This is a genomic window from Polynucleobacter sp. AM-25C3 (assembly GCF_018882335.1).
Lineage (GTDB): Bacteria > Pseudomonadota > Gammaproteobacteria > Burkholderiales > Burkholderiaceae > Polynucleobacter.
The window spans coordinates 1-57,671 of sequence record NZ_JACVOS010000006.1; the positions used below are offsets into that span (position 1 = coordinate 1).

The 57,671-nt window shown below is 45.7% G+C and carries 57 protein-coding genes (1 of these 57 running past the window's edge); 15 read left to right on the forward strand and 42 right to left on the reverse strand.

What is annotated here, in order from left to right; genetic code table 11:
- The first annotated feature begins 517 nt into the window (after positions 1–517).
- Both ICN12_RS05315 and ICN12_RS05320 read left to right on the forward strand, forming a co-directional pair.
- Positions 518–961 (forward strand): DUF6641 family protein, encoded by a 444-nt coding sequence (locus ICN12_RS05315; RefSeq protein WP_216271295.1) that lies wholly within the window; start codon positions 518–520, stop codon positions 959–961.
- 125 nt (positions 962–1,086) lie between these two features.
- On the forward strand, positions 1,087–1,338 hold the full coding sequence (locus ICN12_RS05320) for a hypothetical protein (RefSeq protein WP_216271559.1): 252 nt from the start codon (positions 1,087–1,089) through the stop codon (positions 1,336–1,338).
- On the opposite strand, the gene ICN12_RS05325 is transcribed toward ICN12_RS05320, so the two are convergent.
- From ICN12_RS05325 to ICN12_RS05345, 5 genes are all read right to left on the reverse strand, one after another.
- Positions 1,325–2,608: a tyrosine-type recombinase/integrase gene (locus ICN12_RS05325; RefSeq protein WP_216271297.1), complete on the reverse strand. Its 1,284-nt coding sequence runs from the start codon at positions 2,606–2,608 to the stop codon at positions 1,325–1,327. The two genes, ICN12_RS05320 and ICN12_RS05325, sit on opposite strands and share 14 nt — an antisense overlap.
- Positions 2,609–2,768: 160 nt before the next feature.
- Complete coding sequence (guaA, locus tag ICN12_RS05330) at positions 2,769–4,376, reverse strand: glutamine-hydrolyzing GMP synthase (protein ID WP_216271300.1); 1,608 nt, start codon at positions 4,374–4,376, stop codon at positions 2,769–2,771.
- A gap of 49 nt (positions 4,377–4,425) precedes the next feature.
- Positions 4,426–5,889, reverse strand: a complete 1,464-nt coding sequence (guaB, locus tag ICN12_RS05335; protein WP_216271302.1) for an IMP dehydrogenase — start codon at positions 5,887–5,889, stop codon at positions 4,426–4,428.
- 26 nt (positions 5,890–5,915) lie between these two features.
- Complete coding sequence (locus ICN12_RS05340; RefSeq protein WP_216271304.1) at positions 5,916–6,260, reverse strand: RnfH family protein; 345 nt, start codon at positions 6,258–6,260, stop codon at positions 5,916–5,918.
- A gap of 4 nt (positions 6,261–6,264) precedes the next feature.
- The gene (locus tag ICN12_RS05345) at positions 6,265–6,699 is read right to left on the reverse strand and encodes a type II toxin-antitoxin system RatA family toxin (RefSeq protein WP_216271306.1); all 435 of its coding nucleotides are present in this window, start codon (positions 6,697–6,699) and stop codon (positions 6,265–6,267) included.
- A gap of 26 nt (positions 6,700–6,725) precedes the next feature.
- Between ICN12_RS05345 and smpB the strand changes: the two genes are divergently transcribed.
- The 5 genes from smpB (at position 6,726) to ICN12_RS05370 (ending at position 11,484) form a co-directional block, all read left to right on the forward strand.
- Positions 6,726–7,178 (forward strand): SsrA-binding protein SmpB, encoded by a 453-nt coding sequence (gene smpB, locus ICN12_RS05350; protein ID WP_216271309.1) that lies wholly within the window; start codon positions 6,726–6,728, stop codon positions 7,176–7,178.
- 151 nt (positions 7,179–7,329) lie between these two features.
- Complete coding sequence (locus ICN12_RS05355; RefSeq protein ID WP_216271311.1) at positions 7,330–8,742, forward strand: circularly permuted type 2 ATP-grasp protein; 1,413 nt, start codon at positions 7,330–7,332, stop codon at positions 8,740–8,742.
- 14 nt (positions 8,743–8,756) lie between these two features.
- Complete coding sequence (locus tag ICN12_RS05360) at positions 8,757–9,737, forward strand: alpha-E domain-containing protein (protein WP_216271313.1); 981 nt, start codon at positions 8,757–8,759, stop codon at positions 9,735–9,737.
- Positions 9,738–9,745: 8 nt separating this feature from the next.
- A complete protein-coding gene (locus ICN12_RS05365; protein ID WP_216271315.1) occupies positions 9,746–10,543 on the forward strand; it encodes a transglutaminase family protein in 798 nt (265 codons plus the stop codon).
- Positions 10,544–10,602: 59 nt separating this feature from the next.
- Positions 10,603–11,484: a proteasome-type protease gene (locus ICN12_RS05370; RefSeq protein ID WP_216271317.1), complete on the forward strand. Its 882-nt coding sequence runs from the start codon at positions 10,603–10,605 to the stop codon at positions 11,482–11,484.
- A 90-nt stretch (positions 11,485–11,574) separates the two neighbouring features.
- Here the strand turns inward: ICN12_RS05370 and ppsA are convergent, their stop codons facing one another.
- Positions 11,575–13,977 carry a phosphoenolpyruvate synthase gene (gene ppsA / locus ICN12_RS05375; RefSeq protein WP_216271319.1) on the reverse strand — a complete coding sequence of 801 codons (2,403 nt, stop codon included), beginning with the start codon at positions 13,975–13,977 and terminating at the stop codon, positions 11,575–11,577.
- Between the two features lie 106 nt (positions 13,978–14,083).
- Between ppsA and ppsR the strand changes: the two genes are divergently transcribed.
- Entirely contained in the window at positions 14,084–14,911 is an 828-nt protein-coding gene (gene ppsR, locus ICN12_RS05380) for a posphoenolpyruvate synthetase regulatory kinase/phosphorylase PpsR (RefSeq protein WP_216271320.1), read from the forward strand.
- Positions 14,912–14,920: 9 nt separating this feature from the next.
- On the opposite strand, the gene ICN12_RS05385 is transcribed toward ppsR, so the two are convergent.
- The 17 genes from ICN12_RS05385 to rpsB all read right to left on the reverse strand — a co-directional run bounded on the left by ICN12_RS05385 (position 14,921) and on the right by rpsB (position 30,479).
- Complete coding sequence (locus tag ICN12_RS05385; protein ID WP_216271323.1) at positions 14,921–15,454, reverse strand: styrene oxide isomerase; 534 nt, start codon at positions 15,452–15,454, stop codon at positions 14,921–14,923.
- 47 nt (positions 15,455–15,501) lie between these two features.
- On the reverse strand, positions 15,502–16,326 hold the full coding sequence (locus tag ICN12_RS05390; protein ID WP_216271325.1) for a TrmH family RNA methyltransferase: 825 nt from the start codon (positions 16,324–16,326) through the stop codon (positions 15,502–15,504).
- Positions 16,327–16,334: 8 nt separating this feature from the next.
- Complete coding sequence (gene rnhB, locus ICN12_RS05395) at positions 16,335–16,928, reverse strand: ribonuclease HII (RefSeq protein WP_216271327.1); 594 nt, start codon at positions 16,926–16,928, stop codon at positions 16,335–16,337.
- Positions 16,925–18,178, reverse strand: coding sequence for a lipid-A-disaccharide synthase (lpxB, locus tag ICN12_RS05400; RefSeq protein WP_216271329.1), 1,254 nt, complete (start codon positions 18,176–18,178; stop codon positions 16,925–16,927). The genes rnhB and lpxB overlap by 4 nt, the downstream gene beginning before the upstream one ends.
- Positions 18,138–18,935, reverse strand: coding sequence for an acyl-ACP--UDP-N-acetylglucosamine O-acyltransferase (gene lpxA / locus ICN12_RS05405; RefSeq protein ID WP_216271331.1), 798 nt, complete (start codon positions 18,933–18,935; stop codon positions 18,138–18,140). The genes lpxB and lpxA overlap by 41 nt, the downstream gene beginning before the upstream one ends.
- The gene (fabZ, locus tag ICN12_RS05410; RefSeq protein WP_216271333.1) at positions 18,935–19,384 is read right to left on the reverse strand and encodes a 3-hydroxyacyl-ACP dehydratase FabZ; all 450 of its coding nucleotides are present in this window, start codon (positions 19,382–19,384) and stop codon (positions 18,935–18,937) included. Before fabZ ends, lpxA begins: the two co-directional genes overlap by 1 nt.
- 52 nt (positions 19,385–19,436) lie before the next feature.
- The gene (lpxD, locus tag ICN12_RS05415) at positions 19,437–20,498 is read right to left on the reverse strand and encodes a UDP-3-O-(3-hydroxymyristoyl)glucosamine N-acyltransferase (protein ID WP_216271336.1); all 1,062 of its coding nucleotides are present in this window, start codon (positions 20,496–20,498) and stop codon (positions 19,437–19,439) included.
- Positions 20,499–20,503: 5 nt separating this feature from the next.
- Complete coding sequence (locus ICN12_RS05420; protein ID WP_216271338.1) at positions 20,504–21,031, reverse strand: OmpH/Skp family outer membrane protein; 528 nt, start codon at positions 21,029–21,031, stop codon at positions 20,504–20,506.
- A gap of 18 nt (positions 21,032–21,049) precedes the next feature.
- A complete protein-coding gene (gene bamA / locus ICN12_RS05425; protein WP_216271340.1) occupies positions 21,050–23,398 on the reverse strand; it encodes an outer membrane protein assembly factor BamA in 2,349 nt (782 codons plus the stop codon).
- Complete coding sequence (locus ICN12_RS05430; RefSeq protein ID WP_216271342.1) at positions 23,395–24,528, reverse strand: M50 family metallopeptidase; 1,134 nt, start codon at positions 24,526–24,528, stop codon at positions 23,395–23,397. The genes bamA and ICN12_RS05430 overlap by 4 nt, the downstream gene beginning before the upstream one ends.
- Before the next feature lie 15 nt (positions 24,529–24,543).
- On the reverse strand, positions 24,544–25,731 hold the full coding sequence (gene ispC, locus ICN12_RS05435) for a 1-deoxy-D-xylulose-5-phosphate reductoisomerase (RefSeq protein ID WP_216271344.1): 1,188 nt from the start codon (positions 25,729–25,731) through the stop codon (positions 24,544–24,546).
- A complete protein-coding gene (locus tag ICN12_RS05440; RefSeq protein WP_216271346.1) occupies positions 25,731–26,558 on the reverse strand; it encodes a phosphatidate cytidylyltransferase in 828 nt (275 codons plus the stop codon). Before ICN12_RS05440 ends, ispC begins: the two co-directional genes overlap by 1 nt.
- A gap of 15 nt (positions 26,559–26,573) precedes the next feature.
- Positions 26,574–27,347 (reverse strand): polyprenyl diphosphate synthase, encoded by a 774-nt coding sequence (gene uppS / locus ICN12_RS05445; RefSeq protein ID WP_216271348.1) that lies wholly within the window; start codon positions 27,345–27,347, stop codon positions 26,574–26,576.
- 32 nt (positions 27,348–27,379) lie between these two features.
- Complete coding sequence (gene frr / locus ICN12_RS05450) at positions 27,380–27,940, reverse strand: ribosome recycling factor (protein WP_216271351.1); 561 nt, start codon at positions 27,938–27,940, stop codon at positions 27,380–27,382.
- 11 nt (positions 27,941–27,951) lie between these two features.
- On the reverse strand, positions 27,952–28,662 hold the full coding sequence (pyrH, locus tag ICN12_RS05455) for a UMP kinase (protein WP_216271353.1): 711 nt from the start codon (positions 28,660–28,662) through the stop codon (positions 27,952–27,954).
- A 189-nt stretch (positions 28,663–28,851) separates the two neighbouring features.
- Positions 28,852–29,730 carry a translation elongation factor Ts gene (tsf, locus tag ICN12_RS05460; protein ID WP_216271355.1) on the reverse strand — a complete coding sequence of 293 codons (879 nt, stop codon included), beginning with the start codon at positions 29,728–29,730 and terminating at the stop codon, positions 28,852–28,854.
- Complete coding sequence (gene rpsB / locus ICN12_RS05465; protein WP_216271357.1) at positions 29,730–30,479, reverse strand: 30S ribosomal protein S2; 750 nt, start codon at positions 30,477–30,479, stop codon at positions 29,730–29,732. The genes tsf and rpsB overlap by 1 nt, the downstream gene beginning before the upstream one ends.
- Before the next feature lie 268 nt (positions 30,480–30,747).
- Between rpsB and map the strand changes: the two genes are divergently transcribed.
- On the forward strand, positions 30,748–31,584 hold the full coding sequence (gene map, locus ICN12_RS05470) for a type I methionyl aminopeptidase (protein WP_216271358.1): 837 nt from the start codon (positions 30,748–30,750) through the stop codon (positions 31,582–31,584).
- 30 nt (positions 31,585–31,614) lie between these two features.
- Entirely contained in the window at positions 31,615–34,218 is a 2,604-nt protein-coding gene (locus ICN12_RS05475) for a [protein-PII] uridylyltransferase (protein ID WP_216271360.1), read from the forward strand.
- Between the two features lie 33 nt (positions 34,219–34,251).
- Here the strand turns inward: ICN12_RS05475 and ICN12_RS05480 are convergent, their stop codons facing one another.
- The 15 genes from ICN12_RS05480 to ICN12_RS05545 form a co-directional block, all read right to left on the reverse strand.
- On the reverse strand, positions 34,252–35,745 hold the full coding sequence (locus ICN12_RS05480; protein ID WP_216271362.1) for a CYTH and CHAD domain-containing protein: 1,494 nt from the start codon (positions 35,743–35,745) through the stop codon (positions 34,252–34,254).
- A 74-nt stretch (positions 35,746–35,819) separates the two neighbouring features.
- Entirely contained in the window at positions 35,820–36,302 is a 483-nt protein-coding gene (locus tag ICN12_RS05485; RefSeq protein WP_216271364.1) for a SixA phosphatase family protein, read from the reverse strand.
- Positions 36,303–36,377: 75 nt separating this feature from the next.
- Positions 36,378–36,554 carry a hypothetical protein gene (locus tag ICN12_RS05490; RefSeq protein ID WP_216271367.1) on the reverse strand — a complete coding sequence of 59 codons (177 nt, stop codon included), beginning with the start codon at positions 36,552–36,554 and terminating at the stop codon, positions 36,378–36,380.
- Positions 36,551–37,783, reverse strand: coding sequence for an acetate/propionate family kinase (locus ICN12_RS05495; protein ID WP_255537707.1), 1,233 nt, complete (start codon positions 37,781–37,783; stop codon positions 36,551–36,553). Before ICN12_RS05495 ends, ICN12_RS05490 begins: the two co-directional genes overlap by 4 nt.
- Positions 37,784–37,794: 11 nt before the next feature.
- The gene (locus ICN12_RS05500; RefSeq protein WP_216271368.1) at positions 37,795–39,222 is read right to left on the reverse strand and encodes a bifunctional enoyl-CoA hydratase/phosphate acetyltransferase; all 1,428 of its coding nucleotides are present in this window, start codon (positions 39,220–39,222) and stop codon (positions 37,795–37,797) included.
- Positions 39,223–39,224: 2 nt separating this feature from the next.
- Entirely contained in the window at positions 39,225–41,576 is a 2,352-nt protein-coding gene (locus tag ICN12_RS05505) for a DUF3141 domain-containing protein (protein ID WP_216271370.1), read from the reverse strand.
- Positions 41,577–41,708: 132 nt separating this feature from the next.
- A complete protein-coding gene (locus tag ICN12_RS05510; protein ID WP_216271372.1) occupies positions 41,709–42,263 on the reverse strand; it encodes a GNAT family N-acetyltransferase in 555 nt (184 codons plus the stop codon).
- 5 nt (positions 42,264–42,268) lie between these two features.
- The gene (locus ICN12_RS05515) at positions 42,269–42,937 is read right to left on the reverse strand and encodes a 3-oxoacid CoA-transferase subunit B (RefSeq protein WP_216271374.1); all 669 of its coding nucleotides are present in this window, start codon (positions 42,935–42,937) and stop codon (positions 42,269–42,271) included.
- Positions 42,938–42,951: 14 nt separating this feature from the next.
- On the reverse strand, positions 42,952–43,266 hold the full coding sequence (locus ICN12_RS10885) for a CoA transferase subunit A (RefSeq protein ID WP_255537708.1): 315 nt from the start codon (positions 43,264–43,266) through the stop codon (positions 42,952–42,954).
- The gene (locus tag ICN12_RS10890) at positions 43,235–43,615 is read right to left on the reverse strand and encodes a CoA transferase subunit A (RefSeq protein ID WP_255537709.1); all 381 of its coding nucleotides are present in this window, start codon (positions 43,613–43,615) and stop codon (positions 43,235–43,237) included. Before ICN12_RS10890 ends, ICN12_RS10885 begins: the two co-directional genes overlap by 32 nt.
- A gap of 6 nt (positions 43,616–43,621) precedes the next feature.
- Positions 43,622–43,939, reverse strand: a complete 318-nt coding sequence (locus tag ICN12_RS05525; RefSeq protein ID WP_216271376.1) for a hypothetical protein — start codon at positions 43,937–43,939, stop codon at positions 43,622–43,624.
- Positions 43,940–43,941: 2 nt separating this feature from the next.
- A complete protein-coding gene (locus ICN12_RS05530) occupies positions 43,942–44,697 on the reverse strand; it encodes an enoyl-ACP reductase FabI (protein ID WP_216271528.1) in 756 nt (251 codons plus the stop codon).
- Positions 44,698–44,860: 163 nt separating this feature from the next.
- Entirely contained in the window at positions 44,861–45,409 is a 549-nt protein-coding gene (locus tag ICN12_RS05535) for a hypothetical protein (protein WP_216271378.1), read from the reverse strand.
- 144 nt (positions 45,410–45,553) lie between these two features.
- Positions 45,554–46,147 carry an SRPBCC family protein gene (locus ICN12_RS05540; protein ID WP_216271381.1) on the reverse strand — a complete coding sequence of 198 codons (594 nt, stop codon included), beginning with the start codon at positions 46,145–46,147 and terminating at the stop codon, positions 45,554–45,556.
- A 150-nt stretch (positions 46,148–46,297) separates the two neighbouring features.
- On the reverse strand, positions 46,298–46,582 hold the full coding sequence (locus ICN12_RS05545) for an HU family DNA-binding protein (RefSeq protein WP_216271383.1): 285 nt from the start codon (positions 46,580–46,582) through the stop codon (positions 46,298–46,300).
- Positions 46,583–46,724: 142 nt separating this feature from the next.
- Here ICN12_RS05545 and ICN12_RS05550 point away from each other — a divergent pair, with 142 nt between their 5' ends.
- Together ICN12_RS05550 and ICN12_RS05555 are read left to right on the forward strand one after the other, a co-directional pair.
- On the forward strand, positions 46,725–47,144 hold the full coding sequence (locus ICN12_RS05550) for a hypothetical protein (RefSeq protein WP_216271386.1): 420 nt from the start codon (positions 46,725–46,727) through the stop codon (positions 47,142–47,144).
- Positions 47,145–47,332: 188 nt separating this feature from the next.
- A complete protein-coding gene (locus tag ICN12_RS05555) occupies positions 47,333–47,509 on the forward strand; it encodes a hypothetical protein (protein WP_216271387.1) in 177 nt (58 codons plus the stop codon).
- 21 nt (positions 47,510–47,530) lie between these two features.
- Here the strand turns inward: ICN12_RS05555 and ICN12_RS05560 are convergent, their stop codons facing one another.
- The 4 genes from ICN12_RS05560 to smc all read right to left on the reverse strand — a co-directional run bounded on the left by ICN12_RS05560 (position 47,531) and on the right by smc (position 55,363).
- Positions 47,531–48,532 carry an alpha/beta fold hydrolase gene (locus ICN12_RS05560; protein WP_216271389.1) on the reverse strand — a complete coding sequence of 334 codons (1,002 nt, stop codon included), beginning with the start codon at positions 48,530–48,532 and terminating at the stop codon, positions 47,531–47,533.
- Positions 48,533–48,742: 210 nt separating this feature from the next.
- Positions 48,743–50,764 carry an NAD-dependent DNA ligase LigA gene (ligA, locus tag ICN12_RS05565; protein ID WP_216271390.1) on the reverse strand — a complete coding sequence of 674 codons (2,022 nt, stop codon included), beginning with the start codon at positions 50,762–50,764 and terminating at the stop codon, positions 48,743–48,745.
- Between the two features lie 9 nt (positions 50,765–50,773).
- Positions 50,774–51,841: a cell division protein ZipA C-terminal FtsZ-binding domain-containing protein gene (locus ICN12_RS05570; RefSeq protein ID WP_370624946.1), complete on the reverse strand. Its 1,068-nt coding sequence runs from the start codon at positions 51,839–51,841 to the stop codon at positions 50,774–50,776.
- The gene (gene smc / locus ICN12_RS05575; RefSeq protein ID WP_216271393.1) at positions 51,842–55,363 is read right to left on the reverse strand and encodes a chromosome segregation protein SMC; all 3,522 of its coding nucleotides are present in this window, start codon (positions 55,361–55,363) and stop codon (positions 51,842–51,844) included.
- Positions 55,364–55,537: 174 nt separating this feature from the next.
- Here smc and dapD point away from each other — a divergent pair, with 174 nt between their 5' ends.
- The 3 genes in view from dapD to prmB are tightly spaced (at most 18 nt apart) and all read left to right on the forward strand, a layout consistent with a single transcriptional unit that may run on beyond the window.
- Positions 55,538–56,365 (forward strand): 2,3,4,5-tetrahydropyridine-2,6-dicarboxylate N-succinyltransferase, encoded by an 828-nt coding sequence (dapD, locus tag ICN12_RS05580; RefSeq protein WP_216271396.1) that lies wholly within the window; start codon positions 55,538–55,540, stop codon positions 56,363–56,365.
- A 9-nt stretch (positions 56,366–56,374) separates the two neighbouring features.
- Complete coding sequence (dapE, locus tag ICN12_RS05585) at positions 56,375–57,526, forward strand: succinyl-diaminopimelate desuccinylase (protein ID WP_216271398.1); 1,152 nt, start codon at positions 56,375–56,377, stop codon at positions 57,524–57,526.
- Between the two features lie 18 nt (positions 57,527–57,544).
- Positions 57,545–57,671, forward strand: partial view of a 50S ribosomal protein L3 N(5)-glutamine methyltransferase gene (prmB, locus tag ICN12_RS05590; RefSeq protein ID WP_216271400.1) — the 5' portion only. Its footprint extends 770 nt past the window's final position; the window shows 127 of its 897 coding nt (coding positions 1–127); the start codon lies at positions 57,545–57,547; the stop codon falls past the right edge of the window.

The following is a 57,671-nucleotide window of genomic DNA, read 5'->3' on the forward strand; positions in this document are numbered from 1 at the left end:
CGGCTTGTTTGAGGATGGCCATGATTTGGCTATCGGTAAAGCGGGAGGTTTTCATAGAATTTCCTTTAAATCAAACAACTTAGAAATTCTACTTTTAACTCAGGTTAAGGGGCGGGGGTATTACCCCTTCAAGCGTAGGAATGAATAATGGTTGATATAACTGTGGTTTGCGTCTTGCTCCATTCCCATATAGCTCCTTGCTAAAACAGTTGCTTGCGTGTCGCAAATCCTTACCCAAATTCAGCTTCATCTGCTCTATGTCTTTTGGGAGCTTGTGATATGGGCGATAGTAGCTTTGGGCAACTACATAATGGGTTATGTGCTTTGCTTGCTCATCTAAATAGCTACGTATGGTATTTGCTGTAATCTGCATACGTTTATTTATGCGAACCAAATAAAACCAATATATTTTTAACTAATTATTAGGTTTTTGGTGAGAATTGGTGGCAGATTTAGGTAGGAATTAGAAAAAATCAGCCATAAAGTAAGTATGCCCATTAACTTATAGGAGAAAACAATGAGCATAGTTACAAACTTGAAGTTAATTACTACAGCTAAATGCACAGCTATTTCACCAATTATGCAACGTCGTAATAAGCTACTTGCTAAAGTGCAAGAACAGCTTGAATTATGCGAAGCACAGCGTAATCAGCAAACTTATGCACCAAAACGCATAAAAACAGTTACCAATAAAGAAACAGGTGAACGTATGACTGTTGAAACAGTTAAACGTGTTAAGGAATGGTTTTGGATTGCAGAGAATGGCAAGATTAACTTAGCTGTTAAGTATGGCTCTAAAACATTACCACTTAACAAAAAAGGTGCTAATGCTATCGAATTAACTAATGGCACAGAACTAATTGGCACGTTACATAAGTTGAAAGATGCTGTTGTTGCAGGCGAATTTGACGATGCTATTAGTGAAGTTAGTGATGCTACACGCAAAGCATTTAACAAATAGTGTTGTTTACGTGCCCCAGTGTTTTAAGGATTTGGGGCACGTAAATGTAATAAAACTAAATATTGTTATGAAACGATATAAGGCTATAGTTAATGCAAGTGGGATGTGGGTTGAGACTATCTTGTATGCACAGAATCAAGCACAAGCATATAAATTATTCCAAACAATATTTGGAAGTAGCAATGTGCCACATCAGCCAACGCAACTGTGATGATATGAAAATAGAAGAAGTAATTAAACCACCTACTCCACAACAACAACGCATTAAATCTTTACAGCTACAGAAGGATAATGTAGCTAAACAGCTTAAAGCAGAGCGTGATAGGCAGAAGATCGCTAAGGCACAGCAAACTATTAATAGTGTTAAGTTGGGATAAGCAAACCATCTTTAATTGTGTAACCTGCAAATGCATTAGCAATTAGCTTAGCGTCTGTAGTGTGATAGTAAGTATTTTCTATTTGTGTAGTGCTTGTTCCAGCTATTTCACCAACTGAAGTTGGGACTAATCCACTATTCACTTTTTGCGTTATGTAATAGTGCCTAAAACTGTATGGAACAATATTACGCTTTTCTAAGTTATCAATTTCTGCTAATTTCATTACCTTATCGAAGTGATAAGCAATTGCACGATTACTAATAGCTTTGTCGCCGTTAGGACTAAAAATTATTGTATTGCCAAATTTTTTCTGTAGTTCTTTAGGTTTTGATTTTTGATAAGCTGTGATACGTGGATATTGCAAATTAAATAGTTCTGCAAAGTAGCCAATATCTTTTTCTACAATTCTGCGTGTCTTATTAACTTTGCTTATTTCAGCTCTAACAGTTAGCTTAACTAAACCATAATCTTCATTAGCAACCTTATGCTCAAACTCTTCGTAATCTCTCCATTCCAACTGCGTTTGCTCTCCTCTACGCAATCCAAACATTAAGCTAATTACCAAGTAGTAACCAGTTATAGCCTTAACTAAATTTCCAGTTTCATTAATTTTCTGTAATGCTTCTGCAATGTATGTGTCCAATACATTACGTATATCCTTAACTTCGTCATCCGTAAAACTATTACGTCTTAAACTTTCATCACCTCCATCAGCACGTTTAAGTTTTGTAAATTCAAACCCATTAATGTTTGTTTGTTGATGCTTATAAAGCCACTTCATCATTGCATTAATAGTGCTTTGTTCATTTTCTACAGTTGTGTGACTTATTGATTGTTTCTTTCCTATTCCTGCTTGTCTTGCACTAAAGTAATCTTCACAAGCATTAATACCTAACTCTTTTAACTTAGTATCTCGCTTAATATAATTAAGCCAATGCTCTAAGTGCGTCTTAATTGTGCTAAATCTTCCTTTAGTAATGTTTATACCAATATGCTTTTGTCGTTGTTCTAAATACATAGCAACGCCATCTTTAGCTGTCTTACTAAAGTGTGGAACTCCTGCATATTCTTTAGCTTTATGCTCGTAGTAGTGCTTTTTAACTTCTTCTTTAGCTGTGTTCAAGTTAGTTGTGTTTAAGCTCAAACGCACATACTTACGTTCTTTAGCTAACCATAACCTATAGTGCCAATACTCTCCACGCTTGTAAATAACAGCGTCTTCAAATACAGCAATCTCTGTTCCGTTAGTCTTAACTTTTTTAGTTGGCATTTAATTTATGTTTAGCTGTCTATTTTCATAGCTACAAAGTTGTGTAACTATTTCAACAACTGTAAATTAAATTGCTAAGGAATACAACGACTTATTGTTTTGTGTGAAACTTTTGTGTAACTCGTAAATCCATATAAATCAAGGACTTACAAGCGTGTTTTCACTCCCACTCAATAGTTGCCGGAGGTTTTCCGCTGATGTCATAGACCACGCGATTGATACCGCGCACTTCATTAATGATGCGATTCGATACCTTGCCGAGTAATTCATGTGGCAAATGGGCCCAGTGCGCAGTCATAAAATCCTGCGTTTGAACCGCTCTCAAGGCGACAACATATTCATAGGTCCTACCATCGCCCATCACACCAACAGACTTGACTGGCAAGAATACGGCAAAGGCCTGGCTAGTGAGGTCATACCAAGATTTTTGACTGGCTTCATCAATCGTGTTGCGTAGCTCTTCAATGAAGATGGCATCAGCACGTTGTAAAAGACTAGCGAATTCGGCTTTAACCTCACCCAAGATGCGAACACCAAGACCGGGTCCTGGGAACGGATGGCGATATACCATCTCACGTGGTAACCCCAAGGCAACGCCAAGTTCACGCACTTCATCTTTAAACAGCTCACGCAAGGGCTCAAGTAGCTTGAGATGCATATCTTCAGGCAAACCACCCACGTTATGGTGACTCTTAATCGTATGCGCGCCCTTTTTACCTTTACCAGCAGACTCGATTACGTCTGGATAAATAGTGCCCTGAGCAAGCCACTTGGCATTCTCAATCTTGCCTGACTCAGTCTGGAAAATCTCAACGAATTCTTTACCAATAATTTTGCGTTTGGCTTCTGGATCAGCAACTCCTGCTAGCTCAGACATAAACTTTTGAGCAGCATCCACACGAATGACTTTGACACCCAGGTTGCGTGCAAACATTTCCATCACCATGTCGCCTTCGTTCAAACGAAGTAAACCATGATCCACAAAAACGCAGGTAAGTTGATCGCCAATCGCACGATGAATTAATGCTGCGGCAACACTAGAGTCAACGCCACCCGATAAACCAAGGATGACCTCTTCATCGCCGACTAGCTTGCGAATATTTTCGACAGCCTCACTAATGTAATCACCCATGACCCAGTCTGGTTTGCAAGCGCAGATCTCGTGCACAAAGCGGCCTATGATGGCCTCGCCTTGTATGGTGTGGGTTACTTCAGGATGGAACTGAAATGCATAGAACTGACGCTCTTCATCAGCCATACCCGCAATCGGGCAAGACTCCGTTGAAGCCATCATCTTGAAGGATGGTGGCAGTGTTGTTACTGAATCGCCATGACTCATCCATACTTTCAGAATGCCATGGCCTTCGCTAGTGGAGAAGTCCTGAATGCCTTTAAGCAAATTAGTATGGCCATGGGCACGCACTTCTGAATAACCAAACTCACGGGCTTTACCCAAGGATTCAGCAGAAGCAACGGCGCCACCCAATTGGGTTGCCATGGTTTGCATGCCATAGCAAATACCAAGAACAGGAACACCTAATTCAAAAACGATTTGAGGTGCACGAGGACTACCTTCTTCCGTTACAGAGCTTGGCCCACCAGAAAGAATGATTCCTTTGCCACCCTGCTCTTGAATAAATTTACGAATAAATTCTGGATCGCAATCGTAAGAATGGATTTCAGAATAGACGCGAGCATCACGCACGCGCCTAGCAATCAATTGGGTGACTTGGGAACCAAAGTCGAGAATCAGTATTTTGTCGTGCACGAAAGAATCAGTCTTTAATTCAGCCTTAATTTCAGCTTTTATTTACTTGTTAATCAATATGGTAATTCGGGGCTTCCTTCGTGATCTTCACATCATGAACATGCGACTCACGCACACCCGCTGAAGTGATTTCCACAAAATTCGCTTTCTCATGAAGTTCATCAATCGTCTTGCAACCTAAGTAGCCCATTGAAGAACGAATACCACCAGTCAGTTGATGCAAGATGGCAAGTACGCTACCTTTGTATGGCACTTGACCTTCGATACCCTCAGGCACGAGCTTTTCTGCATTGGCAACAATATCGCTCTGGAAATAACGATCCGCAGAACCATCTGCCATCGCGCCCAAAGAACCCATGCCACGATAGCTCTTGTATGAACGCCCTTGATATAAGAATACTTCGCCGGGCGCTTCTTCAGTACCAGCAAACATACCACCCATCATCACAGAACTTGCGCCAGCAGCCAAGGCTTTTGCCACGTCACCTGAGTAACGAACGCCACCATCAGCAATTAACGGAATACCTGTGCCTTTGAGTGCAGCAGCCACATTCACAATCGCGCTAATCTGGGGAACACCTACACCCGCAACAATTCGGGTTGTACAAATAGAGCCTGGGCCAATACCCACCTTAACGCCATCAGCGCCATGGTCAGCCAATGCTCTAGCCGCATCACCAGTGGCAATATTGCCACCAATCACTTGAACATGGGGATAGTTTTTCTTGACCCATTTAACGCGGTCTAATACGCCTTGACTATGGCCGTGAGCAGTATCGACCACGATGACATCAACGCCAGCACGAACTAAAAGCTCAATACGCTCATCGTTATCAGGGCCAACGCCTACTGCCGCGCCAACGCGCAACTTACCTTCACTATCTTTGCAGGCATTTGGATGCTCAGTGGCTTTCAAAATATCTTTAACAGTAATGAGGCCACGCAATTCAAACTTATCATTAACTACCAGTACACGCTCCAAGCGGTGATGACTCATCAAGCGCTTTGCTTCTTCTAAGGAGCAGCCTTCTTTAACGGTAATTAAACGCTCGCGTGGAGTCATTTTGGTTTTTACTGGCGCATCCAAATCTTCTTCGAAGCGCAAGTCGCGGTTGGTAATAATGCCCACCACTTCTTTACCGGTGAGAACAGGAAAACCAGAGAAACCATGTTCACGAGATAGTTGAATGACTTGACGTAGTGTGACATCGGGACTCACCGTAATGGGGTCACGCAAAATACCGGATTCGTAACGTTTGACCTTGGCTACTTCCCTAGCCTGTTCGGCGGGCTTGAGATTTTTATGAACAATACCAATACCACCTTCGCTGGCCATGGCAATTGCCAATCGACCTTCGGTCACAGTATCCATAGCAGCGGACACCAATGGTGTATTGAGTGAAATATCTCGAGTTAACTTACTTGCCAAGCTGGCATCTCGAGGGAGTACCGAAGAATAAGCCGGTACAAGGAGCACATCGTCAAAAGTGAGTGCTTTTTGAATGAGTCGCATGCAAAACCCCTAGTCGCAAAAACCGATTATAGCCTCCTAGCCTTTCTTTTAGCTGCGGCAGCCTGGAATTTGGCATCCTGGTTCTGATTCGCCTTCTTTCGTCGCACGGCCTTGGGGTCTACCAGGAGCGGTGAATACAGCTCCAGGCGATCGCCCTCGTAAATAGGGCTGTCCCAGTCCTTGCGCTTGCCAAAGACGCCAAAACAACCTTTCCTAGACAGGACTGGGTCATCAGAAGCTATTGCGATTCCAGTCTTTTGAAGGGCTAAACCAACCGTAGGACTCTCATGTGGCGCTAACTCCAATGTGAAATGGCTTAACTTTGGCTCACCTTGCCTAGCATCACATATCAGGAGATTCAAGGTGGTCATGGACTTACTGCCCATCAAGGTCTTCTGCTCGCTTTACAAAGCAGTCAACAAAGGTGCCGGCAATATGACCGAACACTGGGCCGATGAGCTTATCTAGAATGGCACTTTTAAACTCCCAGTGGAGCTTAAATTCCACCTTGCAGGCATCTTCCTTCAGGGGAATGAAGTTCCACTGCCCAGAAAAATGCTTAAAAGGGCCGTCTACAAAGACCATATCGATGGTTTCAGGGCGGTGATTGATGTTGCGGGTATGAAAATACTGATTAATACCCTTGAAGTGGATATTGATTTTGGCATCCAAAACAGTCTCGGTTTGCTCAAAAATTTCCACTCCGCCACACCAGGGAAGGAACTCTGGGTAGCGCGCAACGTCAGTTACTAAGCCATACATACGTTCGGCTGATTGGCCAATTAAAACGGTCTTGTAGACGTCTGCCATAATCGATCTTGAGAAGCTAAATAAATATGAGTATCGTCGATAACAAAAAAGCCTTCTTCGATTATTTTATCGAGGAACGGTTCGAGGCAGGGCTGGTTCTGGAAGGCTGGGAAGTAAAAGCCATCCGCGCCGGTCGAGTGCACGTCAAAGAAGCGTATGTTGTCATCCGTCGGGCGGAGCTATTCCTGATCGGTTGTCACATCACCCCCCTTCTCTCAGCGTCCACCCATATCGTGCCAGACAGCACACGTACCCGCAAACTCCTACTCAATGCGATTGAGATTAAAAAACTCATTGGCAAAGTTGAGCAAAAGGGCTACACCCTAGTTCCCCTCAATTTGCATTTTTCCAAGGGAAATGTGAAGTGTGAGATCGGTCTAGCTCGAGGCAAGAAACAGCACGATAAACGCGCAGCAACTAAAGAGCGTGAATGGGAAGTCCAAAAAGGACGAATTGCTAGGGGCGATCTCAACGCCTAATTGGGCAAAACAATCGGTGTATGCTGGGACTTGGGGTGAATAGCCCTACAGCAGTCAAAGCTAAGCATTCTTGCACCAATTAAGTGCATTAAGGCACCAAGCTGCCTCATCTTCAGATTTCTTATCCAATCAAAGGCATTAGTTTGTAACTATGAAATTGCCTTTTGACGAAATGCTCGACGCCAGCGGAAAAGCGCGTCCCCATTACCAAGTTTTTCATAACTGGCTTAAGCAGCAGAGTGACACCCTCATGGGTCTCAAACGCGCTGAAGCTGACCTCATCTTCCGACGAGTCGGCATTACCTTCGCCGTCTATGGGGATGACCTCGGATCCGAGAGAACCATTCCATTCGATCAAGTGCCCCGAATCTTTACCGCCAAAGAATGGGAGCAGCTAGAAGCTGGATTGCGTCAACGGGTTAAAGCACTCAATCGCTTTCTCTATGACGTCTATCACGAAGAAGAAATTATCAAAGCGGGAATTATCCCTGCCGAGCAAATCTATAACAACGCGCAATACCGCCCTGAGATGCGCAATGTCAATGTGCCACGAGACATCTACGCTCAAATAGCCGGTATTGATATTGTGCGTGCTGGTGAAGGCGAGTTCTACGTCTTAGAAGATAACTTGCGCGTACCCTCTGGCGTCTCTTATATGGTTGAAGACCGCAAGATGATGATGCGCCTCTTCCCCGACCTTTTCCAAAAATATCGCGTTGCCCCAGTTGAGCACTATCCCGATTTTCTGCTGGAGTGCTTGAAGTCAGTTAAACCTGATGATGTTAAAAAACCGAATGTCGTCGTGTTAACCCCGGGCATGTACAACTCAGCTTATTTTGAGCACAGCTATCTCGCACAACAAATGGGTGTGGAGTTGGTAGAAGGCAAAGATTTGTTTGTGAAGAACGAGCAAGTATTTATGCGCACGACTCAAGGGCCTGAACGTGTTGATGTGATTTATCGCCGCGTAGATGATGACTTCTTAGATCCCCTCGCCTTCCGCTCTGATTCAACATTAGGAGTTGCTGGATTACTCGCTGCACATCGCGCTGGTAACGTCACTTTGGCCAATGCGATTGGTACCGGCATTGCGGATGACAAATCCATCTACCCGTACGTTCCAGACATGATCGAGTTCTATCTCGGTGAGAAACCCATTCTGAATAACGTACCGACCTACCAGTGCCGCAAGCCGGATGATCTCGCTTACACCTTAGCGAACTTAGACAAGCTCGTTGTGAAGTTGACGCATGGTGCCGGTGGCTATGGCATGCTGGTCGGTCCAGCAGCCAGCAAGGCAGAGATTGAGGAATTCCGCGGGCATCTGATTGCCAATCCGGATAAATATATTGCCCAACCAACGCTCGCGCTTTCCACCTGCCCAACTTTTGTTGAGTCCGGTGTTGCGCCACGCCATATTGATTTGCGTCCTTTTGTGCTCTCAGGCAAGACGATCAAGATGGTTCCAGGTGGACTCACCCGCGTTGCTCTTAAAGAAGGCTCTTTAGTAGTGAACTCCTCTCAAGGTGGCGGCACTAAAGACACTTGGGTGCTAGAAGAATAAAGGGATAAGTAAATATGTTGAGCCGTACCGCCGATTGCCTGTACTGGATGGCCCGCTACACAGAGCGTGCAGAAAATACTGCCCGCATGCTGGACGTCAATCATCAGACCTCCCTATTACCTCAGCCCGCAGAATTTCTGGAGCAGAGTTGGAAGAAGTTGCTCACGATCTCCAAGCTAGAAGAATCCTTCCTAGAGAAATACGATGTAGTCACTCGTGAAAATGTTTTGGATTTCATGATTTATGAAACCAGCAATCCGTCCAGCATTGTGTCCTGCTTATTTGCTGCCCGTGAAAATGCACGTGTCATTCGTGGAAGAATTACCTCGGAAGCATGGGAAACCCAAAATACGACTTGGCTAGAATTACAGCGCATTCTCGAAGCGAGAAATCAAGCAGACCCGAGCCGACTACTGGAGTGGGTAAAACATCGCTGTCATTTGTTCAGGGGCGTAATGCACGGCACCATGCTCAAGAATGAAGCTTTTTACTTCATGAATGTGGGCACACTTTTAGAGCGGGCCGATAACACTGCTCGTATTTTAGAAACAAAGTATGAAGACCAAGCAACTCTGAAAGTATTGCGCACAGATAAAAAAGTTGAAGCCGATGGTGCAGACGGCGATTTCTTTGACTTCTACCATTGGGCCGCCCTACTTCGCTCAGTATCTGCTTTTGAAATCTATCGCCAAATCTACTCTGACCAGGTTACTCCAAAGCAAGTGGCACAACTCTTGATTTTTAATAAGCAAATGCCTCGCTCCCTGGTTAGTTGCGTGAATGAACTGATTCCATTGATTTCAGAAGTGAAGAATCAACAATCCAAGGAAATCGAACGACTACTTGGAAAGCTCAAAGCAAACTTAGATTACTCAGACATTGATGAGGTTTTCTCTCAAGGCCTGGAAGAGTTCATTGAAGAATTTTTAGAGCGCATTAATCACATTGCTGATGAATTCAGTAATGCCTACCTTATTCCATTGGCAGTAGCCTAAAGATCGCCATGCACCTCAAGATTCGTCACCGTACAGAATATCGCTATGAAACGCCAGTACGTTACTCTATTCAAGAGTTGCGCCTCACACCATCTGATGTAGCCGGTCAAACAATTGATAAATGGAAAGTGAGCACCCCCATCAAGGCAAGCACCTCTTATGATGCCTTCGGAAATCTCTGTAGCGTTTTTGCACAAGAAACCTCCTATACCTCGATGATGATTGAGGCTGAAGGTGAAGTCCATACGCAAGATGCCTATGAATTTATCGATGCGCCTAAAGCGGTGTCTCCCTACCACCTGCTACAACAAACGAATTTGACGGAACCCACACCAGAAATGCTGGAATTTTTCTCTGAATCTCTGCCCAAGAAAAACTCTGTCGATGAAGTCATGGCATTAGCTGCAGCAGTGCAAAGCGCCATCCTGTACTTCCCCGGACAGACCAACTTTGCCACCACTGCAGCCCAGTCTTTTGCCATGAAATCCGGCGTCTGCCAAGATCATGCACACATCATGCTCGGCTTGTGTCGCGCCTCAGGTATTCCGGTACGTTACGTTAGTGGTTATTTCTTCGCTGAAGACTCGCCAAACTTAGCCAGCCATGCCTGGATTGATTTCTGCGCTGACATTGATAAAAAGCTCTGGCTTAGCGTCGACATCACCAACGCCTGCTTTACGGATGCTCGGCATATTCGCCTCGCTATTGGTAGAGATTATTACTCAGCAGCCCCCGTTAAAGGCGTCCGCTCAGGCGGCGGAGGTGAAGAACTGAGCGCTAATATATCCATCACCCAACTGAACTAAAGCGCCCCACTCAAGCCAAGTAAGAGATAATTCCAAGGAATAATTAAAGGGGTTGCAGGATGACGTATTGCGTTGGGCTTTGCCTAAAAGATGGTTTAGTTTTTTTATCAGACACACGCACCAATGCGGGCGTAGATCAAATTGGCACCTTTAGAAAGATGTCTTTATTTCAAAAAGATAAAGATCGTTTTTTTACCTTAATGAGTGCCGGCAATCTTGCTATTACTCAAGCCGTTAAAGAAATCCTATTACAGGGCCAACTCCTCAACGGAAAGAATCTGTGGAATGTGGAAAGCACCCATGATGCAGCCGTAGTTATTGGAGACGCCATTAAACAGGTTTATGACAGAGATCACAAGGCACTAGAAAAAGCAGGGATTGATTTCAATTGCAACCTGATCTTTGGCGGTCAAGTGAAGGGCGAACGCCCAAGGCTCTTTAATATTTATTCAGCCGGCAACTTTATTGAAGCTACACCAGAAACTTGTTATTTCCAAATAGGTGAATCCAAATATGGAAAGCCGATCTTAGATAGGGTGATTAGCTTTGATACCCCCCTCAATTTGGCAACGAAGTGCGCATTGATTTCAATGGACTCCACTCTGAATAGCAATATTTCTGTTGGCCTACCACTAGATTTACTCGTCTACGAAAAGAACTCTTTGCAAGCCAGCAAACTAGTCACCATGGATGAATCCAATCCCTACTTTCAGATGATTCATCAACTCTGGGGCGAAAAATTACGTGCTGCGTTTAACTCAATTGCGGAGCCAAGCTGGTCAGGAGAAACACCATCCAAATCTATTACCTCCCCCGCCAAGAAGATGGGTGCTGTGCCGATTTATCGCGCCAGCAAAGCAGTGAAGAAGGTGGCTACACCCACCAAAACTGTAAGCAAAACGATCCCAAAGAAAAAGGTAACTTTAAAGGCTAAGCGCTAATTCAGCGAGCTCCCACAAAGCAAAAGGCCTAGATCAAATCTAGGCCTTTTTTGCATCTACCAAGCTTTGCTGGCATACCGCCAGCATGCATTAGGCTTCGTTTTTACCCAACATTTCCCAAGTAGCTACTACGCTATCTGGATTAAGTGAGATTGAGGTAATACCCTTGGCAACTAACCAACGCGCAAAGTCTGGGTGATCTGAAGGGCCTTGACCGCAAATACCAACATACTTGTTTTGCTTACGGCAAGCCTCAATAGCACGAGCAATCATGAACTCCACTGCAGGGTCACGCTCATCAAAGTCAATGGCTAGCAACTCCATGCCGGAATCACGATCCAGACCCAGTGTTAACTGAGTCATATCGTTTGAGCCAATTGAGAATCCATCGAAATGCTCGAGGAATTGATCGGCCAAAATCGCATTTGATGGAATCTCGCACATCATGATCAGGCGCAAGCCATTTTCACCACGCTTGAGGCCCAAGTTCGCCATCATCTCAATCACGCGCTTGGCCTGATTAATCGTACGCACGAATGGCACCATGATCTCTACGTTATCTAGACCCATATCTTCGCGAACACGCTTCATAGCTGCGCACTCTAAGGCAAATGCTTCACCAAAATCTGCTGATACGTAACGGGATGCGCCACGGAAACCCAACATTGGGTTTTCTTCATCTGGTTCATAGCGTGAACCGCCGATGAGCTTCTTATATTCGTTTGACTTAAAGTCTGACAAACGTACGATGACTGGTTTTGGATAGAACGCAGCAGCAATCGTTGCAACGCCTTCGACCAATTTATCTTCGTAGAACTGACGGGGGCTTGCATAGCCACGAGCAACGCTCTCTACCGCACGCTTGAGATCAGAATCGATGTTTGGATATTCCAATACAGCACGTGGATGCACGCCAATGTAGTTATTAATAATGAACTCAAGACGAGCTAAACCAACACCGGCATTCGGGATTTGACAGAAATCAAAGGCCAGCTGAGGATTGCCAATATTCATGGTGATCTTCACTGGAATCTCCGGCAATACACCACGAGAAACTTCAGTCACTTCAGTCTCAATCAAGCCATCGTAGATATGACCTTCATCGCCTTCTGCACAAGAAACGGTAACCATCATGCCGTCTTGCAAATGCTCAGTCGCATCGCCGCAACCCACTACCGCAGGAACACCTAACTCACGCGCAATAATCGCAGCGTGGCAAGTACGACCACCACGATTAGTCACAATTGCAGAAGCGCGCTTCATCACGGGCTCCCAGTTCGGGTCGGTCATATCAGCCACCAATACATCACCAGGCTGGACGCGATCCATCTCGCTCGGATCACGAATCACACGAACCGGACCTGCACCAATCTTTTGACCAATTGCACGACCTTTGGCGAGAACTTTAGAAGTGCCCTTCAATTTATAGCGCATCTCCACTTGGCCAGCAGCTTGGCTCTTTACTGTTTCTGGACGTGCTTGCAGGATGTAGATGCGACCATCTTGACCATCCTTGCCCCACTCGATATCCATTGGACGACCGTAGTGCTTTTCAATAATCACAGCGTATTTTGCTAATTCTGTAATGTCAGCATCTTCCAATGAAAAACGATTGCGCTTTTCTGGGGCCACATCAACAGTTACCACCTTCTCAGCAGAGCCAACTGGCGCAAATTGCATCTGAATCAACTTGGAGCCTAAAGAGCGACGAATAATCGCCTTCTTATCTTGCGCCAAAGTAGTTTTGAAAACATAGAACTCATCTGGATTCACTGCACCCTGCACTACCGTCTCACCCAAGCCATAGCTTGAAGTAATAAATACGACATCTTCAAAGCCAGACTCCGTATCCAAAGTAAACATCACACCAGCAGCGCCCAGGTCAGAACGCACCATGCGCTGAATACCAGCGGATAAGGCCACTTCAGCATGAGCAAAGCCTTTGTGAACGCGATAAGAAATCGCACGGTCGTTATACAAAGAGGCAAATACTTCACGAATCTTCAGCAAAACGTCATCAATACCTTCAACGTTCAAGAAAGTTTCTTGTTGCCCTGCAAATGAAGCGTCAGGCAAGTCTTCTGCCGTTGCAGAAGAGCGCACTGCAAATGAACCTTTGCCGGAATCATCTAACTTCTTAAATGCAGTACAAATCTCTTCATCAAGACGCGCCTGGAATGGTGCAGTCTCAATCCAGCCACGAATCTCTTTACCAGCTTCAGCCAGCGCGCGCACATCATCAATATTGAGATTTTCTAAACGCTTCTGAATGCGCTCAGTCAGATTGTTGTGCTCTAAGAAATCACGAAATGCCAATGAGGTGGTTGCAAATCCAGTAGGTACACGAACACCAGTGGAAGACAACTGAGAAATCATTTCGCCTAATGAGGCATTTTTACCGCCAACTGACTCTACGTCAGTCATGCGGAGTTGCTCAAAAGGCAAAACATAGGCGTTTGTTACATCGCTACTTTGTTGCTGTTGGTTGGACATAAAATACTCTCTAAAGATAAGGAAACTGGTCGAGCGGCCGAATAAAATACGGCATACTTCATTAACTGCATATTGTAGTGCTGACCACGACTTTTAGGCCAATCTCATGTCTACCCAAACCCGCATTGTTTTTATCGTTTCTGACGGCACCGGAATTACAGCCGAGAACTTCAGCCAGTCGATTTTGGCGCAATTTGAGGCCACTTTTAAGCACATTCGAGTGCCTTTTGTGGATAGTATTGAAAAAGCCCATGATGCCGTTTCTACCATCAATCAAGCGGCCTCCAAATATGAAGTTCAACCGATCGTTTTCACCACTTTGGTGAATCCCGAACTGAACCAGATTGTCGGTAAGGCTAATGGCCTTATTTTGGATATGTTTCAGACTTTCGTAGCCCCTTTAGAACAAGCTCTTGGGGTTAAATCAACCCATGCCATGAATCGCCTCCATCACAATGCTGACACAGAGGCCTACAAAAACCGCATTGAGGCCATTAATTACTCCCTAGCTCATGATGATGGTCAGTCCAACAAAAATTTGGCTGAAGCAGATGTCATCTTGGTGGGCATCTCCCGCGTTGGCAAAACGCCAACCAGTCTTTACTTGGCGATGCAATACGGTATGAAGGCAGCGAACTACCCTCTCATTCCGGAGGATTTTGAGCGCGGTCAATTACCTAAGGATTTGGTTCCGTATCGCAATAAGATATTTGGCCTCATGATTGATGCTGAGCGACTATCAGAGATTCGCAATGAGCGGCGCCCAGGGAGTAACTACGCGAAGTTAGAAAACTGCCGCTATGAAATTAATGAAGCCACTGCCATGATGAAGAAAGCGTCGATCCCATGGGTAGTCACTACTAGCAAATCCATTGAAGAAATTGCGACCACAGTCTTGCAGTCCATTAAGTCAGATAAAACAATCTTAGGTTAAAGACCTTCTTTATCCGTTTGAAAATTCTGGATTAAAGGTTTGGAAGAGGCTAATTACCAATAGCGCTATCAGCAGCATCAATGCAATGAAGTTGGTAGCTCGCTCTTTTTTGCTTGTCCAAGCCCAACCCAGAAAACCAATGATGGCCAATATCACCGCCAATACAGCCAACTGAGATAGATTAATCAGCAATAAGGTTGCCATGTTCCAAAAACCTGTAGCGCCTGGAACCAGATCTTGATTAACAATGTATTGCTCTTTTCCGGCACCAAAAATGCCGACAAATAAAGTGCCTATCCAATTAGCCCATAGGGAGACATAGAGGCAAAAGGTAGCAATAGCCTTGGTAAATTTGGGGAGAGATAACTGGGGCCACATCCAAGCAAAAGAAAAGAATACTAAAGCTTGTACTGCTCCAATTAAGTGAGCCTGCAAGAGGCCTATTTTGGCTAGTGCATACGGCGAGTAAATTGGCGCTACAAGCCCAAGAACCAACATAATGAGTCCAGATATTAAGAATCTTTTGTCGTATTGGAAGCTCATTCAATCCTAAAAAAATATGGTGTTAGCAATACTACTTCAGTAATCAGTTAACTGCGTCTAACGCGCACAGCTTCAAACAGGCAGATCGCCGCTGCCGTGGAAACATTCAGGGATTCAACTCTTGGATCAATCGGTATAGAAACGCCTTTAGCTTGGGCCATCAGATCTTCAGAGACGCCTTGGCCTTCACTTCCCATTACCCAGGCAACCGGATGAATCAATACCTTAGGCATATTGAAGAGCTCTAACTCACCATCAGCAGTAGCGGCTAGTAAAGGTGCGGTCACAGCGCTTAACACTTGCTGTGTTGACCAGCCTTCATAAAGATCCAGCAATCGGTGAGCGCCCATACCAGCGCGCAATACCTTGCTTGACCACAAGTGGGCGCAACCCGTAAGTGCAACGACCTGAGTAAAGCCAGCTGCTGCTGCAGTGCGCAAAATCGAGCCAACGTTACCTGCATCTTGTATGCGATCCAAAATAATCACATCGCCAGAAATCGTCGCAACCGACTTTTGTGGATTTAAAGCAGTTTGAGGAAGATCCAATAATCCCGCAATTTGTGGAGCATTCACCAAATCACTCAGCAAATCCCATAGGCCTTTATCCAATTGATACACGCGCGTCTCGGGACAAATTTCTACATGGTCATAGACGGCTTGGGCAATCTCTGGATTTTGCAATCCCAGCTCTGAGGTAATTAAGGTTTTGAGCGCTGGATCACCTACCCAGGTTTGAACCAAATGAATGCCTTCTAGCAAAGCCTGGCCGCAAGCAAATCTTGCCTTTTGGCCTTTAGGGCCAGTGGCTTGCAATTGACGAACCTCCCTAAACAAGGAATTGTCTTTTGAGCTAATAAATTCAATTTTCATAGCTTGGATTATCGACTATGAAGGGCTAAAACATTGCGAACAGGCGAGAAGCTACGACGATGCTCTGAACATGCTCCAAACTCTTTTAAGGCGGCAAAATGCGCTTCCGTTGGATAACCCATATGTTGAGCAAAGCCATACTGAGGATGTATCTCGTGCAAAGCCATCATTTGACGATCGCGCGTTACTTTAGCCAAAATCGAGGCCGCCGAGATAGCGGGCTCCTTGGCATCCCCTTTGACAATGGCTTCTGCGGCAATCGGCAACTCTGGGCAGCGATTACCATCGATTAAAGCCTTCTCCGGCCAGCCGCCTAAACGGGTAGTCAAATCTTCAATCGCTCGGCGCATTGCCAGCATCGTTGCTTGCAAAATATTAATCTGATCTATCTCTGCAGGACTGGCTTCACCGAGCCCCCATGCTTTTGCCTTTAATTGAATTTCCCCGAACAAAAACTCACGTCTTGCGGCAGATAATTTCTTGGAATCCTTTAATCCGGTGATGGGGTTCTCTGGATCAAGTACAACTGCACCAGCGACCACCGCTCCCGCCAAAGGGCCACGCCCTGCTTCATCGACACCGCAGATCCAAATCACACTCACGCACTAATCCGATTTTTACCAGCAGCAATAGTTTGTGCAACAGCCTGCGCCACCAGCAAGCCCGTTGGTCTGCGTAAGGTCTCATGCATCTGTGCAAAACGGGTTTTGAGTTGATTGACTTTATTGGGATGATTTAACCAATCCAACAAGGCGTCTGCCAATTTACTCGGAGTAGCATCATCCTGCAAAAGCTCCGGGACAACAAATTCACCGCATAGAATATTCGGCAGGCCGACATAAGGAAGATAACCTTGGCGCTTCATAATCTGAGCAGTGAGCCAAGGCACTTTATAGGAAATGACCATCGGTTTTTTCCAAAGCGCAGCTTGTAGAGCAGCCGTACCGCTGGCGATCAACACTACATCAGCAGCCTCCAAAACGGCATCAGCCTCACCATCAATCAAATGAATATCAAGATCTGGATTTTGCTCTAGAGTTTTATTGAGCAAGGCTTCAAGCGGCGCACGCAAACGTGGCGTTGCCACCGGAATCACAAAGTGCAGTACCTGCCCCTGCATACGCTTCGCAAGTTCGGTCATCGTCTCGAAAAAGATAGGGGCAATGAGTTCAATTTCTGAGCCGCGGCTACCAGGCAATACAGAAACAACAATTCCATTTAATGCGTTGCTAGGTAAATTTAAGATTATTTCGATTCTTTGTTTGGCAGACGCTGGGTTTGGCTCTAGAGGAATCTCACTTGCTAGTGGGTGCCCAACGTAAGTCGCACTGATACCTGCTCGCTCATAAATCTCGGTTTCAAATGGAAAGATGCACAGCATTCTTTCGACAGCTTGCTTAATCTTGGTAATGCGCCCAGCTCTCCACGCCCAAATAGATGGGGAGACGAAATGTAAAGTTGGAATGCCTGCTTTACGCAAGGCCAGCTCCACTCCTAAATTGAAATCCGGTGCGTCTATCCCGAGATAAACATCGGGGCGACCTTCGCCCAGAAGATTGGCGATTAACTCTTTACGGAGTTTCAGAATGGCAGGTAGCTGTTTGATTGCCTCAACATAACCACGGACACTCAAGGTCTCCATCGGCCAATCAGATCGCAAGCCTTCAGCCTGCATGCGTGGGCCTCCAATACCGTAAACCTCCAAATTGGATGTGTCGGGGATCTGCTTTAAGGCACTCAGTGCTGGTGCAGCCAGTAGATCGCCCGAAGGCTCTCCGGCAACACAAGCGAGTTTAGACACTAGGCTTACTTTATCGAATGATGCCGCGCGTAGAGGCGGCAATAAAGTCATGGAACTCAGCGAGCTTTTCCGCGGTAGCAACATCTGAAGCGCTAGCGATCACCATCTTCTGAATCTCCACCTTAGCCTCTTCAAAGCTCAGACCATCTTTGTAAAGAACCTTGTATGCCTGACGCAATGCAGAAATAGTCTCGCTTGAAAAACCCCGACGTTTAAGGCCTTCCACATTAATACCATGTGGAGAAGCTTTATCACCAGCAGCAATCACAAACGGTGGAATATCTTGCACTAAAGCAGAGGCCCCACCAAGCATAGCGTGCTGACCAATGCGCACAAACTGATGTACGCCAGACATGCCACCCATTATTGCCCAATCATTCACTTGAACGTGACCAGCAATTTGTGCATTGCTTGAGAAAATCGTGTTGTTACCAATCTGGCAATCATGTGCAATATGCACATAAGCCATAATCCAATTGTCATTACCAATACGGGTAATGCCCTCATCTTGAGAGGTCCCCGTATGAATGGTCGTGAACTCACGGATCGTATTGCGATCGCCAATAATCAATTGGGTAGGTTCGCCACGGTATTTCATATCCTGTGGTGCTCCACCGATAGCTGCAAAGTGCGCAAAGGTATTTTCTTTACCGATGGTGGTGTAACCCTCAATCACGGTATGAGAGCCTATCTTAGTACCAGCGCCGATTTTGACATTTGGCCCGATAACTGAATAAGGGCCAATCTCAACATCGCTAGCGATTTCGGCCTTGCTATCAACTACTGCGGATGCATGAATCCGAGTCATTACACGCCTTTCGTACGAACGGCACAAGTGATATTGGCTTCAGCTGCAAGCTCTCCATCAACTGTCGCTTGTACTTGGAACTTGTAGATGCCAGCGCGCTCACGCTCCAACTTTGCAGTCATGATAAGTTGATCTCCCGGCAATACCGGCTTCTTAAAGCGAGCACCATCAATGCCAGCAAAGTAGTAAACAGCATCTTCCGCACGCTCTTCCGAGAACGTCAATAAAGCAGCCGTTTGAGCTAGCGCTTCAATAATCAAGACACCAGGCATGACTGGAAAATCCGGAAAATGGCCCTGAAAGAATGGCTCATTCATTGTGACGTTTTTGAGCGCAGTAATGCTTTTACGCGGCTCAAGCTCTAATACGCGATCAACCAATAAAAAAGGATAGCGATGCGGCAATAATTTCAAAATCTTATTAATGTCGATGGCGATGGGTTTGCTCATGGTTTACCTGCTTATTTGAGTTACTAAGGATTTGGATTCTATTATTTTAAGACTAGGAGTTTTTGGATTTATCCAATAAACGCAAGCGTTGGCGTATTTTATCGAGACCCCGCAGGATAGCTGCATTTTTCTCCCAAGCGCTATGTAGCATTGAGGGATAAACGCCTGTGTAATGCTGGCCTGGCTCAGTAATGGAGCGGATTATCGAGGTATTACCAGAAACTGTAGTTCTATCAGCAATCGTGAGATGTCCAGCAAAATTCGCTGCGCCACCAATGATGCAGAAGTTACCAATCTTGGTGCTTCCTGAAATAGCTGCACAACCCGCAATAACGCAACAGTTACCAATCACTACGTTATGCGCAATTTGTACTTGATTATCAATTTTCGTGCCTGCGCCAATGATGGTGTCGCTCATCGCGCCACGATCAATCGTGCTTGATGCGCCAATTTCCACATCATTGCCAATCACTACAGCCCCAGTTTGCGGAATCTTGACCCACTCACCGCCCGTAGCGGAAAAATCAGGGGCAAAGCCAAAACCATCGGCACCAATCACCGCGCCACTATGAATGATGCAACGCTCACCAATCGTGGTCTCTGAATAAATAGAGGCATTGGGGTAAATCAAAGTGTCACTGCCAATGGTGGAATTTCTTGCTACAAAAATATTGCCTAGTAATGTAACGCGCTCACCCAACTTAACGCCAGGGCCGATTTGTACAAATGGTCCGATATGGCATGAAGCAGGAATATTTACAGTGGGATCTATTGCTGCGCTTGGATGTATGCCGGGAGCATAAATGGGTGCAGATGCCTTAGCAAAATACTGCGCCATTCTGGCAAAGCTAGCATAAGGATTTTTTGAGACAAAGTAAACGCGTTTCGCTGAATCCGCACTAGGCATTGCCTGAAGAAAATCCAGATCCGCTTGGCTAACAATCAATCCCCCCGCAGCGCTATCGCTAGCCTGCTGGCGATACAGCGGATTTGAGAGAAAGGAGATCTGGTTAGACTGGGCCCGCTCGAGAGGAGCGAGGCCCTGAAGCGCGAGGGAGCCATCCCCCACCAAGCTTACTTGAAACTGTTCGGCCAGCTCGATGGCGGTGGGCATAAAACTTACTTGAGACTGTTCAAGGCCTTGATGACATCATCAGTAACGTCAACCTTTGGATTGGCATAGGCTGGGTCTTGAATAATGACATCAATTTTTCTTTGGTCAGCAATTTGCTTGAGGGCTTGGTTTGCTTTTTCAGCAATCTTGGCACGCTCTTCAAAGTTACGCTGATTGAGATCTTCTGTGTATTCGCGTTGCTTGCGTTGCAATTCGCGATCTTGGTCTGACAACTCACGTTGACGACGTACACGATCCGCTTCAGACATCACCGCTGAATCACGATCCAACTTTTCAGCAGCCGACTTAATTTTTTGAGCGCTTTCACGAATTTCATTCTGACGCTTCATAAACTCATTTTGCAGCTTAGTCTGACTTGCCTTAGCCATATTCGATTCGTTGAACACTTTTTCAACGTTAACAGCCGCAACCCGAGTTCCAGCTTCTTGAGCAAATGCCTGTGGCAAAGCAATAAGAGATGAAACGGCAATTAAGCCGTATTGAATCCATTTAGAAGATTGATAGAGCCTCATAAAACTTTCCTTAAACAATTAAAACGCTGTACCCACTTGGAACTGCAAACGCTGAATATTATCTGTTGGTAACGATTTGATCGGAATACCATAACTAAATTTCAGTGGGCCCAGTGGTGATATCCATGATAAACCCAAGCCATAAGAATATCGCAAGACGAGATTGATATTTTCGTTATAGACATTACCACCGTCTACGAAACCAAATACCCGTAAGGTTTTATCGACGCCAGATCCGGGAACCGGAACGGTATATTCAACGTTAGTCACAATTTTGGACTGTCCACCGGTTGGCTGATTTAAGCCGGTATAGGTATTGACATAAGTAGGTCCAAGAGAGCCTGGAGAATAACCTCGAACCGACCCGATACCACCCACATAGTAGTTTTTGGTAATCGGGAACGGGTACTTGCCGTAGGCCTCACCATAACCAACCTCACCATTAAAGGACAAAATATTGCCTTTTGAGAAAGAGTGGTATTTCTGATATTGCCCAAATAAGCGATAGAACATCATGTTGCCTAAAGGAGTACCCACTTCAGCATTCAATTGCTGCAATGATCCAGTTGATGGAATCAAGGCGCTATCACGACCATCGCGTGACCAACCCACAGTAATTGGAACGTTGTAAGTATTCAGTGTCGCAGGATAGCCAGGCGCTGCAATGCCATAGTCCTGCATGTAATTTAGATACGGAGTTGGCGTATTGATACTAGATTGAATTTGGAAAACCTCAAAACCAGAGCCAAAGAAAACACGATCCACTTCGGTATAGGGAACACCAAACTTAATATTGCTACCAACTGACTTGATCTGATAGTCCGGATCACCGGTGTAATACAGCGGCTTGGAAGAGCGGTAGTACAAATCGGTGTAGCGACTAATGCCGTCTTCCGTGAAATACGGGTCGTAGTTTGATAAGGCCAAACTTTGATTAATCTTACCAAGAGAAAAATTCAGACCTACCGCTGTGCCAGTACCAAAGGCATTTTCCTGGTTAATACCTGCAGACAGGATCAACTTCTCAGTAGATGAAAAGCCAGCACCTAAGGTAATTGCGCCCGTTGGCTTCTCAGTCACCTTAACATTCACATCTACTTGATCGGGGGATCCAGGAACGTCTTGCGTAGAAACATCAGTCTCAGTAAAGTAGCCCAGACGACCTAAACGCTTTTTAGATAAATCAATCTTCTCACTATCGAACCATGAACTTTCAAACTGACGCATCTCACGACGAATCACCATATCGCGGGTCTTGGCATTTCCAGTGACATTGACTTGGCGCACATAAACACGACGACCTGGATCAACTACGAGCGTCAAATCCACTTCACTTAAGTCGCGACGGATGTCTGGCTGGGGATTAATCGTTGCAAAGGCATAACCATAGGAGCCGAGAATTTCTGCAATTGCTTTAGTGCTTTCGGTTAACTTAGCAGAGGAGAAAGTGTCTCCTGGCTTCAGTTTTACCAATTGAATCAGTTCGGCCTCTTTGCCTAGTAAATCGCCAGCCAAGCGGACATCTTTCACCGTGAACTTATTGCCCTCACGAATACTGATGGTCAAGTAAATACCTTTTTTATCCGGAGTAATCGATACCTGGGTAGATTCAATGACAAATTCAAGATAGCCCCGATTGAGATAGTAAGAGCGAATATTCTCTAAGTCAGCGGTCAGTTTTTGCTTGGAATACAGATTATCTTTGCTATACCAAGATAGCCATCCACCGGTCTTGAGCTGCATCTGGCTTTTCAGGGTGCTCTCGCTGAATACGGCATCACCGATGAAATTAATCTCCTGAATCTTCGCTACAGGACCTTCATCGATATTGAAATAAATCGCTACCTGGTTACGCTCAACAGGGGTCACTGTTGCAACCACTTCTGCCGCATACATACCTTTACCGACATATTGGCGCTTGAGCTCTTGTTCTGCTTTGTCAATTAAGGCCTTGTCATAGAAGCGGGCTTCAGCAACGCCAACTGTTTTTAAGGATTTGCGTACTACTTCCTGGTCAAACTCTTTCATCCCAGTAAATTCAATGCGGGAGATAGTGGGACGCTCTTCAACAATCACAATTAAGACACTACCTTGCGCCTGAATCTGCACATCTCGGAAAAAGCCAGTGCTATACAAAGCTTTGATGGCTTCAGCACTTTTCTCTTCTGTGAAGGTATCACCCACTTGCACGGGCAAGTAACTAAACACGGTGCCTGGCTCAACCCGCTGCAAACCCTCAATACGGATATCTTTGATAACGAAGGTTTCTGCTGCTTGAGCATTTATACACAGACCGGCAGCAATAATCAGGGCGATTTGGGCAACAAATCGAGTTACAGAGCGAAAAGAAGGGTTCAAAAAATTCAAGGTGAAAGGTAGCGTTGCAAATCGTTAAACAAGGCTAACAAGGAAAGAGATATCAGTAGCAAAAAACCCACTTTTTGGAGCTTTTCCTGCATCGATAATGAAATTCGCTTGCCAACAACCAACTCCCATGCATCATACAGGAGCTGACCCCCATCTAGCATTGGGAGAGGCACCAAATTCAAGAGTCCGATACTGATACTCATGAGGGCCAAAAAGGCTACAAATGGCTGCCAGCCCACCTGAGCAGACTTCCCCGCCATATCAGCAATGCTTAAGGGTCCGCCAAGCTGCTTTAAGGTCGTTTTGCCGGTAAATAAACCCAGCATTAGCCGCAGGGAGACCTTGGTAATTAAAAATACCCGCTGACTGGCAAAGCCCAGGGCATCTATAGGGCCTAATTTGAGCTCTTTCCACTCCGAAGGTGAGCTGATTACTGGAAGCAGGCCTAGCGCCTGAAAGGGGTCAGATTCTGGCGCTACTTGCGGTAAATCACCCCGCTTGAATGATTTGACGTGGCGACCACCAGAAACATCTTGCATCTCGAGAGCAAAACCCTGCTCCCCAGTGATGGCATCCAATAATAGCCAGCGCAAGGCATTCCAACTGGGAACAGGATCAAAATCCTCAAGGATTGGGGCGCCACCCTCATCAGATGACAAAGATTGCCAGCCGATGACCTGATCACCTGCTACTACGCCTAATTTGGCAGCAACCGATTGCTCGGGCGGAGCTTGAAGTCGAGCAGGCAACTGAGGCACACCCGAGACATAAATCACAGAGAACAAAATCACCGCCAACAGGAAATTGGCAAAGGGTCCCGCTGCTACGATCAAGGACCGCTGCCAAAGCGGCTTTACATCAAATGATTCTGGGCGATCTGCAGAGCTGATCGATTGCTGACTATCGCGCCCGTCCAGCAATTTCACATAACCGCCCAAGGGAATGGAGGCAAGGACCCATTCGGTTCCGTTGCTCGCACGATGAGTAAATAGCGGCCTGCCAAATCCCAGGGCAAAGCGAAGGACTTTAACGCCACACAAACGTGCAGCTAAAAAATGGCCATACTCATGAAAGCTAACCAGCACACCTAGCGTGACCAAGAATGCAGCAAGAGTAATTAAAGCCTGCACAAAATTACCGATCTCTCACCTGATATCGCGAATGAAATCACTCGCAATCTGACGTGCTTTCGTATCTGCACTAAGAATGGTCTCCAGAGAGCCCGCAGAAACGGAGGGCACCGCGTTTAATGTGCGCTCCACCACTTCCGCAATCTTTAAATAAGGCAAACCTTCATCTAAAAAAGCGGCGACTGCGATTTCATTAGCGGCATTGAGTATGGCGGGTGCAGTGCCGCCCGTTTTAGCAGCTGCAAATGCCAAGCTCAAACAAGGAAATTGAGCGAGATTGGGTTCGGAAAAACTTAGTCCAGCTAACTGCGTCAGATTTAATGGCGCTACGCCAGCATCGATACGCTCGGGCCATGCCAATCCATAGGCAATGGGTGTGCGCATGTCAGGCTGACCCATTTGCGCTAGCACTGAACCATCACGATAGCGCACCATCGAATGCACCACGCTCTGCGGATGAATCAATACCTTAATTTGATTTAGCGGCAAACCAAACAACCAAAAAGCCTCGATCACCTCAAGGCCCTTATTCATCATCGTCGCAGAATCTACTGAAATCTTTCGACCCATCACCCAGTTAGGATGCGCGCAGGCTTGCTCCGGTGTGATGTTCGCCAAATCTGTTATCGGCATATCTCTAAATGGGCCACCAGAGGCCGTTAACCAAAGCTCTTCAACCCCCAAATGATCTAATGGGTTTTTGGTAAAACGATCAGGCAGGCATTGGAAAATAGCATTGTGCTCACTATCGATCGGCAATAGCTCACCTCCACCGGCTTTCATGGCTTGCATAAATAAATCGCCTGACATCACGAGCGCTTCTTTATTAGCTAGCAATACACGCTTACCCGCTTGCGCCGCAGCTAAGGCTGGGACCAGGCCAGCCGCACCGACAATCGCGGCCATCACGGTGTCGCATCCAGATTCGGTCACTGCACTAACTAAGGCTCCAGGTCCATAGAGGACTTGAGTGGATATCTTCTTTTCCTGCAAGAGTCGACTCAGCTGAGCAGCGCCGTCAGCGTCAGCAACAACTGCAATAGCAGGATTGAACTCAATACATTGCTCAGCTAAACGTTCAATTTGTTTTGCGGCAGTGAGTGCCACTACCTGAAAGCGATCGGGATGTGCACGAATCACATCTAGAGTATTTACGCCAATTGATCCCGTCGACCCGAGGATGGCAACTTTCTTGACCGACATTAAATAAACCCGGCAAGCAGCGCAGCAATCGGCATGGTTGGAATGAGTGCATCAACACGATCCAAAACACCGCCATGGCCAGGCAGCAAATGACTGCTGTCTTTAACGCCAGCCAAGCGTTTTAACTGAGACTCAAATAAATCACCGAAGACGCTAAATGCAGCCAATACCGTCACCATCAAGAACATGGGAACCCAACCAAACCGAATCGCCCAAGCTCCAAACAAAGTATCCCCAAGCGGTAAATACACCACGCACAACAATGCATAGAGATAGCAAAGCACTAAGCCACCCAGCGCTCCTTCAATCGATTTTCCGGGGCTAATTTGCACGGCTAGTTTATGTTTACCAAATGCCTTGCCAACGAAATAAGCACCAATATCAGCCACCCAGACCAAGGCCATACTGCTTAATAAAAATACCAAACCCAGTTCACGTAAGAAAACCAAAGCAAACCAAGTCGCTGGAAGAATGATAAGTCCGAGAATGCTGTAGAAAGGCTTAAATTTCTGCAGGGAGAGATTCATACCGTTTGCCAAAATGAATGGCGCAAGAAAGAACCAAAATAAGACAGCCATCATCAGCAAAGAAAACTGCCATGAGATGGCTTGCATACCCAACAAAAATAAAATGATTGCTAAGCAAAAAGCGGCGTAGAGCCATGCGGCTAATTTCGCTTCAGGCGCAATCATGCGGCTCCATTCCCAAGCGGCAGCTACCAGCGCAAGTAGGAAAAAAGCACCGAGATAAAACGGTGGCAATAAAAATAAGATGGGCAATAGCACTGCCATCAGAATGGTGGCAGTAATGATTCGGGTTTTTAACATAGGGGGATAAAGGGCTTAGACTGCGTCGCTCATTGGCTCGGAAGCTAGCTGAGCACTCGTACGCCCAAAACGACGCTCACGCTGACTAAACCAATCAAAAGCCTTGTGTAATTCAGCCTCATCAAAATCAGGCCAGAGTATGTCCGTGAAATACAACTCGGTATAGGCTAGTTGCCATAGCAAGAAGTTGCTGACGCGCTGCTCACCACCAGTACGAATAAACAAATCTGGCTCTGGTGCATAGGCCATCGACAAATGAGGCTGAAGCAATTCTTCGGAAACTTGCTCAGGCTTTAAGTCGGGATTGGCAACTAAACATTGGCGCATGGCCTGCAAAATATCCCAACGTCCGCCATAGTTGGCGGCGATAGTAAAAGTAAGCCCCTTACATCCAGCAGTTTTTTCTTCAGAAAATTGCACCATCTCTTGAATCGCAGAATCAAAGCGACTCAAGTCGCCAATGAGACGCAGAGAGATATCGTTTTCAGCAAGGCGGGAGACTTCGCTTTTCAATGACTTCAAAAATAGCTTCATTAAAAAACCCACCTCTTCCGGTGGGCGGCGCCAGTTCTCGGAACTGAACGCAAACACGGTGAGGTATTCCACACCAAGGCGACGGCACTCTTGAACAATTTTACGTACTGAGCCCAAACCTTCGGAGTGACCTGCTACGCGCGGCATGAAACGCTTACTAGCCCAGCGCCCATTGCCGTCCATGATGATGGCAACATGGCGTGGAATAGCGCGAACCTCCGGAACAACTAAGGTGGAACTAGTATGGGGAGTCATTGATCTTGATGTAGAAGAAATGGATCTGACGACTAAACCGTCATGATCTCTTTTTCTTTTTCTGAAACGATCTTGTCGATATCTACCACGGCACGATCAGTCATCTTCTGAATCTCGTCTGTCGCACGACGCTCATCATCCTCGGAAATTTCTTTATCTTTGGTGAGACGCTTTAAATATTCGTTTGCATCACGGCGTAAATTGCGGACAGCAATTTTGGTATCTTCGCCCTCGTTTCTCACAACCTTCGTCAAGTCACGACGACGCTCTTCAGTTAGCGCAGGCATTGGTACACGAATAACGGTACCTTGGGATGCGGGATTGAGACCTAAATCAGAGTCACGAATGGCCTTCTCAATTGCGGCAACCATGGTCTTTTCAAATGGTTGAACATTAATCGTTCTGGCATCAGCCAAACCTAAGCTAGCCACTTGGCTCAGCGGCGTTGGATTACCGTAGTAATCGACTTGGATATGCTCCAAAATTCCAGGGTTTGCACGACCAGATCGGATCTTCGCCAAATTGGTCTTCAAGGCCTCAAGAGACTTCTGCATCTTTTGATCGCTAGTGGTTTTAATTTCTGCTGCGGACATCAAGCCTCCTATTAAACGTGTACTAAAGTACCTTCAGACTCACCCTGAACCACACGCATCAGAGCGCCTGGCTTGAGGATCGAAAATACTTTGATTGGTAATTTGCGATCGCGGCACAACGCAAATGCCGTTGCATCCATGACCTGTAAGTTTTTGATGATGGCTTCATCAAAAGTAATGGTTTTGTAGAGGGTAGCCGTTGGGTCTTTCATTGGATCGGCGCTGTAAATACCATCGACCTTGGTAGCTTTCAACACAATCTCCACACCCATCTCTGCGCCACGCAAAGCCGCTGCGGTATCGGTAGTAAAGAAAGGGTTGCCGGTACCCGCCGCAAAAATCACCACCTTGCCCTCACCTAATGCACGAATGGCACGCGGGCGAATATAAGGCTCAACCACTTGATCCATTCTTAAAGCGGATTGCACGCGGGCCTCGACGCCTTTTTGACGCAAGGCATCTTGCAGCGCAAGAGAATTCATCATGGTGGCAAGCATTCCCATGTAGTCAGCCGTTGCACGATCCATACCGGCCGCACCACCTGCTACCCCACGGAAAATATTTCCGCCACCGATCACGATTGCTAACTGAACGCCGCTGTTCACTACATCGGCAATTTCTGTGACCATGGAATCAATAGTGACTGGATTGATGCCAAAAGCATCATCCCCCATCAGGGCTTCACCAGAAAGTTTCAAGAGAACACGTTTGTAGGCTGGCATCGTTTTATTTTCCGTAATTAGCCAAGCAATTTACTTGCTTAGCGTATTGATCTTTAAGTACTTTTTAATATCTTGCCCAAATTATAAAGGGCTTGGGACAGATCAAACAAAAGGGCATAGAAACCGAGATTCCTATGCCCTTTTGAGGATTACAGCCTTACTGGGCAAGCCCAGCAATATTGGAGCTAATTAAGCGCCTTTAGCAGCGGCAACCTGAGCAGCCACTTCAGCTGCAAAGTCGTCCTGACGCTTCTCAATGCCCTCGCCTACAACAAACATGGTGAAACCCTTGATTGTTGTATTGGCAGCCTTGAGCATTTGCTCAACGGATTGCTTGTCGTTTTTAACGAAAGTTTGGTTCAACAAAGACACCTCTTTGAGGTACTTCTGAATAGAACCTTCAACCATCTTCTCAACGATTTCTGGTGGTTTGCCAGATTCAGCAGCCTTTTGAACCGCAACACTACGCTCAACAGCAATTGCTTCAGCAGGAACATCAGCCATCGACAAAGCCACTGGCTTCATTGCAGCAATATGCATTGCTACGTCTTTAGCTGCAGTTTCGTCGCCTTCGAACTCAACCATGACACCGATACGAGTACCGTGGAGGTAAGAAACCAACTTGTTGCTACCAGCAAAACGCTTGAAGCGACGCGGCATGATGTTCTCGCCGATCTTACCGATCAAGGCGCTACGAACTTCGTCAACTGTTTGACCGCTCATTGGCAATGCAAGTAATGCAGCAACGTCAGCTGGATTCTTTTCAGCAACCAATTTCACGCACTCATTCGTAAATGCCAAAAAGTCATCGTTCTTAGAAACGAAGTCAGTTTCGCAGTTCACTTCAAGCAAAGCACCGTTAGTGCCGTCGATGAATGAAGCAACAATACCTTCAGCAGTAACGCGGGACGCAGCTTTACCAGCCTTACTTCCCAGCTTTACACGCAGAATCTCTTCTGCACGAGCCATATCGCCATCAGCCTCAGTCAAGGCCTTCTTGCACTCCATCATCGGAGCATCAGTTTTGGCGCGTAACTCGCCAACCATTGCAGCGGTAATAGCAGCCATTATTCAGCTTTCCCTTCTTCAACAAACTCTTCTTCGCCTTCTTTAACGGCGGTCAAGATTTCTTGAACAGAGTTTGATTTACCTTCGAGGATTGCATCAGCAATGCCACGAGCGTAGAGAAGAACCGCTTTGCTGGAGTCATCGTTACCAGGGATGATGTAATCAACACCTTCTGGAGAGTGGTTGGTATCGACTACAGCGATAACTGGAATACCCAGCTTGTTCGCTTCGGTAATAGCAATCTTGTGATAACCAACATCCACTACGAAAATCGCATCAGGAACGCCGTTCAAATCTTGAATACCGCCAAGCGCTTTTTGCAACTTGTCGAGATCACGATCATTAGTCAACGCTTCTTTCTTGGAAAGCTTTTCCCAATCGCCAGCTTCTTTAGCAGCTGCCATGTCCTTCAAACGCTTGAGGGAACCTTTAACAGTTTTAAAGTTGGTGAGCGTACCGCCCAACCAACGGCTGTCGATATAAGGCATACCAGCACGAGCAGCTTCTTCAGCAATGATCTCGCGTGATTGACGCTTTGTACCAACGAATAAAATAGTTCCACGATTAGCAGCAATTTGTTTTGCAAATTTCAGGGCATCCTGAAACATTGGCAATGTTTTTTCCAAATTGATAATGTGAATTTTGTTGCGATGGCCGAAAATGTAAGGGGCCATTCTTGGGGACCAGAAACGGGTTTGGTGACCAAAATGGCAACCGGCTTCCAGCATTTGACGCATAGTTACTGACATAACTTCTCCTAAGGGTTAGTTTCTAAGATTGAGTCCTAGCTGCGCTAAAAAACGCCACCCTGGAAGGCTCAACCCGCGATTTCAGATCAAAATTGACCTGAGAACGAAATTATAGCTTAAATATCAATGATCTAGCTAGCTCTAGCCCAGCATCAGACTGGGGGGTGAGGGGTAAAAGCACTCCTGAGAAGGCTTTAAAGGAGGGGATTGCCTAAATTTTAGGCATTACACCCCTGTCAAAAACCGCCAAGTCGTTGATAATCAAGGCATGAATAGTGTATTTACCGCCGAAAAAGACATCCAAGGGATGCGCGAAGCTGGCCGCTTAGCTAGTGAAGTTCTTGATCATGTAGCTCCACACGTCAAAGCAGGCGTCAGTACGGCTGAGTTGGACCGCATCTGCCACGAGTACATGCGCGATGTCCAAAAGACCATTCCAGCCCCATTGAACTATCAGCCTCCAGGCTATCCACCCTTCCCGGCATCGATCTGCACTTCTGTGAATGATGTGATCTGCCATGGCATTCCTGGTGAAAAGATTTTAAAAACTGGCGATGTCGTAAATTTGGACATCACCGTCATCACCCCTCATGGCTACTACGGCGATACCAGCCGCATGTTCATGGTTGGCGAAGTTTCGGTATTGGCCAAGCGCCTGACTCAAATTACTTTTGAATGCTTGTGGCTTGGCATTGCTCAAGTCAAACCAGGGGCCTCACTAGGCGACATTGGTCATGTCATTCAAACCCATGCTGAAAATGCTGGATATTCAATCGTGCGTGAATATTGCGGTCATGGCATTGGGAAAGTATTCCATCAGGATCCACAGATTCTTCACTATGGTCGTCCTGGCACTGGTGAAAAATTGAAAGAAGGTATGACCTTCACAATTGAGCCGATGATTAATGCTGGCAAACGAGATATTCGTACGATGCCCGATCAATGGACCGTGAAGACTAAGGACCGCAGCCTCTCCGCGCAATGGGAGCACACCCTCTTGGTCACGGCAACTGGCGTAGAAGTATTGACTTGGTCAGAAGGAAGCAATCCGATCCCCGATTGCGTTAAAGGTCTTTCGTTTAGACCAAACCTGGCTAACGCCTAACCCTTAAGCACTTCAATTACCTCAAGCGTAATGGGTCACACTCTCGCAGGAAGTAATCCGATTGCAGATATCGCTAGTTTACGAGCTGCACGAGAATTGGCTTATGCGGATTTTCGTGAGAATCAAGTTGTTGGAAGACTAACTAAGCAACTGAGCAAGCTCAGTGATGAGTTACTCGTCAGCCTGTGGAATTCCTGTGAGCTTAAATCCGATGCTGCGCTAGTAGCGGTAGGCGGATTTGGCAGAGGTGCACTCTTCCCCTGCTCCGATATTGATATATTGATCTTGTTGCCAGCGGATAAACAATATTTTGAAGAAGTATTGGCTAGCAAGATTGAAAAGTTTGTGGCGCAATGCTGGGATACTGGCTTGGAGATTGGCTCCTCCGTGAGAACAGTCGCAGAGTGTATCTCCGAAGCCGAGCAAGATATTACGGTTCGAACATCCTTGCTTGAATCCCGACTCATCTGTGGCAAGAAAGCCCTCTTCAAAGAATTTGCTTCTGTTTATGAAGAGACTTTAGATCCAAAGACATTCTTTCAGGCCAAGCTCGCTGAGCAAATTCAGCGGCACTATAAATATCAAGATACGCCCTACTCTCTAGAGCCTAACTGCAAAGAGAGTCCTGGTGGCTTACGTGACCTACAAGTAATCACATGGGTGAGTCAAGCAGCACACTTAGGCAGCACCTTTAAAGATCTCAACATTACAGGTCTCGTTACTCAACGAGAGCTAACTGAGCTTAATCGCAACCAACGTTTTTTAGAAACTTTGCGCGCTAACTTGCATCTACTAGCTAAGCGCAGACAAGATGTATTGGTGTTTGACTTGCAAACACCCCTTGCTGCGGCCATGGGAATTAAAGAAGATTCCTCTAGGCTAGCAAGTGAAGCCATCATGCGTCGTTACTATTGGGCCGCCAAAGCGGTTAGTCAATTAAACGATGTGCTGCTACAAAATATTGAGGCCTTACTCTTTCCTCAAGAATCCAAAACAACTCACGCTATTGCCGGCGAGGGAAATGAAGGCTTCATTGAGCGTCAAGGCGTCTTGGATATCACCGATCCACAACTGTTTCAGAAACATCCTGAACAGATTCTGCGCACTTTCTTGGTTTTTGCGCAAACTGCCAACGTCAAAAGTCTTTCAGCCACCATCTTTAGAGCGCTGTATAACGCGCGCCAGAAGATGGATAGCCAATGGCGCAAAGATCCGGTTAATCGCGCACTCTTCATCCAAATACTGAAAGAACCTGAGGGCGTTAGTCGTGCATTTCAGCTCATGAATCGCTCTAGTGTGCTGGGTCGCTACATGCCCGCCTTCAGAAAAATTGTTGGCCAGATGCAGCATGACTTGTTTCACGTGTATACGGTTGATCAGCATATCTTGATGGTCCTGCGCAATGTTCGCCGCTTTATGGTGGTTGAGCATACCCATGAATTTCCATTCTGCAGCAGCCTCATCGCCCATTTTGAAAAGCCTTGGTTGTTAGTCATTGCAGCACTCTTTCATGACATTGCTAAAGGACGTGGTGGAGACCACTCTGAACTTGGCAAAGCAGACATGCGTAAATTTGCTAAGGATCACGGCTTAGATAAAGCAGATACCGAGCTTCTAGTTTGGTTAGTTGCAGAGCATCTCAACATGAGCCAAGTAGCTCAGAAGCAAGATATTACCGACCCAGAAGTAGTGCAAGCTTTTGCTAAAAAGGTGGGGGATGAACGCCATCTAACTGCACTCTACTTACTCACAGTTGCCGATGTCCGCGGTACCAGCCCCAAAGTATGGAATGCCTGGAAAGGTAAATTACTAGAGGATCTATACCGCGTGACTCTGCGTGTATTGGGCGGTGCAAAACCAGATGCCTCATCTGAACTTGCACAGCATCAAGAAGAATCTCGTGCCCAGTTACGTCTTCATGGTATTGAAGATGCCGCCTACGATAATCTCTGGAAAAAATTGGATGTCGCATTTTTCTTGCGTCAGGATGCGGGAGATATTGCTTGGCTTACGCGCCATCTGTTTAATAAAGTGGATAGTGAGACTCCGGTAGTGAGAGCTCGCCTCTCCCCAGTTGGTGAGGGCCTACAAATTGCCGTCTATGTCAAGGACCAAGAAGATTTGTTTGCCAGAATTTGTGCCTACTTTGAACGTCACGGCTTCTCGATTTGGGATGCGCGCATTCATACGACAAAACATGGCTACGCTCTCGATACCTTCCAAATCTCCGGCAGTAATTTAGTGGATGAAGGAGGAAGCTATCGCGACCTCATTCAGCTGGTGGAATATGAACTTACAGCAGCCCTGCAAAATAATGGGCCTCTGCCATCGCCAAGTATGGGGCGCCTTTCAAGGCAATCACGTACCTTCCCGATTCAACCTCGAGTGCATATGACTCCAGATGAGCGTGGGCATTACTATGCGCTATCCCTATCAGCAAGCGATCGTACCGGCCTACTCTATGCAATCTCCAGAGTATTGGCCAAGCATCAGGTCTCACTTCATACTGCCCGCATCAACACATTGGGCGAGCGAGTGGAGGACGTATTCTTGTTGGATGCGGCTAACCTGAGCAAGAATCCCAAGTTACAGATCTTGCTAGAGACGGATTTACTAGAGGCGTTAGGGGCTTAATGCCATTGGCCACTCTTTATTTTTTGAAATAAGCTAAACCCTCCAGGCAAGCTTATTCTGAATAAGTTTTTTGACGCTTTTCTCGCATAAAGAACGAACGCGCTGGCGCTCAGCCTTAAGCCAGCCTAGAGCAAACAACAACGTTGGATCACCCTTAGTCAAGCTTTCAATTCGACTAATGGATACACAAATATCATTAAACAATCCGAAATGATCCAGCGTAATTGATATTGATTTAAAGAATTCACGATAGTACTTTTTATTGCAATAGTCTTTATAAAATTCAAGTGAGTAACGCATGAATTTCATCTTTTTTCGTAAGGTATGAATTGCTTCATCCTCTAATACTGAAAATCGCGGCACCTGTGTAGCGATAAAACTAAAAGTGCTGTCGAGTAATTTAACTGCCGTCTTTTTAATAGCGCCTGAACTCTCTTTGGTATTTTTTTCTTCCAGCGGATCGACAAGCGCAGGAATTTCAAGAGACATTATCTCAATCAATAGAAGCTGGAAGTCTTTATTTCTAGTGATATGGGAAGGGTTTGGCAAATCCCGAATGGCGCCCAGCTTAATCTCTGGCCCACCTAGAGATTGGAGGATGGGATTCAAGACACCAGTAAGGTAATCGCTATCCCGATATTCGCCAAGCGCATCAAAAGTTTTTTTGAAAACCTCCAAGCCTGCTTCACCAACGCAAACATCATGTCTTGCTAAATACTTAAACAACACTTTGAGACGCCTCAGACCTACCCGTAACTGGTGAAGATATTCAGAAGGATTGACGGATTCAGAATTTAGAACACTTTGATTTGGTAGAACCTGACTCAAGCAGGAGTGAATCAACAAGTTTATCGTTGACCTATCACTTTTAATATTCCTAAGGGATATAGACTTAGCTCGAACTGGGGGGCTCGCTTGAAGGCTACGCGCCAACAAAAAACCGCGCTCAGATTTGCTTTGCGTATCGATGTAAGCCCCGTATCTCTTGATAATATTTTGCGCATGCAGAAGAAGGCCGCTTGAGGGCCCCGCTTTTAGCTCAATTTCTAGCTCTTGAACAACAGTCTTACTTGCTCCAGTAGACTGATTCGACTGAATAAACCCCAAATCCAATGCATATTCAATCAAGCCAGAGCGGGTTTTTACCAAAGCTTTTCGACGCCATATATCCGTCTGATAGGAGGCCTGTAAATCCTTAGCTTGTAATTTCGGGAGGCATTTCTTTAAAGCGTTTCCTGCCTCGTGGTCTTGGTGAAGCTCAATATCCCAATTAGGAATCGCACTGCCAGACACGCTCAAGGTAACGTTATGTTCAAGTCGCTCAAGTAGATTGGGGGTAGAAACCTTTAAGGTTTGAATCCATTGCCTACCCTCTTTTCGCAAGCGAAAGGCAATGCCTGACTGAGTAAGCAAAAAATCAGGGGTATCAATGTAAATAGCCTGTAAATGTTGTCTGCGAATACCCCCTTTCGAGACAATAAACTTTTCAATAGCCTCAAGCTTATCCTCTGTAAAGAGAAACTTCATTTCGAATTCGCTACTGTTAGTGGGCATTATTTAATAAATAAGATGTAAGGAGGACTGGAGGTGAGGGAAGCTGCTTAATTTAAAAAATTAAATTTTGATGCTCTCTCCGTCAATATATGATGCCACTCTTTAAAATCAAATGAAAACTTAATTAAAGAACATGTCGACAATGAGATGGGCTCACCCGCTATTAAAGATGCCAAACTCATTAATCCAGGATTGTGTCCAACGACCATTAGCTTGTCGATCTTTTTCGAAACCGAAGAAATTACTTTTAATAAGTTCATCGCTTCAGCAGCATATAGTGAATCGTTAACCACTAAATGTGCATGCGAGATTTTTAATCCCTTTGCAATAATTTGAGCTGTAGAAATAGTACGAACAGCTGGGCTAGTAATAATTAATTCAAAATCAAGATCTTTTTTTGATAACTTATTAGCCAGCTTACCAACATCTTTAACCCCTTTTTCAGACAAGGGCCTATCTTTATCTGCAATCAGAATTCCTCCAGCAGCTGCTTTGGCGTGACGCAATAGGAATAGTGATTTTGAGCCCATTGAATTATGTAATTTGCTCAATATGCGGTTGATACACCAAGTCTTTAAGGTGCGTCAGGAGATATTGGGCTTATCTTATTTATCTTTCTTTTCTTTACCCAATTTATCCAACTTGCCATTTCCATAGGTGCACCAATATCGAATATCGTCACCTAAATTATCTATCTCTTTTCTAGATAACTCTCTGTATTCCATTAGATCGAGCATCCCAGTTTTTCTAAGCTTCTTTAGGATATCGTTATATAAACTCATACATTACTCGCTTTATTTTTGACGGTTGTATTATTACTTAATTCAAGTGTATGCCTAGCAATTATGCGCTCTTCATCCGTATGGATCTTTAAACATAAGACCCTTGAAGCATCCGATGAAATATTCACTTCACCATTTAGATTTCTATCCTCATCTAAATCAATTCCAATCCAAGCCATCTCCCTTAAAATTCTTCCGCGAATAGCGGCAGAATTCTCACCAATACCGCCAGTAAAGACAACCACATCCAAGCCGGCCATCAGCGCAGTTAATGCACCAATCTCTCGCTTAACTTCTTTAACGTAATAATCAATGGCTTCTTTTGCCTCAGGAAGATCAGACTCTTCTAGGGTGCGCATATCATTTGAAAGGCCGCCAGATAGACCTTTTAAGCCGGACTCTTGATACAAAATTTGTGCAATTTGTCCAGCATCCATACCTTCATGCTGCATCATGTAAAGCAACACACCAGGGTCGATTTCACCGCAACGCGTACCCATTGGCAGCCCATCTAAAGACGAAAATCCCATGGTGGATGCAATTGAGTGGCCATTATTTAACGCTGTCATAGATGCGCCATTACCCAAGTGCGCAATAATCACTTTCTTAAGAGCTTCCTTTGGATACATCTGAAGTAGGCGATCGGAAATATATTCATATGAGAGCCCGTGAAATCCATATCGACAGACCCCTTTTTCATAAAAATATCGCGGAATCGCATAGCAATCATCCACAAATGAATGGGTGCGATGAAAGGCAGTATCAAAACAGGCTATTTGTGGTATTCCACCAAAACTTTCTTGTGCCGCTCTGATACCCGCAAGATTATGGGGCTCATGTAAAGGCGCAAGAATCATCAGTGCGTCTAGCTCCTCCATCACCTCATCGCTAATTAAAGTAGGCGCGCTATATTTCTGGCCCCCATGAACAACGCGATGCCCTACCGCAACCACTTCAATATCTTTTGCGAATTGATGCAACCAGTCAATCAAGAAAGATAGCGCCTCACGATGATTCTGGGGTCGAGATGCACTTGGCCAGGCAATGGTTTCTTCAGTGCTTTTTGATGCTAACTTCACTTTAAAGCGAACCTCGCCACCAATACCATCAATCTGACCGGCAATAATTTGGTTAAGTTGGGGAACTAAGAATAAGGAGAACTTAATGGATGAAGAGCCAGCATTGATAGTGAGAATAGCTTGACCATGTAAACCTGTTTGCATATCCATGATGAAAAACCTTAGGTCTTGGTATTGCTTAAACTAAAACTTGAATATCCATTTTGCTGAAACGCATGAAATAGTTGCGCCAAAGCACAAGAAGCCAATCTAGCGCGTTCATTATCAGCACGACTAGTCAACATGATTGGTACTTGCGCACCCAAAACTAGACCAGCTGGCTGCGCATGCGAAATAAAAGTCAGCTGTTTGGCCAACATATTTCCAGCCTCTAGGTTGGGAACGACCAATATTTGCGCCTTTCCTGCTACTGGAGAGGTTAGGTGTTTTGTTTTAGCTGCACCAACATCAATCGCATTGTCCATCGCCAAAGGTCCATCAACCAAGCCACCAGTAATCTGACCGCGATCGGCCATTTTGGCAAGAATTGCAGCATCCATTGAGGATGGAATATTAAAGCTGACGGTTTCAACAGCAGAAAGAACTGCTACATAGGGCAATGTAATGCCGCAAGCCCTTGCCAGATCAATCGCATTTTGGATGATGTCCACTTTCGTAGGCAGGTCTGGAGCAATATTAATAGCAGCATCCGTAATAAATAGTGGCTGCTCTAAGCTCGCTACATTTAACACAAACACATGGGAGATGCGTCTTAGGGTTCTTAAGCCCCCCTCCTTTTTTACCACCTGGGAGAGCAGCACATCTGAGTGGAGATTACCCTTCATGATGGCTGTTACTTTTCGCTGATGCACCAACTCCACTGCTTTAGCAGCCGCTTGCTTATGATCGGCAATATCAATCAGTTCTATACCAGAGAGATCTAATTGCGCTTCTTCGGCCGCACTTTGAATTTCTTTTCGCGATCCTATCAAAACCGGTTTAATTAAACCCTCTGTCATTGCTAAAAATGCTCCCGCTAACGACATGGCGTCATCAGGGCAAACAACTGCTGTAGGCATCGGCTCCAGTTTTTTAGCCTCAGCAATGAGTCGATCGAAATGATCGTGCTCATCCATGAGTAAACCTGGCAAATCATTAGGTCCTAGGTAGATATTCTCCAATGGGGCGTCAACAATGGCTGTACCAGATGCTATACAGACTCCATTACTATCTGAAACGGTAGTATGAAAAACAGCACTCGGGCTTTCCCACTTCTCGGTAAGGGTCACGGTGATTTTCAAAAGATCGCCAACGTGCGCTCTACCCATAAACTCAAAATTCTGCGAACGGTATAGAGTTCCCGGTCCCGGAAGAATATTGCCCAACACGCTTGAGATGAGGGATCCAAGCCAGATGGATGGCGCAACTACTGAAGTGCTTCCTTCATTTTGCACATCAAGATGGGGGATATTTAGAGGATTCATATTGCCTGATGCATGGGCAAAAAGAAATAAGTCCCGAGCAGTAACGCGCTTCTCAATAGAGGCTTTATCCCCTACTTTCAGCTCATCCCAGGTCCGATTCTTCAATCCATTCACAGGCGCATTCATGATTATTCAGCCTTAGAATCGAGCTCTTGGGCAACGATTACATCCTCGAGGGGCGCTTCATCAGCGTGAGCCTTCTTATGATGAAGGAGATCTTCAATTTGCCCATACATTTTTAAAGCAAATGGGTGCATGGTCTCACGTGGTCCAGCTATGCCCATGACTAGCTTGAGCGCTTTCTTTTGAGCGTCAGCAGTATGAAGAAGAATTGGTAATGAGTCGATTGCTAATTTAGGCTCAAAGTCGACTATTAACGCTTGCTGATGAACAATCTTCACGATATCCTCATGATCCATGTCTGGAAATAACTTAGAGTGACCTAAAGCGATCAACTCACGCTCTAATCTTGTTCTACGAACGTAACCACGAGCATCATTTAATAAATGCAAGATTCGGACTACCCCTTCAGCCAGGCCACCTTTATCCACAAGAGCCAATGCATTGTGAACTTCAGGCATTTGACGAACATCAACCATTGAGTGTTTAGGTAAACCAGAATCTTTGGGGCTAATGATGGCTTTAATCAACGGAGAGGTATAGATGGAGAAGAAGCTAGTTTCCGTCATGGAATCACGCATGCTGCGGTAGAGATTGAGCTGAGTCTCGATTAATTCACTGGCAACTTTTTCTGCCATGATGAAGGGATTATCTTTGCTGGCGGGCTTTCTCTCTTGGGTAATAGATTCCGCTGCCTTATCTAACATCGGCATGATGGGATTCTTATCAGAGAACATGACTCGTTGTGTTCGCAGCGGATGAGATTCACGCATCAAGGCTGCAGTTTCAGGGGTTGACATATTTTGAATCGCGGGACGGACAAAGCGGTCGTATATTTCAGTATTGATATTAGACATCTGAGCTACTTCGGTAAACAACTCCTCATCATCCCTGCCGTCACCTAAAGCTAAAATATCACCCATTCCACGTGGCTCAAAACGAATATGAACACGATCTTCTTCATCGTCCAATTTCATTTCATACAGTCCTGGTGATAGCGCTTCAATCGCCCGCACAGTGTCGGTAATCGCTACGTGTTCACGACCAGCAATTTGACTAGAGACAAAAATGCCTAGATGCCCAATGGAGTCATGCAACATATACACAATTCGCTGACCTCGAGCTTTGATCTCTTCTACGCTGGCGTATAAGTCAGGAATCCAATTTAATGCCTGCTGTGGCGGCGTAATATTGTCACCGTGGGATGCAAACACAATAATGGGAGATTTGATTGCCTTGAGATCTACTCGCTCCATTCCCAGAATAGCTTCACCAGTCGCTAACTTATTACCAATAAATAAATTATCAAGAATCCAACGCATCTCAGCTTCAGTCATGAAGCAATATCCGCCCCACCACTTTTCAAAATCCAAGAATCGTTGAGCTTCCGTATCTACATTGGAATATAAGTTGTAATATTTTCCAAAAAAACTATTACCTGGATTTAAGGCCTCAAAATTAGCTACTAAATTTGCGCCATCAAACAAGCCATTGCCCATATCCGCCAGCATTAAGGCAGACATTGCACCACCGCGCATACCACCGGTATAGCGCATTGGGTTATCCCCAACCTTGCCCGCCCAATAAGACATTGGGGAGCCATTGAGCACAATTGGGCCCATCAGATCAGGAACTGCCGCAGCCAATAACATGGCCGCCCAACCACCCTGGCAATTGCCAACCACAATGGGTTTTGGTGAATGGGGGTGTTGCTCAACAATATGTTTTAAGAATACGATTTCAGCATCACGAACATCAACAATCGTTTGAGTGGGTTCTGGCATTGGCCTAAATGCAACAAAGTACACCTGATGACCATCCGCAAAAGCCTCGCCCACTTGACTATCAGGCTTGAAACCACCAATACCTGCACCGTGACCAGCACGTGGGTCAATAATCATGACTGGAGCGCGCTTCTCATCAATCACAACACCCTTTGGTGGCTTAATCTTCAGCAATAAGTAATTCACAGGCGTGCTTAAGTCATGCCCATCAATGATGACTTCGTATCCAAAATCTAAAACTGGTGGCATGCCTGATTCAACATGATCTAGATATACATTGCCACGCTTGCGTAGCGTTTCAAAAACCATCGCACTACGCTGAGTAGAGTCAGTTAAGTATTCCCGCCACATACCCCATAGGGCAGTCGGCTCTGAAGCCATCAGTTCAGTTGCTTTTTCTTTGGTTTTTTCTAAAAGATTTTCAATCTTTTTGGATTCAGTGAGCATGACCCCCTGAAGCTTTTGATTATGTATGGAGCTTAGCTCTGAAATCTTATGTAAGGATTGCTTTTGTCCTTGACGAGATAGTTGAGCGGCCTGCATATTCTTTTGGAGAATATTTCTATAAGAACTCATGGGACTGTATTGGCTAAAATTAAACATTGCTGCCTCTCGCTGGATCGAATCTTCGTAGTTGACCTATCAGTCTAGTTATCATGCGTGTCAACTTCATGTAAGTTTTGTGACAATTCGGGTATAGCTGATGATTTAAGCCGTGGAATTGGTAGCTATATACATCTTGGCATCGTCTTCATCAGTATGTAATTCGTAGCCTAGATGACGCATCAACACCAACATATCGTGATTCTCTTTAATTACGAACCCATAAATTTCAGATAAGCCATTTAATCGCGCACAATCCAATATTCCCTGCATCAAATGGGATCCAATGCCTTCATGATGGTAATCATCACTTACCGATAGAGAAAATTCACCTCTAGTGCTATTTGCATCACGAACATATCGTGAAATACCAACCAAACTTTCTGTGGATTCACCCTCCTGCCTAATGAAAGCAGCCAGGGCAAAATCATTGGGATTTGACGCGTGAATAATTTGCTCTAGCAAATCCTCAGGCAGGGTTGACATTGCGTGGGCATATCTAAAATATCGACTTTGAGAAGATAAATGTTGAAATAAATCTAACACTGCCTCCCGATCATCTGGTGTGATAGGCCTAATCTCATACTCTCCACCATGAACCAGTGACCACTTCTTGATGAAGCTCGATTGCAATGCGTTGTTAATCGATATTGTGTCCATTGTCTTTAATCCCCCTCCAAATCCATTTCATGAATATCTTCTGAAATAATCAGATGCGTACCGGTTGCTGTAATGACTTGATCTACCGTTACTCCTGGAGCCAGCTCTCTTAATACCAAACCCTCAGGCGTAGGCTCTATGACTGCCATGTCAGTCACAATCAAGCTTACTGGGCGAGTAGCGGTAAGCGGCAAGGTGCATTCCTGAACAATTTTGTGCGCACCCTTAGCGGTATGTTGCATGGCGACAACCACTTTTTTAGCGCCAGAAACCAAGTCCATAGCACCACCCATTCCGGGTGCCATCTTGCCGGGAATCATCCAATTAGCCAATTTTCCTTGTGCGTCTACTTGCAGACCACCAAGAACCGTCATATCTAAATGTCCGCCGCGAATCAATCCAAATGAGAAAACAGAATCAATTCTTGCGGCCCCTGGTATCGCCATTACTGGAGTGCCTCCAGCATCGGTTAAATCATCATCCTCCATACCCTCAGGAGGACGCGCTCCAAGTCCAATGAGGCCATTTTCTGACTGCAAAAAGACGGTCATATTTTTTGGTAGGTAATTGGCTACTTGGGTAGGCAGTCCTATTCCCAAATTCACCAACATGCCGTCCGATAATTCCTTGGCAACACGCCTGGCAATTATTTCATTAGGGGAAAGTGTAGTCATGATTAATTGCTTTCCTAGTGGTGCTTGTGAGGCATTGAAATCAGTTCGGTCACAATGGCTCCGGGTGTGATGACATCATTTGGAGAAATCATGCCAACGGGAACAATTTCATTGGCCTCACACAACACTACCTTGGCAGCCATTGCCATGACTGGGTTGAAATTGGTCGCAGTGAGTTGATAGGCCAAGTTACCGAGATAGTCAGCTTGATGTGCGTGGATAAGTGCAAAATCTGCAAATATCGGCAGCTCTAATAACCAATCCTCCCCATCAATATCGATGACTCGCTTACCCTCTTCAACTAGTGTGCCGATGCCAGTCTGGACCAATACGCCCCCCCAAACCAAATCCTGCTGCACGTATCCGTTCCGCTAAATTGCCTTGAGGCACTAAATCAACAGTAATGTCTTTGCTAAACATTTTGGCCTGGGTTTCTGGATTTAAGCCAATGTGACTAGCAATGACGTGCTTTACTTGGCCGGTGGAAATCAGTTTTCCAATGCCATAGTTTGGCTTACCCGTATCGTTAGCTATAACGGTTAAGTTAGATGTGCCAGCCGCTACCAAAGCGTCGATCATGCGATGGGGGGAGCCGATTCCCATAAAGCCACCAATCATTATGGAGGCGCCATTAGGGATAAGCTCAACTGCTGCTTCAACTGAAATTGCTTTTTTCATAATGAATTACTGTTCTTCCGCATGGTGATGACCCAGATTAAGTCTTTGAAAAATCTCTTCCTCTAAGGGGCTCTTCCCATCAGGAACACCATGCTCTGCTCTCAACTGATGTATGTGCCCTCTCAGTAGGATGAGGCCTTTTAAGGTGGCTAACTTATAAAAATGCTCATGATCATCCGGTAGATTTTTTTCTAAGAGTTCATCAACAACATCGACTCGCTCAAGATCGACATTTAAAAAATAAGCCAATCTCACTATCTCCTTATTAAGCTCATGAATATCTTCATTTAATCGCAGATCTTCTAATGCACTTTCGGGAAGCATGGCTATGCCACTGCATGGCAACCGCCATCCACATAAATCGTTTGCCCTGTCATACCACTAGAGCCATCGTCACATAGGAAGGCCGTTAAATTAGCAACCTCCTCCGTGGTGACCAACCTACCTAAGGGTGCTTTTTCAATAGCATGCTTCATAAGGGCATCAAATTCTTCAATACCAGAGGCGGCACGGGTCAGGATGGGGCCTGGAGATACGGCATGAACGCGGATCTTTTGTGGCCCCAATTCCAATGCCATGTATCGAACCAAAGATTCTAGCGCCGCTTTTACCGGACCCATTAAGCCGTAATGAGGAACCGCTTCGTCAGCACCGATGTAAGTCATCGTTACCATGCTCCCCCCATCCATCATATGCGGAAGGCATAAATGGGCAATCTCCGCAAATGAATGGCAGGAGACTGCCATAGCCCTAGAAAAGCCCGCACTAGAGCTATCAATGACCTTGCCATGCAAATCTTCTAAAGGAGCCCACGCGATGGAGTGAACGATAAAATCAAATTTACCAAGACGTGTCGCTGCTTCATCAATGAAATTTTTTAACTGCTCAGGATCTTCCACATTGCAAGGCTGAACGGAAATGTCCACCGCTAATAAACCCGGGGAAACAATGTCATAAGCTTTTTGGTTAAGGCAAGAGGCTGTTACAAATGCGCCATCTTCACCCAGTTTCTTGGCAACAGCATATGCAATGCTCTTGTCATTAGCTACCCCAAAAACAATTCCTTTTTTACCCTTAAGCATCTTCATTTCCCGAAAAATTACCAACGGTTCATATTGCAGGTGCAATATGACAATATGAAGGCTGATTAAGCTAATCAGACATGCTCTATTGACCCAAATCAAACGCCCCAGTCATTTCTAACTGGGGCCATAGACCTAAAGCCGACAACTAATGCTAAGTGAATTACTTTTTAGCAGCTACACGCTTAGTAGCAGGTTTTTCAACAGCAACATCTGTTCCAGCAATCTGATGAATTGCTTGGTCTGCATTGTCAATGGCATTATTTACTAACTTGCGACCCTCTTTAAATGCTTTGGTACCTGCATCAGATATATCGCGCACTACTTTCGCCAATTTATCGCCACCAATAGGCATCTTCTGCTCAGCATCATCGAGCCAGTCAGATAACGAATCTCGCGCCTTATCTAAATGCTTTTCAGCCTTGTCAGCAACATCATTACTCAAGTTATTTAATAAAGTTTTAGCTTTTTTATGGTAAACAACCATTCGTTTTCTGGCTTCTACAGCAGCACTCTTTTGCAGCTCATCCAATTGCTTTAAGTCATTCTGGGCAGCGCTCTTAGCCAAATCCATTGCATGTGTCACATGAATGCGCAACTCTTCGGCATGGTATTCGCCTAACTGTTTTGCTGTATCCAATAATTGATGTGAAAGCGAAAATAGCTCTTCTGCTTTTTGTTTATTCCACTCATGCATATCGATCTTTTTCATTTACTGCTCCTTATATTGAGGGTCAATAGATCCGTCTAATTCAACAACAATTTGACTTAATATAAGGTTTTTTCATGACAGTATTGTCACAAAACAAATATTTATTCAGTCTTGGGACTACCTCCAATGATCAGAATGGAGGATCTACAAAATAGTAGATTTTTTACAATCTGAATTTGGATCAGGCTTCTGCTGTGATGCGCGCTCAGCCATTAGCTCAAAACGCCTAGTGGCACTATTTTCTAGAAAATGCTTAATCAAAAAAAGTGGAATAGCTGTCTCCAGCTCAAAAGTAGCGTGGTGCTTAAAACGCGTGCCATTTTTCTCAGGCTCAATCACCCAACTCCCTTTATAGGCCTTGGCATCTCCTTCAAGCTGAGTAAATTCGAGTCGTCTGGGTGACACCTCTGAAAACTCAAGAATTGAGCGTAGGTTAATGGGGAAAAATAATACCCTCTCCTCTACGACTCTCTCGACTTGAACCTTATTGCCGACACGATCAATGACCTTTGACTCTCTGATTCCCGGAATAGTTTTGGCGCCCTCATAATCAGTTAAAAACGCATAGGCCTCACACTCGTTAACAGGTGCAATATAACTTGCTTGAACTTGAAAACCGGCGCCAGATCTACCTACAAAAACCTGTAAATCATAGGGAGTAGGCTCAGCTGCAACACAATATGTTTGAATAATTGCCAGAAGAAGTGAGCAAATAATCCCTTTAGCAAAAATAATCATCAATGCTCCGAAGTGTTTATTGTGGCTTTGATTTTGAAGGTCTATTGTGACTATTTGAGGGCACTGCAATGGGCTGAAGCTTCACCAATCAGTTTGATTAAACTAATCCACTGCCAAAATGATCCGCCACCCAACTCTCCCAACCGAATATCAAAGTGACTTGCTATTCACAGCATCTTTAAATGCTGAGCCCGCTCTAAACTTGACTGATCTGGAGGCCTGAATCTGTACCGAGGCACCAGTCACCGGGTTTCGACCCATCCTCGCACTACGCTCACAAGGGGCAAAAGAGCCAAAACCAATGATTTGAACAATTTCATCGTTTGAAACGCTATGTATCACATGCAGGATGAAAGAATTTAAAACACGCTCGGCTGCAAGCATTGAAATATCTGCGCCTGCTGCAATTTTCTCAATTAATTCAACTTTATTCATATCAATGTAGATCAATTCGTTTATTTATGAATGAAATTTAGCATGAATAAATTACAAGAAAAAATTACGCATCATCTAATTGTCACAATGGAATGCAAGAATACGCACATGCCTTGGCTCCACAAAATGAAGGAGTGCCTAGATGCAATACCAAATCATCCCATTAGAAATTGGCTCCATTGTCGATAGAGAAGTCTTCCAAAACAGCAATATGGAAATTAAATGCGGTCTAGTTTGGAAGCTAGGCTCTGTGGTCACCGATTTCAAACCTAGTTTTTTAAAAAATTATGATCCGGATATTGGCATCTGCATTGCTGATATTAAAGGCGCTCATATTAGCGAAACCTACAATGGTGAAAAGGTCATCTATTTTTCACAAACTGTTCCAGAAGCAATGGAAGAGGAGCTCACCGATATCTTTTACGGTATTTCAAGAAAATTCTCCGGCCCCTATCAAGATATTTTTCAAGATTTAGAATGGCAATTGGTTCGATCAGAATCTTTTATATTTGGGCAACTGGAAGTGAAAGAAATAAAAGATCCCTACTTGTCTTACAAGTAATTGCCCACTTGCCTTTTGAATCTAGTAAATCTCGGGCTAATTGTGACGTATTTAAGTATTCTTAAATTTAATCATCATTCATCAAATTGCCACAATTATCCTGCAATATGAAGTGGCTTTCTAAATGAAGCTCCTTTGTCATTACGACTTATCCCAGCTTCGGCTGGGATTTTTTTAGACTGGCATTTATGAAATTGAACAGCGGTGATCCAAAAGCCTTGGTTGAACCTGAATATAAGCCAGACTCAATCCCTGAGAAAAAGATAATTGAAAAAAAGCAGGGCAAGACACGCTCCAACCTAGGAAAAACATTGGCCGAATTAAAAAATGGCATGTATAGGCTAGAGCGCCTGCCCGAAGACTGAAAAAGCCAAGCTAGCTATGGTTTATATGCCCATCTCAGATTGAATGAATCCACAAACCAGAAGATTGAATGGCGCCGGATGGCCTGAGTCTGCAACCTCAAGCGTACTGAGCTTAGGAATAATGCTTCTAGCCTCTTCAACCCGCTGCTGGGTGCATATTTTGGATTGCCCCCCGTAGATCAGCCCCACCCTACCCTTGTAACCCTCTAATGCTTCGTGGAAATTCATGCCCCAGACATCAGCGCGGAAGGAAAGGTCAAAATGTCCCGGGGACTGAACACCTGAAATTGCCCTCTCATCCACTTTGAGATCCTTAGCCAACTGTCGCACCTCTTGAAAACCTACATCATTTTTCATGGACTTATATAGCGAGTATAGGGATGTCCAATTCACAGTTAAGGCAATATCATTAAGAATGATTTCGAATATTTTTTTACCAAATATTTGAGTCAAGTACATCGCCAAGACCCCACCCATACTAGTTCCAAGAATGGTCAGCTTCGGGCGCACCTTATCATTGGTCAAGATAATTCCACGAATCAACTGATTAATATCGGAAAGGTATGAGGACATCTTGTATGTATCAACATCATCGAGATGATCGGACTCACCCCTACCGGAAAGGTCGATGCTAATGACTTTGCAATTTTTAAATTTCAAAAAATAAGCATGAATCACTAAAAATGTTTGTTTGGTTTCCAGCAATCCTGGTAAACACAATAAAACATTCTCTGCATCCACATCACCTGAAATTGTGTAGGCAATCTTGCGTGATTTGTCACCATCCAGGATCTCAAAATAACGTGTTTCTGGCGCGGTACTCTCAACCCCTTTAGCTGCTGGCTGAGATTTAAATGAGGCACCATCAGGAGGCGTTACTTTCGAAGCGGGCTCCAGAATGATGACATCGCCACCCTGATCATTGGACGTCAAATGCTCTGGAGGACGCATACCAGAAGACTGGTCAGATCCAAAAAAATCGGACTTCATATTTCGCAACAGATCAAAAAAATTTCTTTTCATTCAGTAATATCTAACTATAAGTATTTGGGGATATAAACCAAGTCTATCCACTGTATAGAGTCTTGATGACAGTAATAATTAAAATGCACCAGATTGTGAAATGACTCGATCAAGCCACTTTTTGCGGGGTGCGCATTCTTGGCCTTGTTAAAGCCTACATGTCCATACTACTAGCCCTTGGGCATTCTCGTATGTTTATATTTTTGAGAATTATTGCTGATTCAACAAGGCCACCATGGCTGCTTCATCAATGACTGGGATACTCAGTTCTTCTGCCTTGGTGAGCTTGCTGCCAGCATCTGCACCAGCAACCACATAGTCGGTTTTCTTGGAGACTGATCCAGCGACTTTAGCGCCTGCTTTTTCAAGGAGATCTTTAGCCTCATCCCTTGTCATGGTCGGGAATGTGCCTGTGAGTACAAAGGTTTTTCCAGCGACTGCTGCGCTGATAATTTTTTCCTCTACAGAGAGTTGCATCCCTGAAGCCAGGAGTTGCTCAATCACCTCGCGGTTATGTGCCTCCTCCATAAAGCTGGTGATGGAGTCAGCCACTACAGGGCCTACGTCTTTAACGGTGAGAAGGTCTTCGAGTGTTGCATCCATGAGGGCGTGCATTGATTGATAGTGATTGGCTAGATCTTTTGCAGTGGTTTCACCCACATGCCGAATACCCAGTGCAAAGATAAATCTAGCTAAGGTGGTATTTCTGGATTGGTTAATTGCTGCAATCAGGTTGTCAGCTGACTTATCACCCATACGCTCTAGGTTAGCTACAGCAGTAAAGCCCAGGCGATAGAGATCAGCTGGCGTTCTAACTAGATTTTGATCTACCAACTGATCCACAATCTTTTCACCTAAGCCCTCAATATCCAATGCACGTCTATGTGCAAAATGAATTAATGCCTGTTTACGCTGGGCGCCGCAGAACAAGCCACCGCTACAGCGAGCAACCGCTTCATCCGCCAAACGTTCAATATGCGAATCACACACTGGGCAACGGGTAGGCATGACGAACTCTGATGCATTAGCTGGTCTACGATCTTTGACTACAGAAACCACTTCTGGAATGACATCTCCCGCTCTACGTACTGAAACGGTATCGCCAATACGGACATCTTTGCGTTTAACTTCATCCTCATTGTGCAAGGTAGCGTTAGTAACTGTGACGCCACCTACCTCTACTGGAGCCAATCTAGCAACTGGCGTGATGGCGCCAGTGCGGCCTACTTGTACATCAATACCGAGGACGGTTGTTAAAGCTTCTTGGGCTGGGAACTTGTGAGCCAAAGCAAAGCGTGGTGCCCTGGATACAAATCCGAGTCTTGCTTGTTCTGCAAAAGAATTGACTTTGTAGACCACGCCATCAATGTCGTAAGGCAAAGAATCGCGCTTAGCGCCAACTTCGTTATAGAAAGCCAGAATCTCTTCGACTGATTTGAGAACGCGGCGCTCCGAACACACTGGCAAACCCAGTTTGACGTAAGCATTTAGCAAATCTTCATGGGTTTTTGGCAACCAGGATTGTGGCTCCAATGCCCCAAGTCCATAGGAAAAGAACGATAGGGGTCTCTTGGCGGTGATCTTGGAATCGAGTTGGCGCAAACTTCCTGCCGCAGCATTACGAGGGTTGGCAAACTCTTTCTCACCCAGTGCTGCAGCCTGCTCATTCATCCTCTGAAAGTCTTTGAGATACATAAAGACTTCTCCACGTACCTCTAATACAGCAGGAATATTGTCCCCGGATAGTTTTAGCGGAATGGCACGAATGGTTTTGATATTGGCAGTGACATCTTCACCACTAGCCCCATCACCACGCGTAGCAGCCCTCACTAAGGAGCCGTTCTCATAACGAAGGGATATTGCTAGGCCATCAAATTTAAGCTCGCCAGCGTAATCCACTTGCTCAACATGCAGACCTTCACGGCAGCGGCGATCAAAAGCAATGAGTTCTGCATCTTCAAAAGCGTTGTTTAAGGAAAGCATGGGTACTACATGAGTAACCGAATCAAATTCTTTGAGTGCGCTACCGCCCACTCTTTGGGATAACGAATCAGATGTGATCCATTCGGGATGAAGTGCTTCGATCTCGATGAGCTCTCGGTACAGGCGATCGTACTCGCTATCAGGAACTATGGGGTTATCAAGAACATAGTAAGCATGCTCTAAGCGTGCTAACTCAGCTTGCAAGAATGCGTAGCGATCCGCTAAATTTGTCGGACTAGAAGACGACAAAGTAATTCCTTAACTAAAGAGTCTGCTGGCAGTAGAAGAGCCTGCTGAAACGCCGCCCCTCTCGAGATTGGCGTACAAGCCATCTAGATGCTGACGAATGCTAATCACAGCGGCTTCAGTCAGATTGATGCCATTGTCATCAACTAGACGACCGTGAGCTGATTGGGCGATTTCAATACCCTCGCCCAGCATGCGCTCAAATGCACGCTCATCATGCGATACCAAGGGCACCTCAAGCAATAAAGTGAGTTGTTTAACAGGTGCGTTAGGATCAATCTCAGCGCTAGTAAAAATTAGTGCGCCATTGCTAAAGAACTCATAGGCACGGCCATTACGAGACAGTCTAAATCCTCTTTTGCGCATCAAGGCATCGAAGTTAGCACCAGGAGTTTCCTCATCAAATAGCACATTGATGCTCAATTGAATATCACTCTCAGCTGCCATGGCATCAAGCTCTTTGGCGCTCTCTAGCATTGTGTTTACACTCGGCATATCAATCTGGGAACCCAATGTTTCTGCAAGCGCTTGCGCGCGTGAACAAAAATCAGATAGCTCCAGTACGCCAATGGGTCCGCGACGGCTAGCTAGCTGAATTGCCAATTGCAACTCGGAGTAAGTGGCCTCGGAACGCAATGTCTCCCAATCCTCAGCCGCGTCGACATCAGCATTTAAGCCTTCGCACATCCAGCGTGCGGTTGAAGTAGCAGGAACATCATTCCATGCATTGATCTCTTCTAGAATTTCAGCGCCACTAATGCTTTCATCAAAACGTAGCGTGATGACGCAATCAATCCGAGGATCAATTGAAAAACTTTCTGGGACAGCAGGGGTAGAGAATCCAGCATCCCCAAAGGAAGGCTCAGCCCTATCCTCGGCTTCAGCAAAACCTTGGCCAAAGGAAGGCTCTCTTGAAAAACGATCGTCTGTAGAAATGTCACTATCTTTTGCCTTACGGCGTGCGCGAGCGTATTTGACATTCACTATAGCCACTGATATCAAAATCAATAGACCAATTACAGCCAAAGCGAACTGCAAGTCAGACAAACCCAACATTGTCATGATTTGCTCTAGATCCACTTAAGCTGCCTCCACCATGGATACCGCCGAAGAAATATCCACCGCCACAATACGGGATACACCCTGCTCTTGCATGGTGACACCAATCAACTGATGAGCAATTTCCATAGTGATCTTGTTATGTGAGATGAACAAAAACTGTGTCTTGCCTGACATTTTGGCCACTAGCTGCGCATAACGCAAGGTGTTTGCATCATCCAATGGTGCATCAACCTCATCCAATAAGCAGAATGGCGCAGGATTCAGGAGGAATAAGGAGAAGACCAGAGCAATCGCGGTCAAGGCCTTTTCGCCACCAGAGAGCAAGTAAATAGAGCTGTTCTTCTTGCCTGGAGGCTGAGCCATCACTTGTACGCCAGCATCCAAGATCTCTTCACCAGTCATCACTAACTCCGCATGACCGCCACCAAAAAGCTCAGGGAATAGTTTTCCGAAATGGATATTGACCTGATCAAAGGTGCCTTGCAAGAGATCACGGGTTTCCGCATCAATCTTCGCAATTGCATCTGTCAGAGTCTGCATGGCTTCATTCAAGTCGGCTGACTGTGCATCCAAGAATTGCTTGCGCTCACGTGAGCTAGAGAGTTCGTCTAAGGCAGCCATATTGACCGGGCCTAAAGACTGAATCTCATTACCCAGACGAGTCACTTCGCTTTGCAAAGCGCCTACCTTGAGGTCTGGGCTAAAGTTTGCTTCTAGCGCAGTTAAGTCTGCTTCGGCATCTGACAGCAAAGTTGCAAATTGTTCAAAGTTCAAGCGGGCAGCTTGTTCACGCAATTGCAAGTCGACAACCTTGTCACGCATTGGCTGAAGGCTGCGCTCAATCTGCATACGCACTTCATCGGCTTCGCGCAATTGATGTAATAAAGCATCTTGCTCTGTGCGCGCGTTAGCTAAGGCGGCTTCGCGAGCACTGCGGGCAAGTAATAGGCCCTGTAATTTCTCTTGCGCCTCTTCATCACTGAGAGTTTCAAGCTCTTGTTCTGAAGTGGCTTGCTTATCTTGAATCTCCATGATCTGCACGCGAGCAGTACTTTGATCGCGTTGCAAGTCAGCAATACGTTGCTGCAAAGAGCGAGTTGCAAAGGCTGCCTCTTGAGCTGACATTTCAGAAGAACGTAAAGATTCACGCAGGCGATCGCGCTCTTGCGTGGCTAACTCGAGTTTTTCTTGAGCAATGGCAAGATTTTCTTGCAAGCCTTGCTTAGATTCTTCTGACTGAGCGAGCTCTTCTGAAGATTGTTCTTGAGTTTGACTCAACTGCGCCATCTGCTGACGCAACTCACTTAACTCACCCTGAATTTGTTCGGCGCGCTGGCTGTACTTTTCTTGAGCTTGAGTTAACTGCATTCTTTCAACTTCAAAACCGTGCACTTCTTGAACTGCTTGTTCAGCATAGATGCGAGTTTGCTCAGCAGCCTGATGGGCGGCTTGGTAATTGGCAACGCATTGATCCAATTCACCTTGCAATTCACTTTGAATGAGTTTTTGCGCACGCAATTGCTTCTCGAGACCTTCCATCTCTTGTGCACGTGCCAACATACCAGCTTGCTCGGAGTCTGCTGCATACAGCTGAACACCAACGCGGCTGACTAAATGGCCCTGTTGAGTGACGAATGCACCACCTGCGGGTAACTTTTCACGGCGATGCAGTGCATCTTCCAAGCTATTGGCAATGTAAATGTTGTCCAGCCACTCTTGCAATACAGCAGCAACGCGCGGTGCGCCCGCACTTTGTACGCGAGTGAGCAAAGTAGTGAAGTCTGCCGGCACCGTAGTGTGCGCAGGAGAAATGTCTTCAGTCAACAAAATAGCTAAACGGCTTGGAGGCGCATCATTAGCCAAGGCTAAAGTTTCTTGAACACTCTTGGCCGTAACAGCAGCTAAACGCTCGCGCAGCACTGATTCCAAAGCAGCTTCCCAACCGGTCTCCACTTTGAGCTCTTGCCACAGACGCTTGCTCTCTTTTAAGCCTTTGCTCTCAAGCCATGGACCAATCTTGCCCTGAGCCTGAACGCTTGCCTGCAATGCAGTTAAGGCTGTCAGCTTGGCTTCGGTTTGCGCCAATTCTTGATTAGCAGCCTGAATCTGTTGTTGTGCGGTATTACGCGCTTCATCGGCAGCTGGCACGCGTTGTTGTGCATCACCTGCTTTTTGTCTTGCTTCGTCAACTTTACGCTGCGCCATAGCATGACGATCAATCGCCGTTTGCAATGCTTCAGCATCAGGTCTACGCATACCAGCAAGCTCAGCTTCAAGACGTGTATCGCGCCCTTTGAGCCCTTCTAGTTGAGCCAAGATTGCTTTAACGCGCTCGCCCAAACTGGCTAAACGCTGGTCAATCGTAGCGAGGTTCTCACGGGCATCATTGAGTTCGCGTGCATGAACTTGATAAGCCTCTTCGCGAGCTGGCATTTGTTCTTGCAGGCCAGATAAATCCGCTAACAATGTTTGTTCTTTTTCGGCAGCTAAGCTCAGTTCGTGCTCAGCAGTGCGCTGCGCTTGAGCAGCATCTGTCTCTTGAACAGTCCAGCGCTGTAACTGAGCCAATAAATCTTGTGATTGCTGCTGTAGACGCTGACGTGCTTCTTGCACGTAACGAATTTGTGATTCCACTTGGCTCACATCAGCATTGGTTTGATACAAATCGCCTTGAGCTTGAGAAACCTTGTCTTGCAAAGCGTACTGTTCGGTGCGCATGGTTTCAAGTTCAGTTTCAGCATGACGCATTTTTGCAGTCTGCTCTTCTAAACTCACTTGAGTATCACGAATACCATTGGCATGGCGCTCTTGCTCTTTGCCAGCCTCGGTCTGACGCACAAACCAGAGTAACTGTTGTTGTGACTTCATTGCAGTAGAAAGTTCTGCATGACGCTCGGCGACAGTAGCCTGCTTCTCTAAACGAGTCACCTGCTGATCTAACTCACGCAGAATATCTTCAACGCGAACTAAGTTCTCTTTGGTATCCTCAAGACGGGATGCGGTTTCTTTACGACGCTCTTTGTATTTAGAAACGCCGGCAGCTTCTTCCAAGAAAACACGGAGTTCTTCTGGCTTAGCTTCTAAGATGCGGTTGATTGTGCCCTGTCCAATAATGGCGTAACCTCTTGGACCCATACCAGTACCCAAGAAAATATCTTGAATATCTTTACGGCGCACGACTTGGTTATTCACGTAATAACTAGAGTTGCCATCACGCGTGAGAACACGTTTGATGCCTAATTCTGTAAAAGCACTCCACTGACCTTGAGCGCGTCCTTCTGAATTATCAAAAATGAGTTCAACGCTGGCACGACCTGAAGGCTTACGTAAACCAGAACCGTTAAAAATAACGTCCTGCATCGATTCGCCACGTAACTCACTGGCACGAGACTCACCCAAAACCCAGCGTACAGCGTCAATAATATTCGACTTTCCGCAACCGTTAGGACCCACAACACCGATCAATTGACCTGGCATTTCAAAATGGGTTGGATCGACGAACGACTTAAAGCCGGAAAGTTTGATGGATTTCAGTTGCACGGCGTACTTTGCAGGGAAAAAAGGGGTTCAAATAAGGGGGTAAAAATTAATACTAAAGTGGGAAGATGATAGCAAGCTTAGGGCTCCCCGCACGGGTTTTTGCCCCACCGATATAATGATAAATCGACATCCAGGGCCAAAACCCCTTAACAATCTGATAGTTAACTGAAAAGTATGAGCCAATCACCACAAAGCATCATCGAACAAGCCTGGGAAAACCGCGCAAACCTGTCTCCTGAGGCCGTTTCCGCTGAAATCCGCAATGCCGTTAGCGCGGTCCTCGAAGGCCTTAATACGGGCGATATTCGCGTGGCTGAGCGCCGTAGCGTCGGCAAATGGGAAGTCAATCAGTGGGTCAAAAAGGCAGTTTTGCTGTCTTTCCGCCTAGAGGACAATAAGCCGATGGGTGCTGGTGGCTATACCCAGTTCTACGACAAGGTGCCTAGTAAGTTTGAAAACTACACCGCAGAAGACTTCGCCAAAGGTGGCTTCCGCGTAGTTCCCCCTGCCATAGCTCGTCGTGGCTCATTTATTGGCAAGAATGCCGTTCTAATGCCCTCTTACGTCAATATTGGCGCTTATGTAGGCGAAGGCACCATGGTTGACACTTGGGCTACTGTAGGTTCTTGCGCTCAAATCGGTAAAAACGTTCACCTTTCTGGTGGAGTCGGTATTGGCGGTGTTTTAGAACCAATTCAGGCTGGCCCCGTCATTATTGAAGATAACTGCTTTATTGGCGCCCGCTCTGAGGTTGTCGAAGGCGTAGTCATCGAAGAGAACGCCGTACTCTCCATGGGCGTGTACATTGGTCAAAGCACCAAGATTTATGACCGCGAGACTGGTGAAGTGCATTACGGCCGAGTACCAGCAGGTTCAGTTGTCGTTCCAGGCTCACTTCCATCTGCTTGCGGCAAGTACAGTCTCTACGCTGCGATCATTGTGAAGAAAGTGGATGCTCAAACTCGAGCAAAGACTGCGATTAACGAACTCTTACGCGATTAAGCCAAACCTATGAGCGCCACCCTTGAGCTAACTGAAGCCCTCATCTCCTGCCGCTCGGTAACCCCGGCGGATGGCGGTTGTCAGGAGCTTATTGCTGAGCGCCTGCAAGCGATTGGCTTTCATACTGAGAGTGTTATCAGCGGTCCTGAAAGTTTCCAGGTCACCAATCTGTGGGCAATCAAAAAAGGTAGCACTGGCGATCAAGGCAAAGTCTTGATGTTCGCCGGCCATACTGATGTTGTCCCCACTGGCCCGCTTGAGAAGTGGACCAACGATCCATTTACTCCAACCATTCGGGATGGCATGCTCTACGGTCGTGGCGCTGCGGATATGAAAACCTCTCTTGCAGCCTTTGTCGTTGCAACAGAAGAATTTGTTGTTACCCACCCTAATCACAAAGGCTCTATTGCCTTTTTGATTACGAGCGATGAAGAAGGTCCCGCAAACGATGGCACGGTCATCATGTGTGAACGTTTGCAAAAGCATGGTCAGCGCTTGGACTACTGCGTCATTGGTGAGCCAACTTCAGTAGATCAATTGGGCGACATGATTAAAAATGGTCGTCGCGGCTCCCTCTCTGGGAAGCTTCACATTAAAGGCATTCAGGCACATATTGCCTACCCACATCTTGGCAAGAACCCGATTCATATTTCTTCGCCAGCGATTCAGTCGCTTGTAGAAACCGAATGGGATAATGGCAATCAATACTTTCAGCCTACGAGTTTTCAGATCTCTAATATCCACGCAGGCACTGGTGCCAATAATGTCATTCCTGGTGAACTCAGTATTGACTTTAACTTCCGTTTCTCTACTGAGAGCAAGCCAGAAGAACTGCGTAGTCGCCTAGAGAAAATCCTTACTGACGCAGGTCTTGAATTTGAAATTGATTGGGTCTTAGGTGGAAGCCCATTTATTACGGGTGACGGTGCCCTTGCTGGCGCACTACGCAAAGCCATCAAAGCGGAAGCCAAGATTAATACAGAACTTTCCACCACTGGTGGGACAAGCGATGGTCGTTTCATCGCCAAGATCTGCAAAGAAGTAGTGGAATTCGGGCCACTCAATGCCACGAGTCACAAAATCGATGAGTGCGTCATCGTTGATGATGTCGTGCCACTCAAAAACATCTATCGCAAAACTCTCGAGCAGTTGATTGCTTAATTCATTCATATAAGCCTCATGGACCCTGCGCCTCAGCAATCTCTTACGCTTGATCAATGCATTGATCAGATCGCCCAACGACTTGAAGCTGCGGATTTACATTATGGCCATGGCGCCATTGATGCCCAGAGCGAGGCCTTATGGA

What these genes read in the sequence shown, in the direction of transcription:
- ICN12_RS05315 (WP_216271295.1), top strand. Translation starts at nt 518, where the DNA reads ATGAGCATAGTTACAAACTTGAAGTTAATTACTACAGCTAAATGCACA.
- ICN12_RS05320 (WP_216271559.1), top strand. Translation starts at nt 1,087, where the DNA reads ATGCACAGAATCAAGCACAAGCATATAAATTATTCCAAACAATATTTG.
- ICN12_RS05325 (WP_216271297.1), bottom strand. Translation starts at nt 2,608, where the DNA reads ATGCCAACTAAAAAAGTTAAGACTAACGGAACAGAGATTGCTGTATTT.
- guaB (WP_216271302.1), bottom strand. Translation starts at nt 5,889, where the DNA reads ATGCGACTCATTCAAAAAGCACTCACTTTTGACGATGTGCTCCTTGTA.
- ICN12_RS05340 (WP_216271304.1), bottom strand. Translation starts at nt 6,260, where the DNA reads ATGACCACCTTGAATCTCCTGATATGTGATGCTAGGCAAGGTGAGCCA.
- ICN12_RS05345 (WP_216271306.1), bottom strand. Translation starts at nt 6,699, where the DNA reads ATGGCAGACGTCTACAAGACCGTTTTAATTGGCCAATCAGCCGAACGT.
- smpB (WP_216271309.1), top strand. Translation starts at nt 6,726, where the DNA reads ATGAGTATCGTCGATAACAAAAAAGCCTTCTTCGATTATTTTATCGAG.
- ICN12_RS05355 (WP_216271311.1), top strand. Translation starts at nt 7,330, where the DNA reads ATGAAATTGCCTTTTGACGAAATGCTCGACGCCAGCGGAAAAGCGCGT.
- ICN12_RS05360 (WP_216271313.1), top strand. Translation starts at nt 8,757, where the DNA reads ATGTTGAGCCGTACCGCCGATTGCCTGTACTGGATGGCCCGCTACACA.
- ICN12_RS05365 (WP_216271315.1), top strand. Translation starts at nt 9,746, where the DNA reads ATGCACCTCAAGATTCGTCACCGTACAGAATATCGCTATGAAACGCCA.
- ICN12_RS05370 (WP_216271317.1), top strand. Translation starts at nt 10,603, where the DNA reads ATGACGTATTGCGTTGGGCTTTGCCTAAAAGATGGTTTAGTTTTTTTA.
- ppsA (WP_216271319.1), bottom strand. Translation starts at nt 13,977, where the DNA reads ATGTCCAACCAACAGCAACAAAGTAGCGATGTAACAAACGCCTATGTT.
- ppsR (WP_216271320.1), top strand. Translation starts at nt 14,084, where the DNA reads ATGTCTACCCAAACCCGCATTGTTTTTATCGTTTCTGACGGCACCGGA.
- ICN12_RS05385 (WP_216271323.1), bottom strand. Translation starts at nt 15,454, where the DNA reads ATGAGCTTCCAATACGACAAAAGATTCTTAATATCTGGACTCATTATG.
- ICN12_RS05390 (WP_216271325.1), bottom strand. Translation starts at nt 16,326, where the DNA reads ATGAAAATTGAATTTATTAGCTCAAAAGACAATTCCTTGTTTAGGGAG.
- lpxB (WP_216271329.1), bottom strand. Translation starts at nt 18,178, where the DNA reads ATGACTTTATTGCCGCCTCTACGCGCGGCATCATTCGATAAAGTAAGC.
- lpxA (WP_216271331.1), bottom strand. Translation starts at nt 18,935, where the DNA reads ATGACTCGGATTCATGCATCCGCAGTAGTTGATAGCAAGGCCGAAATC.
- fabZ (WP_216271333.1), bottom strand. Translation starts at nt 19,384, where the DNA reads ATGAGCAAACCCATCGCCATCGACATTAATAAGATTTTGAAATTATTG.
- lpxD (WP_216271336.1), bottom strand. Translation starts at nt 20,498, where the DNA reads ATGCCCACCGCCATCGAGCTGGCCGAACAGTTTCAAGTAAGCTTGGTG.
- ICN12_RS05420 (WP_216271338.1), bottom strand. Translation starts at nt 21,031, where the DNA reads ATGAGGCTCTATCAATCTTCTAAATGGATTCAATACGGCTTAATTGCC.
- ispC (WP_216271344.1), bottom strand. Translation starts at nt 25,731, where the DNA reads ATGTCGGTCAAGAAAGTTGCCATCCTCGGGTCGACGGGATCAATTGGC.
- ICN12_RS05440 (WP_216271346.1), bottom strand. Translation starts at nt 26,558, where the DNA reads ATGTTAAAAACCCGAATCATTACTGCCACCATTCTGATGGCAGTGCTA.
- uppS (WP_216271348.1), bottom strand. Translation starts at nt 27,347, where the DNA reads ATGACTCCCCATACTAGTTCCACCTTAGTTGTTCCGGAGGTTCGCGCT.
- frr (WP_216271351.1), bottom strand. Translation starts at nt 27,940, where the DNA reads ATGTCCGCAGCAGAAATTAAAACCACTAGCGATCAAAAGATGCAGAAG.
- pyrH (WP_216271353.1), bottom strand. Translation starts at nt 28,662, where the DNA reads ATGCCAGCCTACAAACGTGTTCTCTTGAAACTTTCTGGTGAAGCCCTG.
- tsf (WP_216271355.1), bottom strand. Translation starts at nt 29,730, where the DNA reads ATGGCTGCTATTACCGCTGCAATGGTTGGCGAGTTACGCGCCAAAACT.
- rpsB (WP_216271357.1), bottom strand. Translation starts at nt 30,479, where the DNA reads ATGTCAGTAACTATGCGTCAAATGCTGGAAGCCGGTTGCCATTTTGGT.
- map (WP_216271358.1), top strand. Translation starts at nt 30,748, where the DNA reads ATGAATAGTGTATTTACCGCCGAAAAAGACATCCAAGGGATGCGCGAA.
- ICN12_RS05475 (WP_216271360.1), top strand. Translation starts at nt 31,615, where the DNA reads ATGGGTCACACTCTCGCAGGAAGTAATCCGATTGCAGATATCGCTAGT.
- ICN12_RS05480 (WP_216271362.1), bottom strand. Translation starts at nt 35,745, where the DNA reads ATGAAGTTTCTCTTTACAGAGGATAAGCTTGAGGCTATTGAAAAGTTT.
- ICN12_RS05485 (WP_216271364.1), bottom strand. Translation starts at nt 36,302, where the DNA reads ATGGGCTCAAAATCACTATTCCTATTGCGTCACGCCAAAGCAGCTGCT.
- ICN12_RS05490 (WP_216271367.1), bottom strand. Translation starts at nt 36,554, where the DNA reads ATGAGTTTATATAACGATATCCTAAAGAAGCTTAGAAAAACTGGGATG.
- ICN12_RS05495 (WP_255537707.1), bottom strand. Translation starts at nt 37,783, where the DNA reads ATGGATATGCAAACAGGTTTACATGGTCAAGCTATTCTCACTATCAAT.
- ICN12_RS05500 (WP_216271368.1), bottom strand. Translation starts at nt 39,222, where the DNA reads ATGAATGCGCCTGTGAATGGATTGAAGAATCGGACCTGGGATGAGCTG.
- ICN12_RS05505 (WP_216271370.1), bottom strand. Translation starts at nt 41,576, where the DNA reads ATGAGTTCTTATAGAAATATTCTCCAAAAGAATATGCAGGCCGCTCAA.
- ICN12_RS05510 (WP_216271372.1), bottom strand. Translation starts at nt 42,263, where the DNA reads ATGGACACAATATCGATTAACAACGCATTGCAATCGAGCTTCATCAAG.
- ICN12_RS05515 (WP_216271374.1), bottom strand. Translation starts at nt 42,937, where the DNA reads ATGACTACACTTTCCCCTAATGAAATAATTGCCAGGCGTGTTGCCAAG.
- ICN12_RS10890 (WP_255537709.1), bottom strand. Translation starts at nt 43,615, where the DNA reads ATGAAAAAAGCAATTTCAGTTGAAGCAGCAGTTGAGCTTATCCCTAAT.
- ICN12_RS05525 (WP_216271376.1), bottom strand. Translation starts at nt 43,939, where the DNA reads ATGCTTCCCGAAAGTGCATTAGAAGATCTGCGATTAAATGAAGATATT.
- ICN12_RS05530 (WP_216271528.1), bottom strand. Translation starts at nt 44,697, where the DNA reads ATGCTTAAGGGTAAAAAAGGAATTGTTTTTGGGGTAGCTAATGACAAG.
- ICN12_RS05535 (WP_216271378.1), bottom strand. Translation starts at nt 45,409, where the DNA reads ATGAAAAAGATCGATATGCATGAGTGGAATAAACAAAAAGCAGAAGAG.
- ICN12_RS05540 (WP_216271381.1), bottom strand. Translation starts at nt 46,147, where the DNA reads ATGATTATTTTTGCTAAAGGGATTATTTGCTCACTTCTTCTGGCAATT.
- ICN12_RS05545 (WP_216271383.1), bottom strand. Translation starts at nt 46,582, where the DNA reads ATGAATAAAGTTGAATTAATTGAGAAAATTGCAGCAGGCGCAGATATT.
- ICN12_RS05550 (WP_216271386.1), top strand. Translation starts at nt 46,725, where the DNA reads ATGCAATACCAAATCATCCCATTAGAAATTGGCTCCATTGTCGATAGA.
- ICN12_RS05555 (WP_216271387.1), top strand. Translation starts at nt 47,333, where the DNA reads ATGAAATTGAACAGCGGTGATCCAAAAGCCTTGGTTGAACCTGAATAT.
- ICN12_RS05560 (WP_216271389.1), bottom strand. Translation starts at nt 48,532, where the DNA reads ATGAAAAGAAATTTTTTTGATCTGTTGCGAAATATGAAGTCCGATTTT.
- dapD (WP_216271396.1), top strand. Translation starts at nt 55,538, where the DNA reads ATGAGCCAATCACCACAAAGCATCATCGAACAAGCCTGGGAAAACCGC.
- dapE (WP_216271398.1), top strand. Translation starts at nt 56,375, where the DNA reads ATGAGCGCCACCCTTGAGCTAACTGAAGCCCTCATCTCCTGCCGCTCG.